Source organism: Faecalibacterium sp. Marseille-Q4896, assembly GCF_017377615.1.
Lineage (GTDB): Bacteria > Bacillota > Clostridia > Oscillospirales > Ruminococcaceae > Faecalibacterium > Faecalibacterium taiwanense.
On the sequence record NZ_JAFREG010000002.1, the window covers coordinates 284973 to 342643 of the forward strand.

The following is a 57671-nucleotide window of genomic DNA, read 5'->3' on the forward strand; positions in this document are numbered from 1 at the left end:
GGTGTAGAACATGCAGGTGCTCACAGTGCCGGGGGTGGGGTAAAAATCCTGCACCTGTTCCGGGCGCATGTGGTTTTTGTAAAGATATTCTGCCAGATAGACCGCATCCTTGAGGGTGCTGCCCGGGTGACTGGACATCAGATAGGGCACCAGATACTGCTTTTTGCCGGCCTTTTTGCTCAGCTCATAGAATTTATCCTTGAACTTGTTGAAGGTCTCGATGGGCGGCTTGCCCATGTAGGCCAGCGTGTTGGGAGCACAGTGCTCCGGAGCCACCTTCAGCTGGCCGGACACATGGTACTCTACCAGTTCCTTGAAGAAGGTGTCGTCCGGGTCGGCCATCAGGTAGTCGAACCGGATACCGCTGCGGATGAACACCTTTTTCACGCCCGGCAGCTCCCGCACCCGGCGCAGGATCTTCAGGTAGTCGCTGTGGTCCACGATCATGTGGGAGCAGGTGGTGGGGGCAAGACAGTGCTTGCCGCCGGTGCACATGCCCCGCAGCATCTGCTCCCGGCAGGAGGGAAAGCGGAAGTTTGCGGTGGGGCCGCCCACATCGTGGATGTAGCCCTTGAAATCCGGCTCGTGGGTCATGCGCTCGGCTTCTGCCACGATGCTGTCCGCGCTGCGGCTGGTGACACGCCGCCCCTGATGCAGCTGGATGGCGCAGAAGTTGCAGCCGCCAAAGCAGCCGCGGTTCTGGATGATGGAGAACTGCACCTCACGGATGGCGGGCACGCCGCCCATGCTCTCGTAGATGGGGTGGTAACGGCGGGTGTAGGGCAGGGCGTAGACCTTATCCAGCTCCCCGCGCACCAGCGGCTTTGCGGGGATGTTCTGCACCAGATACTTTTCGCTCTGCTTCTGCACGATGATCTGGCCGCTGACCACATCCTGATTGTCCATCTGGATGCGGCAGGCCTTGGCATACGCCGTCTTATCCGACGCCACCTTTTTAAAGCCTGCGCACTCCACGTAGCGCTCGGGCAGATGGTCGAAGTCGGTCATGTAACAGGTGCCGTCCACGTCCGTGATGCTCTCCACCGGCTCCCCGGCGGCAAGGCGGCGGGCGATCTCCACGGTCTGGTGCTCGCCCATGCCAAAGCTGATGATGTCCGCGCCGGAATCCTCGGCGATGCTGGGCAGAACGGTGTCCAGCCAGTAGTCATAGTGGGCAAAGCGGCGCAGGGACGCCTCCAGACCGCCCAGAATCACCGGAAGGTCGGGATAGGCCTGCTTGGCAAGGCGGGTGTACACGGTGGCGCTGCGGTCCGGGCGTGCGCCGCCCTTGCCGCCGGGGGAGTATTCGTCCTCGGCGCGGGGGATCTTTGCCACGGAATAGTGGCTAACCATGCTGTCCACGTTGCCGCCGCCGATGAAGAAGCCGTACTTCGGCTTGCCGAACCGCTTGAAGTCCTCGCAGTCGGTGTAGCGTGGCTGGGCCAGCACGCCGATCTTATAGCCCTCGGCTTCCAGCAGACGGCTGATGATGGCAGTGCCAAAGCTGGGGTGGTCCACATAGGCATCGCCGCCCACCACCACAAAGTCCAGCTGCTCCCACCCGCGGGCCTCCATATCGGCCCGGCTGATGGGAAGAAATTCGGTGTAGATCTTAGGGGAAGAGTTGTCCATTTGCTAATATCCTCATTCTTGGTTGAACACGGGCGAGTGCTCTTTTATTTTTATTCCTCCGGTTGGTTCATCTGCATTTCCAGCCACTGCTGGCGGCTGATAAGCACAGCGCGGGGCTTGGCACCCTCGTAGGGTCCGATGATGCCTTTTTGTTCCATCTCGTCCATGATACGGGCCGCGCGGGCGTAGCCCAGCTTACAGCGGCGCTGCAGCAGGCTGGTGGAGGCCTGACCGGCATCGATGACCACCTCCACGGCCTGCTTGAACATCGGGTCGGTATCGGGATCCTCGTCGGAGTCCGCGCCGCCGCTGCCCTTCTTGCCATCCTGAATGGCGTGCTTTTCCATGGCTTCGATCATGGCTTCGTCATACTGCACGGTGCCGCTCTGCTTGATGAAGTCCAGCACACGGCTGATCTCCTCATCCCGCACGAAAGTGCCCTGAATACGGGTAGGCTTGGGCGCACCCACGGGCATGAACAGCATATCACCCATGCCCAGCAGCTTTTCGGCACCGGAGCCGTCCAGAATCGTGCGGCTGTCCACCTGACTGGACACTGCAAATGCGATGCGGCTGGGGATGTTGGCCTTGATCAGGCCGGTGATCACGTCCACGCTGGGGCGCTGGGTGGCTACGATCAGGTGCATACCGGCGGCGCGGGCCTTCTGGGCGATGCGGCAGATGGAGTCCTCCACATCCTTGCCCACCACCATCATCAGATCGGCCAGCTCGTCGATGATAATGGCGATGTAGGGCATCTTTTCCAGATCAGGCCGTTCTGCGGCCAGCTTGTTGAAAGACTTGATGTCGCGCACATTGTTCTCTGCAAACAGATGATAGCGGCGCTCCATCTCCTGCACCGCACTGCCAAGGGCACCTGCGGCCTTTTTCGGCTCGGTGACCACCGGCATCAGCAGGTGAGGAATACCGTTGTACTCGGCCAGCTCCACCACCTTGGGGTCGATCAGCAGCAGCTTCACGTCCTCCGGGCTGGAGCGGAACAGCAGGCTCATGATGATGCTGTTCACACACACGGATTTACCGCTGCCGGTGCTGCCTGCAATGAGCAGATGGGGCATCTTGCACAGGTCTGCCACCTGTGCCACACCGGCAATGTCCTTACCAAGCGCAATGCCCAGAGGTGAGGTCATTCGCAAAAAGCTCTGACTCTCGAACACGCTGCGGATATACACCGGGGTCTTTTTGTGGTTGGGCACCTCAATGCCCACGGCAGGCTTGCCGGGGATGGGTGCCTCCATACGCACGTCCGCCACCGCAAGGTTCAGGGCGATATCGTCTGCCAGCGAGGTGATGCGGCTGATCTTGACACCCGCCATGGGCTGCACCTCGTACCGGGTAACGGAGGGGCCCCGGGAGATATCCAGCACACGGGTGCGCACGCCAAAGCTTTCCAGCGTATCCACCAGCTTCTGGGCGTTGGCTTTCAGCTCTTCCTGCGCGCCGGGGTCGGTCTCGTCCTGCGATTTTTCAAACAGCTCAATGGGCGGATACTGGTACTGATAAGTATCCACCGGTTCGGTCTCGTCCACAGGGGCCGCTGCCGCGGCCTGCTCAGAAGCGGCAGGCTTTTCCATTGCCGCTGCCACCAGCGTGCTGATATCCTTTTCCTCCACCGGTTCGCTGGTAATGCTGATCCAGCCGTCCTCGTCGGGTGTGCCGCGCATGGCAACGGCGTTTTCGGCGCTCACCCGGGCGGGTGCCGCCGGGACTGCGGGCTGGATGGGCACGGCGGGCATCTCCGGCGTGACTGCCGCTGCCGGGCTTTCCGGCTGGGCCGTCGGCATTGCCGGGGTCATGACCGGAGTATCAAAGCTTTCCGCTGCCGCAGGCTGCACCGGCTGTGCAGCCTTTGCAAAGAAATCGGATGCATCGGTCTCCACTGCGTCCTGTACGATGGGCTGCGGGGCAGGTCTGGGGGCCGGGCGCAGCGGGTTCTGCCCAAAGGTGCCGCCCGGGCCCACGATGAGCGGCTCGATGGGTTCGCTGCCGCCCTCCTTCACCTCAGTGTGGTCGGGGCCAAGGTCTACGTCAAAGGAAGCCCGGGGCCGGGATACCCGTACCTGCACCGGCGTGATGGCCGGGGCGGCAGGCTCCGGCTGGGCAAGCGGCTGGCCGGAAGTATCTGCGGACAGCTCCGGCTGCGGGGCGGCCTCCGGCTCCTCCGCCTCCATCTCTTCGGTCACCTTGTGGCCCCAGTGGCGGATGCCGTTCAGCCAGTCCGGCACACCGATGCGGAAAGCCGGAGTTTCCATCTCCTCTTCGGCATCTTCCTCATCCCGGTATTCATCTTCTGCTTCGTCGTAGTCTTCCTCGGCCTCGGCTTCTGCCGCGCGGGCAGCGGCACGTTCAGCGCGGCGGGCTGCGCTCTGCTGCGCCATAGCCGCACCCTTTGCGTGCACGCCGCCAAACGCAGCGCACAGCCATTGCCACACCTCTGCCGGGGTCAGATCAAAAATGTACAGGCTGACACACAGTGCCAGCACGATCATGATAAGGGTTGCCGCAGGCCGTCCGCACAGCAGCAGCAGGCTGCCGCCCAGCAGTGCACCCAGCGCACCGCCGCCGATCCATGCATTCACGCCGTTTGCGTAGCAGGCAGCTGTCATCTGGAATGCCGACATGCCCTGCGGCTGGATATCGGAAAAAACGATCACCGTGCCGCAGGCAAACACCAGCCCCAGAACCAGCTTGAAGATCTTGGGCAGAAGGTCTTCGCCCCGGGTATACTGCACAGCAAGGCAGCACACTGCCGCGCCCAGCACAAAGCTGCCGCAGCCAAAAAGTCCGAACAGCACATCGTGCAGGGCCTTCCATGCCGAATCTCCCTCCACAAAGGCCAGCACCACCAGCAAAAGGCCTGCAAACAGGGTGCCAAGCCCTGCCGGAAGCCGCTGTTCTGCGCGTTTTTTGCGCGATGCTGCGCGCCGTGTTGTCGTTTTACGTTTTTTTGTTGCCATGTTTCTTTGTTCCCCGCGTTTGTAGTAGACACACTATTTGATTTTATTATTGTACCACGCAGGGAAGAAAATGGCAAACCTATTGTTGTACAAAATCGGCCTTCATTTGCGTTCAATCTCTTTATACAGCCACGCCAGCGCATCCGAAAGCCCGCCCAGCTCATCAATGAGCTTTTCCTTCACGGCCCGGCGTCCATCCAGCACGGTGCCCATGTCCATCACCAGCTCGCCGGTGTGGAGCATCAGGTCGGTGTAGCGTTTTTCGGTCATGCCGCTGTGGGCCGCTACGAAGCCGGTGATGCGCTGCTGCATCTGCTCAAAGCTGCGCATGGTCTGCGGCACCCCCAGAATGACACCGGAATGCCGCACCGGGTGCACGGTCATGGTGGCTGTGGGCACGATGAAGCTGCGCCGGGCGCTCACCGCCAGCGGGATACCGATGGAGTGCCCGCCGCCCAGCACAAGCGTTGCACTGGGTTTGGACACGCTGGCGATCAGCTCCGCCAGCGCAAGGCCCGCTTCCACATCACCACCTACCGTGTTCAGCAACACCAGCAGACCTTCGATGCGAGGATCTTCCTGCGCAGCCACCAGCTGCGGGATGACATGCTCATACTTCGTGGTCTTCTGGCCCTGCGGCGCTTCCGAATGGCCTTCGATCTGGCCGATGACGGTCAGGCAGTGGATCACATGCTCCCCGCGGGCCAGCGTGACCGTGCCCAAATCCTCGATCTCTTCTTTTTCCAGCCGACGCGCGTCGGTCAGCTGCGTTTCATCGTTCATATGCTTTCCCCCTGCGTTTTCTGTCAGCATTCCCCAGCCTGTGCCGGGCTATGCAGACCCGCTGCAGCAAAAAAGCGGTAACATTTCATAAAAATTTTTTGAGAATGATTTGACATTCTCCATCGGTGCAGTATACTTTAAATAATTGACTGTAATATCTGCAATATGAACCCGTAAACGGATCGGGGTTTCTTTGTGCCGCATCTGTAAAGCAGGCAGCTGCGGCAAGTACTGCGATAGAGCGAAAGGAGAAAGTATTCTATGAACACTCCTGCAAGGGCTTCGCTTCCCGTTATCAAGCGTCTTCCCAAATATTACCGCTATCTGTGCTCTCTGCAGGCGGACGGCATCAACAGCATTTCTTCCCGCGAGCTGGCTGCTCAGATGGGCACCACCGCTTCGCAGGTACGGCAGGACTTCAACTGCATCGGCGATGTGAATGGCCGGCAGGGCATTGGCTACTCGGTGGAAAACCTGCTCTCCATTCTGGAAGGCCTGCTGTTCGGCAACGGCGACCGCCTGCCCACCATCCTGATCGGCTGCGGCCGTCTGGGCAAGGCAGTGAGCCGCTTTATCACCACCGACACCAACGGCTACCGCCTGATCGCCGCCTTTGATGTGGCACAGAGCGAGGTGGGCAAGGAGATCAGCGGCATCCAGATCCGCCATATCGACGAGCTGGAGTCTTTCTGTGCCGAGCATCACCCCAAGGTCGCAGTGCTCTGTGTGCCCCGCGACGGTGCGGAACAGGTCAGCGGCCGTCTGGTGGATCTGGGCATCGAGGGCTTCTGGAACTTCTCCCACTATGACCTCTCTGTGCCGTATCCCGATGTGGTGGTGGAGAACGTCCATCTGGGCGACAGCCTGATGAGCCTTGGCTACCGCCTGCGCAATCAGGACTGAATATACCTATCTATAGTAAATAAAAAGAAATAGAGACTGTTGCACAAGAGCAGCGGGCTCGCCCTCTCCGTCATTGCTAACGCAATGCCACCTCTCCCAGAGTGAGAGGCTTTGGCAGTATGGTCAAGTTTCCGGTTTTGCCAAGGGCTCTCCCTTTGGGAGAGCTGCTGAGCAACGCGAAGCTGAGAGGGCGAGGACGCTAAAAATAAAAATAAGTGCAGCAGTCTTTTCTTCTATAAGGAGAGTTTTTCAAATGGCAAAACTGTATTTCCGTTACGGCGCGATGAACAGCGGCAAGAGCACCGCCCTGATGCAGGTAGCCCACAACTACGAAGAACAGGGGATGCGGGTGCTGATCCTCAAGCCACAGGTGGACACCAAGGGCGGCGGTGAGCTGGTGAGCCGTCTGGGCGTGCGCCGCAAGGCTGATCTGCTGATCCCGCCGGAGACGGACGTGTTCGAGGCCGTGCGCACGGCCAACGCTGACGGTGCGCCGCTGGCCTGCGTGCTGTGCGACGAGAGCCAGTTTTTCACTGCGCAGCAGGCAGAACAGCTGTTCATGGTCACGGTGGATTTGAACATTCCGGTGATCTGCTACGGCCTGCGGGCAGATTTTTCGCTCAAGGGCTTTCCCGGCTCTACCCGCCTGCTGGAGCTGGCCCACACCATCGAGGAGATGAAGACTATCTGCACCTGCGGCCGCAAGGCCATCTGCAACTGCCGCAGGGTGAACGGCAGATTCGTCTTTGAGGGCGAGCAGGTGGCCATCGATTTGGAAAACGATGTGCAGTACGTGAGCATGTGCCCCCAGTGCTATTTCAAGGCAAAGCGCGCGTTCTACGCCGAAAAAGCTGCTTCGCGGGTCGAATAAGCTTGTATACAAGGCTGCTGTGTCCAACGACACGGCAGCCTTTCTTTTTTATTCCCGGCCCACAGGCGCAGTCCACGCAGCAGCGCAAAATATGTTGCTGTCGGTGCTTCTTCACCTCCCAAAAGGGCGAAAAAGCACCGATTTCCATGCCCGAAGACCGGTGCCGGATGCCCGCCGCAAACAATTGATATATCAGAGTGAACATTTTTTGCGCTATTGATATATCAGTTCAAAGACTCCCATCCGGGCTTTTTAAGCTGGTGTTCGTCCACAATGTATGCAACGCTTCCACGTTCTGAAACGGAATGTTTACAAAATTATTGCAAAATTCGACGTTCCCCCTATGATGCATCCCAGTTTTCTATGCAAAATGGCGAAGTATACATGTTGCACAGTTTTTCGAGCCAAGTTTATTCATTTCAGCAAAGGCGTCAATTCTCGCGCGAAAACAAGAGCAATATTTGTACGTTTTTTGTTTAGATATCTGCAATTTGCGTCTTTCTTTTTGGTTGTTGTTTTGTTATCATAATTGTATACAACGGGGTATGTGCAGAACCCCCGTGCGAGATGATGTTTTCTGTATTTAGGAGGAGAACGAAAATGAGCAAGGCAATTTCTCGTCGTGATTTCATGAAGGTCACCGGCGCTGTGGGCGCTGCCGGCCTTCTGGCTGCCTGCGGCGGCAACTCTGCCGCATCCAGCTCTGCTGCTTCCACCGCTTCTTCCGCTCCCGCTGCTTCTGCAGACGAGAGCCTGGCACTGTCTGACGGCCCTGTTTCCATGACCATCAGCTGGTGGGGCGGCGACAGCCGTCACGAGGCTTACCAGAACGCCATCAAGGAGTTCCAGGCTGAGCACACCAACATCACCATCGAACCCACCTTCGCCGCATGGTCCGGCTGGGAAGAGAAGATGGCAGCTGCCTTCATCGCTGGCAACGCACAGGATGTGTGCCAGGTGAACTGGAACTGGCTGTACAACTACTCTGCTGATGGCAGCAAGTTCGTGGACCTGAACACTGTTTCCAAGTTCCTGGATCTGACCCAGTGGGATGCCGCTGCCATGGACGCCTGCTACGTTGCAAACAGCCAGCAGTGCGTGCCCGTTTCCATGACCGGCCGTATCTTCTTCTGGAACATGACCACCTTCAACAAGGCTGGCATCACCGAAGTTCCCAAGTCTCTGGATGATCTGATGGCTGCCGGCAAGGCATTCAAGGAGAAGCTGGGCGACGATTACTACCCCATGCATCTGGGCGCATACGACCGTATGATCCTGATGGTCTTCTACCTCGAGTCCAAGTACGGCAAGGACTGGGCTGACCCCGTCACCTCTACCCTGAACTACACCGAGGACGAGATTGCTGAGGGCATCGACTTCATCAAGAGCCTGGTGGATGGCCACGTCATGATGAACCTGAAGACCTACTACTCCGCTAACTCCGATACCGCTACCCACCAGTCCAACGAGTGGATCACCGGTAAGATCGCAGGCATCTTCGAGTGGGATTCCGCTGCTTCCAAGTACTCCTCCGCTCTGGATGACGCCAACAAGGACGGCTTCACCGTTGGCGAAGAGATCAAGTTCGGCGACAACAACGGCGGCTTCTCCAAGGTCTCCATGGGTCTGGCCATCACCAAGACCAGCAAGTGCGTTGCCGAGGCTGCTACCCTGATCAACTTCCTGCTGAACGAGGAGAAGGGCGCTTCCATCATGGGTTCCGAGTGCGGCATCCCCGCTTCCAAGGCTGGTCTGGCTGCTGCTCAGGCTGCCGGCGCTGTCAAGGATCTGGTGGCTGAGGCAAATGCCAAGGTCATGGCTTTCACCACCAACAAGCTGGATCCTCTGTTCGAGAACAACGACCTGAAGGCTTCCGGCACCGGCATCTATCAGGAAGTGTTCGATACCGTTGACTACGACGGCGTTGCCGGCGCAGACGTTGTTGACACCCTGCTGGACGGCATGGAGTCTGTTGGCTACACCATCGGCTAAGTTTCATTTTTGAGTGCCGCCGTGTGCGGTCACGCACAGAAAAGGGCACCCTTTGACTGAACCTGAGGGGCACCTGCCGCCCGACCGGCAGATGCCCCTTTTTTGTCAGAGATATATTACAAAATCTTGACAAAGCTGTATCCAGTCTGTTACCCCTTCGTCCGTCTCATGCTCCGAAATTCCTTAAAAAGGAGGATTTCCCAGATGAAAGAAAGCAATGCTCCCGCCGTCGGGCGCACCCCGTTCCAGAAGTGGCTGGACAAATATCAGGGTCTGTTTTATCTGATTCCCTGGATCATCGGCTTCGTCGTCTTTAAGGCAGTTCCCTTCGGTCAGTCGCTGTACTACAGCTTCACCGATATGAACTTCTTCAAGAGCGGTACCCAGTTCGTTGGTCTGGCCAACTACATCACGGCCTTTACCACCACCAAGATCACCAAGGCGCTGATCATCACCTTCAAGTACGCTTTCATCACCGTGCCTCTGAAGCTGGTCTTTGCGCTGTTCATCGCATACATCCTGAACTTCAAGATCGCATGCGTCAACCTGTTCCGTACTGTGTACTACATTCCCTCCATTCTGGGCGGCTCTGTTGCGATCGCCGTTCTGTGGAAGGCTGTATTCAGTGTGGACGGCCTGCTCAACACCGTTCTGCGCGCTGTCACCTTTGGTCTGGTGCAGGGCCCCGAGTGGCTGTCTGACCCCAGCTACGCGCTGTGGATCATCTGCTTCCTGCGTATCTGGCAGTTCGGTTCTGCCATGGTGCTGTTCCTGGCCGCTCTGAAGGGCGTGCCTGCAGACCTGTACGAAGCCGCTACCATTGATGGTGCCGGCAAGTGGCGTCAGTTCTTCTCCATCACCGTTCCGATGATCACTCCCATCATCTTCTACAACCTGGTCACTCAGATCTGCCAGGCTTTCCAGGAGTTCAATGGCCCGTACATCATCACCAATGGCGGCCCCCGTGGTTCCACCACGCTGATTTCTCTGCTGGTCTACAACTACGCATTCAAGTCTTATGACATGGGTATGGCATCCGCTCTGGCATGGATCATGTTCATCATCGTCTGCATCCTGACGATCATTGCATTCACCAGCCAGAAGAAGTGGGTCTACTACTCTGACGAAAGGTAAGGTGACCAGTATGGGAATGAAAGCATCGAACAAAATCGCGACCTTCTTCAAGTATTTCGTCCTGATCCTGGTCGGCGTCATCATGATCTATCCCCTGCTGTGGATGATCAGCGCTACCTTTAAGGACAACAGCGAGATCTTTGCAGGCATCAGCCTGTGGATTAAGCACCCCACTCTGGATGGCTACCGCGGCGCACTGAACAACTTTGGCGGTTCCATCAACATCCTGCAGGCCATGCTGAACACCTACAGCTACGTCATCCCCAAGGTGATCTGCACGGTGGTCTCCGCCTGTGTGGCTGCCTACGGCTTTGGCCGCTTCGATTTCCCCGGCCGTAAGCTGATGTTCAACATCATGCTGGCCACCCTGTTCCTGCCGCAGGTCGTTCTGAATGTGCCGCAGTACCTGCTGTACAACAAGTTCGGCTGGCTGGACAGCCCCTTCTATCTGGCTATCTGGGTGCACTGCGCATTTGCGACCGAGACCTACTTCGTCTACCAGCTGGTGCAGTTCATGCGCAATGTCCCCCGTGATCTGGACGAAGCCGCTGCCATCGACGGCTGCTCCTCCTTCCAGACCCTGTACAAGGTCATCGTGCCCATGCTTGGCCCCGCTCTGGTGTCCTGCGCACTGTTCCAATTCATGTGGAGCTGCAACGACTTCATGGGTCCGCTGCTTTACGTCAGCACTCCCGGTAAGTACCCGATGTCCCTGTTCGTCAAGCTGTCCATGGACGGTGATACCGGTTTCGCATGGAACAAGATCCTTGCTCTGTCCCTCATCTCCATCCTGCCGCAGCTGATCGTTTTCTTCTGTGCACAGGACCAGTTCGTTGAAGGTATCTCTGCCGGTGCCGTCAAGGGCTAAGCCCTTTCCCCGCACAGCATAAGATCATCTGATACAAACAAACACCCCCTGTGCCGTTCCCGTAGATGGCGCAGGGGGTGTTTCTTATTTCTTATGTCCTTTGCGGTACTGCAGTGGGCCGGTACCCATCACCTCGCGGAACACCCGGCGGAAATGGGCGGCGCTGGCAAAGCCGGTCTGCTCGGCTACCGCACTGATGGAAAGCTCAGTCGTTTCCAGCAGCTTCTGGGCCGCTTCGATGCGGCGGTTGTTGATGTAATCCACGATGGACTGGCCCGTTACCCGCCGGAACAAACGGCTCAGGTAGTAGGGCGAAAGATAAAACTGCGCCGCCACCTCGGTGAGGGAAAACTTCTGCCGGTAATTGGCCGCAAGGTAGGCGCAGATCTGCTCCACCGTTTCGTTGTGGGGACGCGCCACAGCGCTACTCTCGGCAATGCACTCCTGCTCCACATAGTGCAGGATCAGCAGCAGGTACAGCGGGCCGGGGTAATCCTGCTCGGTGCTGGCGCTGGCCATCATTTCCAGCAGGGTACGGATGCGGCTCTGCCACTGCACCGGTGCATACAGCACTGTGCGCTCCCCGGGCGCAAACAGGCGGCCGAAATCCCGCCCGGCTGTGTTTTTCAAATCATGCAGCATCCCCAGCGGAAAGTGGCACCCCACGATCTGCGGTACGGCGCTGCCGGTCTGTGCAAAGCGGCAGCCGCCGGGGCCAAGCAGCACGGCGCTGCCGGGGTTTACCAGCACATTCCCGCCCTCGTATTCCAGCGTGACGCTGCCCTCCGACACCAGCAGCAGATAGCAGGTGTCCTCATCCGGCGGCAGCTCGTAGCGGTTCGCATTCAGCCGCAGGGTGGCAGCGGCCACCTTGCCGGTAATCTTTTCACGTTCTGATCTCATAATACACTTCTCATCATCTTCCGAGGGAAAACCCTCTCCGTCATCGCTGCGCGATGCCACCTCTCCCAAAGGGCGAGGTTTTATGCATTTGACCGTTCCGCTCCATAAAAGCTCCCCCTTCGGGGGAGCTGGCAAACCCAAAGGGTTTGACTGAGAGGGTTCTTTTTCATCATACCATGCCCAAGGCATTTGGGCAAGACAAAACCATCAGGAGGTTCTCTCATGAATCTGTCGCTTATCCGTTCCATGACGCGCAGCGCTGTTTTCGAGCTGGAAAACGGCCTGTGCTATCGTCCGGCCCACCCGTTCACCGTTACCCTGAACGGCAAGACCGTCTACGAAGCCTGCCAGACCAACGTGTTCTCCCTGTTCTCCCTGCTGCCCGGTACGGAGTACACGGTGGGTGTGCAGGCCGAGGGCGAAAGCCTGACCTGCACCTTTACCACCGAGGCCGAGACCTTCTTTGTGGATGCTTCCCGCTACGGTCTGGTGGCCGACGGCACCACGGACAACACCCTCAAGCTGCAGGCGGCTCTTTCCACCTGCCCCAAGGGCGGCACAGTGTACGTGCCCGCAGGCCGCTACCGCACCTGCAGCCTGTTCCTGAAAAGCAACACCACCCTCTATCTTGAAAAGGGCGCTGTGCTGCTGGGCGACAATGACCGCACCCACTACCCCATCCTGCCCGGCGTGATCCCCAGCGAGAACGAGGTGGATGAATACTACCTGACCGGCTGGGAGGGCAACCCGCTGGACAGCTTTGCGGGTCTGTTGAACATCACGCAGGTGCACGATGTCGTTGTGACCGGCGAGGGCACGCTGGACTGCGATGCCGAGAACGGCGACTGGTGGGTAACGCCCAAGATCAAGCGCATCGCATGGCGGCCCCGCGCTGTGGCTGCTGTGGACAGCGAGAACATCTGCCTGCACGGCATCACGGTGCAGAACAGCTATTCGTGGACGATCCACCCCATCTTTGTCAAGCACCTTGACCTGCTGAACTTCAACATCAACAACCCCTACAATGCCCCCAACACCGACGGCATCGACCCCGAAAGCTGCGAGTATATCCGCATCATCGGCGTGAACATCCATGTGGGCGACGACTGCATTGCCATGAAGGCCAGCAAGGTATTCCTTGGCATGAAGCTGAAAAAGAGCTGTGAGCACACCGTTATCCGCAACTGCCTGTTGGACAAAGGCCATGGCGGCATCGTCATTGGCAGCGAGATGAGCGGCGGTGTGAAGGATATGGTGGTCACCCAGTGCCTGATGGACCACACCGACCGCGGCCTGCGCGTCAAGACCCGCCGTGGCCGCGGCAACACCGCCGTCATCGACGGGCTGGTGTTCCGCAACGTGGAGATGCGCGGTGTCAAGGCACCCTTCGTCATCAACATGTTCTACTTCTGTGACCCGGACGGCCACGGCCCCTATGTGCAGTGCCGCGATGCCATGCCCGTGGACGAGTACACCCCGAAGCTGGGCAGCCTGACCATGGAGGACATCGTCGCCACCGACGCTCAGTTCGCGGGATGCTACTTCGACGGCCTGCCGGAGCAGCCCATTGAGCGCGTTTCCATGAAGAACGTCACGATCACCTTTGACCCCAATGCCGAGGCCGGTCAGGCCGCTATGGCAGATAACCGCCCTCTGGTGAAGAAGCTGGCCATCTACGCCGAGAACGTCAAGGAGATCGACCTGCACAACGTGAAGATCGAGGGCTACGAGGGCGAACGCCTGCACTTTGCAAATGTCGGCCATTTTGAGGAGGACTGATACCATGACCCATGAAGAAATTCTTGCCATGCTGGGCGATTACGTGGACTACCTGATCGCCAATTCCAGCGCCGAAGCACCCATGTGGAACATCGAGAAGGTGCGCAGCGGCAAGCCCAACAAGTGGAACTACATCGACGGCTGCATGATCACGGCCTGCCTAAGCCTGTACAAGACCACCGGCGACGAGAAGTATCTGAACTTCTCCAAGAGCTTCATTGATTACTTTGTTCAGGAGGATGGCTCCATCAAGACCTACGACCCCAAGGAGTACAATCTGGATAACGTGAATCAGGGCAAGAACCTGTTCACCCTGTACGATATCTTTGGGGATGAAAAGTACCGCAAGGCCATCGAGACCATCCGCAGCCAGCTGGCCACCCAGCCCCGCACCAAAGAGGGCAATTTCTGGCACAAGGACATCTACCCATGGCAGGTGTGGCTGGACGGCACCTACATGGCCCAGCCCTTCTACATGGAGTACGAGACCCGCTTTAACAAGATGCAGGGCTGCATCGACAGCTACAAACAGTTCATGAATATCAAAAAACACATGCGGGACGAAAAGACCGGCCTGTACTACCACGGCTACGATGAGAGCCGCCAGATGTACTGGGCCGACCCCGTCACCGGCTGCAGCCCCAACTTCTGGCTGCGTGCCATGGGCTGGTTCATGGTAGCTATGGTAGATGTGCTGGAGCGGATGGACGAGCAGCTATACAATGAGTACCGCGGCATCATGGCAATGCTCAAGCAGACCATTGAGGATGTGCACAAATTCCAGGACGAGGAGACCGGCATGTTCTGGCAGGTGATGGACCGCCCCGGTGTGGAGGGCAACTACCTCGAGACCAGCGGCACCGCTCTGTTTGCCTACGCGGTGCTCAAAGGCGTGCGTCTTGGCTACCTGCCCAAACGCATGGCCGCATGGGCCGAAAAGGCCTTCTACGGCACCTGCGACAAGTATCTCTCCAAGAACCCGGATGGCAGTCTGCAGCTGGACGGCATCTGCCTAGTGGCGGGTCTTGGCGGCAAGGATCACCGCGACGGCTCTCTGGCCTACTATTTCAGCGAGCCGGTGGTCTGCAACGATGCCAAGGGTGTCGGCCCGCTGGTGCTGGCTTACACCGAAATGATTGCACGCAAGTAAACTGCATATCGTGGGCGGGCAGCTTTCTTGCCGGACACGAGTCGGGCCATTCCATCGCCCGCAGGGCTGTTGCAAAACAGCGTCTCTTTAAAATGTTGAAAACAGCCGCATTCACCGTACAAAACGGGCAGAACGCTGAAAACTCAAAGGCAGATCTCAAAAAAAAATGAGATAGGCAGCCCCTTCCGGGGAAGCCTATCTCATTTTTTCGTTGGGGCTGTTTTGCAACAGCCCCTTCTCTATGGAAAGAGGTTCAACATGAATTCTCGAAGATGGCTTATCAGAACTTGAACAGGTTCACGATGCGCTGCCACAGGCGGGTAAAGATATTGCCTTCTTCCACCGTCTCAGTCTCGGCTGCAGTGGTGTCGGCAGCGGCCACGGTTTCAGCGGTCTTATAGACGAACTTGACGCTGCTCTCGGCATCGTCCGGTGCACCGGCAAAGCTGGTGTAGTCGTTCAGGCGGTCGGTCATCTCGTCCAGCACGGTCTTCAGGCCATGGAGCTGATCCTGATCCAGCGCGCCGGTCAGCTTGGAGATGCCTTCCTCGTTGAACTGGTTCAGACCGTCGTTCAGCTGGCCTGCGCCGTCATTCAACTGACCTGCACCGGTGTTCAGGGTGTTCACGCCGTCATACAGGGTCTTGGTGCCTGCAGCCAGCTGTGCGCTGCCATCCTTTGCGGAGTGGGCACCGTCCGCAGCGGTCTGCACGCCTGCGGTGTACTGGTTCACGCTGGAAACAAAGAACTGGATCTGAGAAAGGCTGGTTTTCAGGGCGCGGACATCGGCCATATCCTGACTGTTCTCCACCTGATACTTCAGCTCGGCCTTGGCGGTGTTCTTTGCATCGGCATTGGTCACCATCTCCAGAGCGCCGGTCAGCATGGAAGCGTCAAAGTTCTGCATCAGCTTGAGGGCTGCTTCCAGATCGTGGTTCGTCTTGGTCGCGGACAGATACAGGGCCAGATCCAGCTGGCTATCCTTGAAGCTGGGTTCCTGCTCCCAGATGGTGCGCACCATCTTTTTGCGGCCGGCAGCAAGGGTCTTATCGTTCATGGTGAGGATGTTGTCGATCACAGCCTCGTAGTTCGACCATGTCATGTCCTCGTCGATCAGGCCGCCTTCCTTCAGGGTCTTGTTGGCAGAAGCCAGCACACCGTCAGCCACCTGCTGCGCACCGGCGTTCAGTGCTGCATTGTTGGCGCTCAGGGTGTCCAGACCGTTGGTCAGCTGGCCAAGGCCGTCGTCCAGAGCGGCAGCGCCGTTGTTCAGGGTGTTGGCACCGTCCAGCAGGGCCAGAACACCGCCTGCCAGCTGAGAGGTGCCGTCCACCAGCTGGGAAGCGCCGTCCATGAGCTGGCTCATGGCATCGTTCAGCTGGTTGATGCCATCGGTCAGGTCGTTGATGCTGCTCAGGTCAAACACATTGTCCGTGCCAAGAGCAGCGGTGCTGGTAGCGCAGGCCACCATGACCTGCGGGCAGGTAAAGTCTTCCACATCGGCTTCCACAGTCACGGTGTCCTGCAGATAGTCTTCGATGCTGTCCACCTCATCGGGCAGCAGGCCGGACAGGGAATCCTTCACGCCCGGCAGGGTAACAAAGGCGGCAACGCTGCTTTTGGCGGCGCTTTCGATCATACCGTGTTCTGCGGTCACGTTGGCAGCATCCCCGCCCAGAATGACGCCCACAGCGGTGATCAGCGGAGTGACGATGGTGCGGTCCTTGCCGTTCACGTTCACGGTGCCGGTCTCGTTGTTCTTCAGGTTGACGGTCACAGTCAGGTGGCCGCTCTTGCCAATGATGTCCTCAAGGGCAGCTTCCTGACCGTCCAGAGCGTAGGTCACCTTCACATCGATGGGCAGGGCCTTGTCGGTATTGCCCTTGTAGTAAACATCGGTGTCGTTGGTGTTCCACACCAGCTCTTCCCCGTTCTGGGTGAACTCGGCATCGCTCTCAGTGTTCTGGATGTCGGTCAGGGTGGTCTTGTCGGTAACGTTTGCAAGGCCGGAGGCGCTGTACAGATGCTCGCTGACGGTGGTGCTCTTGATGGAGCCGTCGCCGTTCATCACAGCATAGACGGTCTCGGATTTGGAAAAGCTGCTCTTACCAGCTGCAAATGCGGGCATTGCACAGCCTGCGGCGAGGGTGAGAGCCAGCGCCGCACTGGCGAAACGAAGCGATTTTTTCATAATGTAATTACTCCTTTTCAGACTTCTTGGCGTTGGCGGATTCGGGTACCATCCACTTGAGGGTGGTGTGGCGGATGATCCAGTCGCACAGCATCAGGGCTGCGGGCAGCATCACCAGAATGACCACCATGCTGATCAGTGCGCCGCGGGAGATCAGCAGGCAGATGCTCTTCAGCAGCTCCATCTTACTGATGGCAGCCACACCGACGGTGGCGGCAAAGAAGGTCAGGCCGCTGGTCAGGATGGACTGGCTGCAGTGCTCCAGCGACTGCTGGGCGGCTTCCTTCGGTGTGCGGCCAAAGGCGCGCTCCTCGTGGTAACGGGTGGTCATCAGGATGGAGTAGTCCACGGTAGCACCCAGCTGGATGGTGCCAATGACGATGCTTGCAATGAAGGGCAGCTGCGTACCGGTGAAGTACGGGATGCCCATGTTGATGGCGATGGCGGCTTCAATGCTGGCCACCAGCAGCGCCGGGATGGAAATGCTCTTGAAGGAAACGGCGATGATGACCAGAACGGCCATGATGGACCAGACGTTGACGTTCTTGAAGTCCACATCTGCCACTTCGATCAGGTCTTTCGTCATGGCACCCTCGCCGGTGATGACGCCCTCGGGGTCAACGGTCTTGATGAGGGAAATCATCTCGTCCAGCTGGTTGTTGATGGCGTCCGTGCCAGTCTTATAAGAGCTGTTGGCAAGGATCAGCTTGTAGCCGCCGGACTGCAGGATCTCCATGATGCTGTCGGGAAGCAGCTCGGTCTGGAAGCCCGGGCCGGTGATGGAATCCAGACTTACCACCTGCGTAATGCCATCCACGTCCTTGAGTTCATCGCACAGGTCGCTCACCTCGGTGGCAGTCAGGTCGTCATGCACCAGAATGAAGTGGCTGGTGGTCATGCCGAAGTCCTCGCCCAGCTTGTTGGTGCCCACGATGCCGGTCAGGTCCTGCGGCAGGGAGTCGAACAGGGTGTAGTACACCTCGGTCTTGTTCTGCGCGATGGCAAAGGGGATGAGGATGAGGATAAAGATAACCACGATGGGCACCGAGTGGTTGGAAACAAAGTAGCTGAGCTTTTTCAGCTTGGGGATCACGGTGCGGTGCTTGTACTTTTCCACCCATTTATCAAAGGTAAGGATCAGGGAGGGCAGGATGACCACGGTGCAGATGACACCGAGGGCAACGCCCTTTGCCATGACAAGGCCGATATCGCGGCCCAGCGTCAGACGCATGGCACACAGTGCCAGGAAGCCTGCAATGGTGGTCAGGCTGGAAGCGGAGATGGAGGTCATGGTCTTGCAGATGGCGCTGGTCATGGCCTCCTCGTTGGAAGAGCGCAGCTCCTTCTCTTCCTGATAGCGGTGCAGCAGGAAGATGGAGAAGTCCATCGTGACACCCAGCTGCAGCACGGTGGCCAGCGCTTCGGTGATGTAGCTGATCTGGCCCAGAAAGATGTTGGTGCCGAAGTTGTACGCAATGGGGAACAAAAGACCCAGCATGAACAGCAGCGGGGTGATGGTGCTTTCCAGCGAAAGGAACAGCACCAGAAGGCTGGCACCCACGGCGATCAGGATGTACATGGGCATTTCCTGATTGACCAGTGCCTTGGTGTCCTGCAGGATAACGCTCATACCGCCGAAGAAGCAGTCCTTGCGCAGCAGCTTTTCGATCTGAGCGACGGCTTCCATGGTCTCGTCGCTGGCGCTGGGGGCGTCAAAGCGGACGATCAGCATGGTGGAATCGTTCTTGCCGAACATGAACTGCTGCACATCGGCGGGTAGCATCTCGGTGGGGATGCTGGGGTCGATCACATCGCTGAGCCAGAAGGTCTGGGTCACGCCGGGAACAGCCTCGATGTCCTTCTTCATGGCGATTAGTTCGTTTGTGGGTAAGCCTTCTACCGTGATCATACCGGTGGAGGCCAGATGGAAATCGTCCTCAAGGGCTACCTCGCCGATCATGGAGTCCAGATCCTGCGGCAGGTAGGTGAGGATGTCATAGTTGATGCGGGTAGCAATTGCGCCGATTGCGGAAGGGATCAACAGCAGGAATGCTACTGTCAGGATCAGCTTGCGCAGCCGCACAATGCCCTGTGCGATCTTTTTCATGAGAACCCTCCATAGAAAATGGTTAAAAATCTTAGTAAAATGACTGGTGGTCATTTCCAAGCAAACACTATTATAACCATGACAAACCGGGTGTCAAGTACAAAAATGACCAGAAGTCAGTTTTCTTATCAACTGCCTGAAATTGTATAGCTTTTTTGACTTGCACTATCGGGAAAGGACTGCTAAAATGATTGAGACAACACAAATGAGCGAATGAAACCGAGCGGAAAAGAGGAATCGTCAGGGAATATGGGTACCGTGGAGGGCAAAAAGCAGGAGAAGCGCCGGGCACTGCTGGAGGCAGCCTATGATCTGTTTCTGGAGCGAGGTGCCGCAAAAACCAGCGTAGAGGATATCACCAGCCGGGCCAAGGTGGCCAAGGGCACCTTTTATCTGTATTTTCAGGATAAAGGTGCGGTGATGCAGGCGCTGCTGGGCCGGGTGAGCTACCAGCTGCTGAGCAACGCGTGCGAAGCGGTGGAAAAGCAGACAGAGCTCGAAAACTTCCCGGACAAGATGGTGGCGGTGATCGACCACATCATCGAAGCACTACGGAAGGATACGCTGGTGCTCAAGTTTCTGGAGCACAACTTCATATGGCCGGGGCTGGACCAGATCGAAGCCAGCCGCGAAGCCGAGCCGCTGATGCGCAAGCTGCTGAATGTGGTGCTGACCAGCCCGGAAATGGCCGGCCGCACCGAGCGGGAGATCTACCAGCGCATCACGGCACTGGGCAGCATGTGCATGTCGGTGTGTTATTCCAGCGTGCTGGAGGGCAAGCCCGATGACATTGAGGCCATGAAGCCGGTGCTGTATGATATCGTCCGCAGGTCGCTGAAGGCGGAAAAATAAAAAATCACAGAAAAGTATTGCTTTTTTGCACAGGCTGTGGTAAACTATCTAAGTCGATATGACTTATGGACGGTTAGCTCAGCTGGTAGAGCATCTGCTTGACGTGCAGGAGGTCACAGGTTCGAGTCCTGTACCGTCCACCATACAGTTCGTACTCGAACCCGATTCTTTATGAAAAAGGGTTCGGGTACGTTTTTTGTTTATCGGAGGTTCTGCGGAGAGAGTACGCAGAGCAGTAAACGAGCAAAGGCAGAGTATCACCATGACGGTGGTATCCTGCCTTTTGCTTTGCATCCCCCTATACTGTGCGTTTCGGGTCAATCGCTGCGTATGTCCGTCCGTACGTACGCGGGAAAAAGGGAGAGTTCTGACATATAGCAGTGGTCTTTTGTCAAGCTGTATGGTATACTCAAACCAGTGAGCATGCTAAACGAATCGTAATGAAAGGGCGTGTTATAATGGGATATGGTTGGGCAACAGTTTTCACTTTGGCTGCATGGTTTGCAGGATTGGTTCTTGATGCAAATGTGACTTTTTTGGGTGACCTTGGGCTGAGAGCTGTGCTTCCCATTATCGTAATGGGGTGTTGCATTATGAAGCATACGAAAGATTGTAACTCAAAATAAGCAAAGACATATTAACCACACTATCATAGTAGAAAGAAGGAAAATTATGAACGCAACAGATGTTTTACATGATAATAAAGACAATATCTGCCTGACATCCTATTGTATGGATTGTATCCACCATGAGTATTTTCGCTATCAGGAAGATCATTTCACACATGAGCATTGTCAAATATGGGGAAAAGATGGATGCCATTCAATGTGCAACGATAAAGAAACTCAAACGGAATATAGATGGACGGATGAAAATCGGTGGGACTAAAATTTTCACCAGCAGGGTTTGGGGCAGGCACGTCCCAACAAGAAGCTGTCCCGGATGGGCAGAAAATTTCCAAGAATTGAAAATTTGTGGCCACGGGACGATTCTTACCCTATTGTCACCGTTGCAGCTGTAGTCATTTTGTGATACAATATTCCTGACAGGAGGTGTCCCGTATGATGCAGACATTCGTTCGCCCTTCCCGGGACCTGCGCAACCATTACGCCGAAATTTCGGAGATGCTCAAAGACCATGACCATGTGATCATCACGAATCATGGCCGTGGGGAATCAGTTCTCATCAACATTGAGGACTACGCCAAGTACGAGGAGTTCTTGCACCAGCGGTATGTTGCCGAGGCACTTGCCAAGGCAAAGCAGCAGGCGGCTGACCCCGACACGCAATGGGCAGACCACGAAAGCGTATGGGAGACGCTGGGCAAGCAGTATGACGTATAAAATCAAATATCTGCCCCTTGCTGTACAGGACCTGAACGATATCGCCCGATATCTGTCTGGCTTTTACCCTAAAACAGCTAGCCGCGTACTGAAAGAGCTGCGGGAGAAGATCACAAAATTGGGCGATACCCCGAAAATGTGCGAGATCTACCGCCTCGACCCTGCTTACCGTAGGATGGTCGTTGACCAGTATCTTGTATTTTACCGCGTCAACGATGAAATAAAGACTGTGGAGGTCCACCGTGTGCTGCGAGGTGCGTGGAATCTGCCGCAGTATCTGGAATAAATCCAGGTTCGCCTGCCCTTGGCAGTGCTCTGCCGCAAAAGTCCTCAGACGGTTGTCTGGGGCTTTTTTGTTGCGCCATCCACTAACCCACGTCAGAGCAGGACGAGAACCGCATCTGTTTTCCCCTCAAGGTTTTCCATTGCATTTCATAGAAAAGTGTGTTTCAATAAAAAGAGCCATACGGCGATCAGACGCAGTGAGAAGGTGGGTGCAGGATGTTCAAAATTGCGATCGTAGAGGATCAGGAAGAAACACGGGAAAGCCTGAACCGGTTCGTCCGGCAATATGCGCAGGAGCAGGGCCTGCAGGTGGAGATCAGTCTCATCACAGACGGTGCCGAGATCGCAGAGCACTATACGCCGGGATTCGACATCATTTTTATGGACGTGGAGATGCCACGGCTGGACGGCTTTGGAGCAGCCGAAGCTATCCGGGCCGTGGATGCGGATGTGGTGCTGGTCTTTGTGACCAACATGGCACAGTATGCCATCCGGGGCTACGAGGTGGATGCACTGGATTATGTGCTGAAGCCGGTGAACTATTATCAGTTCTGCACCAAGCTTTCCCGCGCCATCCAGCGGGTGCAGCGGCGCAGAGGCGGGCAGGTGGTGCTGCAGCTGGCGGGCGGCGGCATCCAGCTGCTGGACACCGCTGATATCTATTATCTGGAGACCCACAGCCGGATGCTGTACTACCACACCTCCAAAGGCGAGTTCGCGGCACGCGCCAGCCTGCAAAGTGCCGAAAAGCAGCTTGCCGAGTATCATTTTGTCCGCTGCAACCAATGCTATCTGGTCAATCTGGCCTACGTCAAGGGCATTGAAAACGACTTTGCCCTTGTGAAAAACGACCGGCTGGAGATCAGCCGACGGCAGCGTACGGCCTTTCTTACCGCAGTAGCGTCCTACATGGGAGGTGTGCTGTGACCACATCGCTGCTGAACAGCCTGCTCCGGGCGCTGCTGCGCTGGGGCGCGGCGCTGGTCTTTTGTCTGCCTTTGCGGCATCGCTCCCATTTCTGGGCGCGCGCCTGCGGGATGCTGTTCCCGCTGCTTTTGCTGGCGCAGCTGCTGGACCCTCTGGCACAGTCCACAACACTGTGGCAGCAGCAGCTCCTGCTGCTGGTGCTTTACATCTCCTTTTTTGCGCTGCTGGGCGGGATGATCTATCTGTGTACGGATATCAATAAAAAAGGTGCCCTGTACTGCGCAGTATGGAGCCTGCTCATCGCGCAGTGCGCCTACGAGAGCTGGTGCTTTCTGGAGCTGCAGTTTACCCGGTATGGACACCCGCTGAACATGGCTTCCCCTTGGGCGGTTCTGGTACAGCTGCTGTCCGGGGCGGTATTCTTTGCGGCGGTGTACATCCTGCTGGCACGGCAGCTTCCTTATAAAGGAGAATACAACATCGGGCCCCGGCAGCTGTTCAGCGCGTTCTTCATTGGCATCCTGTTCATGGTGCAGGCCGCCGTGCTGGACAATGCCCGCACCGAACATACTCCGCTGAGCCTTACCGTTACCATTCTGATCGGGCAGTTCTATTTTATCACCCTGCTGTATTTTCAGAGTGAGCTGTTCAAGAAGTCTGCCATGGAAAAAGAGATGAATGAACTGAACCTGCTGTACGAGCGTCAGCGTCAGCAGTATCAGGTGGCCCGGCAGAACGTGCAGATCATTAACAAGCGCTGCCATGAGCTGAAAGTGCAGATTGCCAATCTCCGCAAGCTGTCGCCCGAAGCGGTACCACAGGAGCGCATTGATGAGGCCGAGCGCGCGGCCCGCCTGTATGACGCGAACCGCAACACCGGCAATGAGGTGCTGGATGTGGTGCTGACCGAGAAGAGCCTGCTGTGCGAGTCCCGGGGCATCCAGCTGAATGCCGTGGCAAACGGCAGCTGTCTGGGCTTTTTTGAAGCGGGGGATCTGTACGCATTGTTTGCCAATGCGCTGGATCACGCCGTGGAAAGCGCCGTGCAGATCTCCCGGCCAGAGTGCAGGGTCATCGATCTGCTGGTCTGTGTGCGGCAGGGTTTTGTGGTGGTGAACATCATCAGCCCGCTGCGCCCGCCGGAACAGCAGGCAAGCCGCTCTGCACAATACGAGCTGAAGGTGATCCGGCGCATCGTGCAGAAGTACAAAGGCACTTTGACTCTGGAAGAGCAGGGCGAGTTTTTTGCGGAAAAGATCATCTTTCCGCTGCAAAAATAAGTTAAGAAAACGGCAGCCGCCGCAGAAGTTCCGGAAACGGAAGGACTGCGGCGGTTTTCTTTTTTCGACTTGTTGGATACATCTGCTTGTGAAAAACTTACAAATATATCAGTTTACATTTGGCAGTCCAAAACCGAATGCGCACGCAAAACGACCGATTTTCGCACGCATCTTGCGAAATACGGCCACTCTGATAAAATAATGACAAAGAGCAAAAAAACGAAAAAAATCACTGTACCACAGCAAAAACAGGAGGAATCGGATGCGTAGTATTGCAAAGCTCATGAAGGACTGGCAGTTTACCGGCCCGAACGGCGTTACCACCGCCGTAGAGCTGCCCCATACATGGAACGCCAGGGACGGTCAGGACGGCGGCAACGATTACTGGCGGGGCTGCTGCACCTACTGCACCCGCTTTGCAGCACCGGTGTACGACCCGGCACAGCAGCAGGTATGGCTGCAATTTGAGGGCGTCAACGCCAGCGCCGCCGTGCTGCTGAACGGTCAGCAGCTCTGCACCCATGACGGCGGCTACTCCACCTTCCGGGCAGAGGTCACGGAGCTGCTGCAGGCAGAGAACCAGCTCACGGTGCGGGTGGACAACAGCGTCAACGACCGCGTTTACCCCCAGAAAGCAGACTTCACCTTCTACGGCGGCATCTACCGGGATGTGAGCCTGCTGGTGGTGAACAAAAACCACATTGCGCTGGGACATTTTGGCGATACCGGCGTGAAGATCACCCCGGCCCTGCAGGAGAACAGCGCCGACATCCGGGTGGAAACGCTGGTGGAAGGCAGCGGCACCGTGACGGTGGAGCTGCTGGATGCTGAGGGCCGCACCGCTGCAAAGGGCGAAGGCGAAAATACTTTCCTCCATCTGGATGCTCCCCACCTGTGGAACGGCGTGAAGGACCCCTACCTGTACACCTGTGTGGTTCGTTTGCTGCAGGACGGCAAGCCGGTGGATGAAGTGACCACCAAGGTGGGCCTGCGCAGCTTCTCTGTAGACCCAAAGAAGGGCTTTTTCCTCAACGGCAGGCCCTATCCCCTTCACGGTGTGTCCCGCCATCAGGACCGCAAGGGTCTGGGCAACGCCATCACCCGGGAGATGCATGATGAGGACATGGCGCTGATCCGGGAGCTGGGTGCAAACACCGTCCGGCTGGCGCACTACCAGCACGACCAGTATTTCTACGACCTGTGCGACCAGTACGGCATGGTGGTCTGGGCAGAGATTCCCTACATTTCCGAGCATCTGCCCAATGGCCGGGAAAATACCATCAGCCAGATGAAGGAGCTCATCCACCAGAACTACAACCACCCCTCCATCGTCTGCTGGGGTGTGTCCAACGAGATCACTATTTCCACCAAGGACAAGGCGGATATGCTGGACAACCATCGGGTGCTCAACGAACTGTGCCACAAGATGGATTCCACCCGCCTGACCACGCTGGCCTGCTACGCCATGTGCGGCCCCTTCAACCCGGTGGCACACATCACCGATCTGGTCAGCTGGAACCTGTATCTGGGCTGGTATGTGCCGGGGCTGTTCCTGAATGACCTGTGGATAGACTTTTTCCATCTGGTATACCCCAACCGTCCGCTGGGCTTTTCCGAGTACGGTGCCGAGGGCATGCCCAACCTCCACAGTGCCCACCCCCGCCGGGGCGACCACACCGAGGAATATCAGGCCAAGTACCACGAGTATATGCTGAAGTGCTTTGATCGCCACCCGTGGCTGTGGGCGACCCATGTGTGGAACATGTTCGATTTTGCAGCCGATGCCCGGGATCAGGGCGGCGAGCCGGGCATGAACCACAAGGGTCTTGTCACCTTTGACCGAAAGACCAAAAAGGACAGCTTCTACCTCTATAAAGCATGGTGGAGTGAGGAAAACTTCGTCCACATCTGCTCCAAGCGGTTCACCGACCGCACCGAGAAGGAGATCGAGGTCAAGGTCTACTCCAACCAGAACTCCGTCGCCCTGTATGCGGACGGCAAAAAGCTGGCAGAGCAGACCGGCGAGCACATCTTCAGGTTCCGCGTGCCGCTGCATGGCAAGGTGGAGCTGAAGGCGGTTGCAGGCGACTGCATCGACACCGCATCCTTCCGCAGTGTGGCAGAGCCGAACCCCAGCTACAAGCTGGTGAAAACCAAGTCCAAGAGTGCGAACTGGGTATAAACAAGGACATTCCGCTGTCTGGCGGTTGTTATACATGAAAAGGAGGAGAACCAATGAATACCAAGAAACCCAAAGTACGTTTGTGGTCGGTACTCACTGCACTGACGGCGATCCTGACCATCGCCGCCATCGTGGGCAACATGATCGCAAATCAGTACGCCACCACCCTGAACGTTGCTCTGAATGCATCGACCTATAAGATCATCAAGGGCGACACTACGGAAGATACCGAATACTTCAAAGCGGGCTTTACTTCCGACGAAGAGCGCGAGGCTTACGAAGCAGAGCTGTGCGCCACCGTTGAGGCCGAGGGCGCTGCCCTGCTGAAGAATGACAACGCTGCCCTGCCGCTGGCAGGCAGCGCCAAGGTCAGCCTGTTCGGCCATGGCTCTGTGGACCTGATGTACGGCGGCACCGGCTCCGGTTCCGTGGATACCAGCAAGGCCCCCAACCTGAAGGAAGCACTGGAAGCTCAGGGCATTCAGGTCAACCAGACGCTGTGGGATCTGTACAAGTCCGACAGCATGATGACGAATTACAGCCGCGTTACCCCGGCTTCCATCTCGGATACGCTGGAAGCAAACACCCAGTACGCTGTCAATGAAGCTCCGTGGAGCGCACTGTCCAGCGCCGAGAGCAGCTTTGCCGAGTACGGCGATGCTGCCATCGTGGTGTTCTCCCGCTCCGGCGGTGAGGGTGCAGACCTGCCCAGCGGCACCAACGGCACCAACGACAGCTGGATCTCCGGTTCCGAGGGCAGCGGCAACTATCTGGAGCTGTCTGCTGAAGAGATCGAGCTGCTGAAGAACCTGAAGGCACTGAAGGACAACGGCACCTTCAAGTCCATCGTCGTCCTGATCAACAGCTCCAACGCACTGGAAATGGACTTCCTCAACCCTGCCATCTGCGGCGAGGACTACGGCATTGATGCCGCCATGTGGATCGGTGATGTGGGCCAGACCGGCATCAACGGTGTGGGCCAGCTGCTCGCCGGCACTGTGACCCCCTCCGGCTCTCTGGTGGACACCTACCTGTACGACAATCTGGCAAACCCCGCCATGTACAACTTCTACACCCAGGCTTACCCCAACGCAGCAGAGTACAATCTGCTGACCGAGGGTGCGGATGTGCAGGGCATGTACAGCGTCTATCAGGAAGGCATCTATCTGGGCTACCGCTACTTCGAGACCCGTTACGAGGATGTGGTCATGGGCACTGCCAAGGCAGGTGACTATGACTGGGCCACCACCGTTGCCTATCCCTTCGGCTACGGCGACAGCTACACCACCTTCGCTTACAGCAACTTCAATGTGACCGAGTCTGACGACGCCTTCACCGTCACCCTGAAGGTCACCAACACCGGCAAGACCTATTCCGGCAAGGAGACCGTGCAGGTCTACTTCCAGTCTCCCTACACCGACTACGACAAGGCAAACGGCATCGAGAAGGCCGCTGCAGAGCTGTGCGGCTTTGCCAAGACCGATGTGCTGGCTCCCGGCGCTTCCGAGGATGTGACCATCACCGTGAAGAAGAGCGAGCTGCGCACCTACGACGCAAACAACGCCAAGACCTACATTCTGGATGCCGGTGACTACTACTTCACCGCTGCTACCGATTCTCACAACGCCGTCAATAACATCCTTGCTGCCAAGGGCTACACCGTGGCCGGCACCAATGGCCGCATGACCGAGGACGGCGATACTTCTCTGGTCTGGAAGTGGACCAACGAGGCACTGGATGCCACCACCTATGCAGCCAGCGCCAACGGCACTGCCATCACCAACCTGTTCGATGAGTCCGACCCCAACAAGAGCAGCGATGCTCCCGGCAGCGTGACCTGGATGAGCCGCTCCGACTGGACCGGCACGGTTCCCACCCAGCCTGCAGCCCTGACCGCCAACGAAACGCTGGCTGCAGATCTGGCCTTTACCCAGTACGACGGCACCGAGGCCGACAGCGTCGAGATGCCCACTCTGGGTGCCAAGAACGGCCTGACCCTCGCTTCCATGATCGGCAAGGACTTCGACGATCCCCAATGGGAGACCCTGCTGGATCAGCTGACCTTCGATGAGATGGTCAACACCATCACTCTGGGCTTCCACAACACTGCAGCGGCTGCCTCCATCGGCAAGACCGCTACCAAGGACGAGAACGGCCCGCAGGGCCTGACCGCTGCCCTGACCGGCGGTGCATCCGCCATGTGCTACACCTCCGAGGATGTCATGGCTGCCACCTTCAATGTGGACCTGATCAACGAAGTGGGCAAGTGCATCGGTGAGGACTGCCTTGCCATGGGTTACTCCGGTCTGTACGGCCCCGGCATCAACATGCACCGTACCGCCTACTCCGGCCGTAACTTCGAGTACTACGCCGAGGATCCCTTTGTGGCCGGCACCATCTGCGCTGCCGAGGTGCAGGGCATCCAGTCCAAGGGCGTGTATGTCTACCTGAAGCACGTTGCCCTGAACGACTCCGAGACCAGCCGCCGTGGTGTCAACACCTGGCTGAACGAGCAGACCGCCCGCGAGATCTATCTGGAAGTGGCCGATAAGGCCATCACGGATGGCGGCGCATGGTGCGTGATGACCGGCTTCAACCGCTGGGGCGCAACCTGGTGCGGTGCCAACTCCAACCTGCTGAACGGCTTCCTGCGTGAGGAGCTGGGCATGCGCGGCATGTGCATCACCGACTTCTCCGGCTCCAGCCAGTACATGGATCTGGTGGACGGCCTGATCGCCGGTTCCGACATCTGGGACAGCCCGATGCCCAAGATCCACACCACCAAGGCTGCTAACTACGAGAACGATGCCTACATCGTGACCCAGATGCGCAATGCAATGCATCACATCCTGTACACCGTGGTCAACTCCAACGCCATGAACGGCTGGTCTGCAAGCGATACGCTCAAGACCGTGCTGCCCTGGTGGCAGACTGCGATCTATGCACTGATCGCCGTGCTGGCTGTGCTGACCGTGCTGTGCGCATGGCAGCTGAGCAAGGCCCTCAAGCGCAAGAAGGAGCTGGCAGACACCGCTCCTGCTGTTGACCAGAAGTAATTCCGGTCTGCACGATCCCTGACCCAATGTTACGGCAGCCTGCCCCGAAGGCGGGGCGGGCTGCCGCTTTTTATCAAAGACAAAAGGAGAGACCGCAATGGGCGAACAAAAAACAACGGCGTCGAGTGTGAACCGCGCCAAAACCTACCAGCTGGTGCTGTTTCCGCTGAACAACGGCGCGACCAACGTGTACTATGTGCTGGTGCTTTCCTACATCGCGACCTTCGGCAGCAAGGTGCTGGCCCTGAGCATGCTGTTTGCTTCGGTGATGGTCACCGGCATGCGCCTGTTCGATGCCGTCACCGACCCCATCATTGGTGCCCTCATGGACCGCACCAACGGCAGGTTCGGCAAGTTCCGGCCCTTCATGGTCATCGGCAACCTCATCATGGCAGCAAGCATTCTGGTGCTGTACTGCCTCACCCCGCTCATCCCCGCCAGTGCCATGGGGCTGCGCTACGCTGCGTTCGTTGCCCTGTATGCCGTGTGGGTCATCGGCTACACCTTCCAGACCAGCTGCACCCGCTCCGGCCAGACCGTGCTGACCAATGACCCCAAGCAGCGCCCCCTGTTTACCATCTTCAACACGGTGGGCAGCCTGCTGGGCATGGGTGCCATGCAGTTCTTTGCCCCCATCCTTGCCAAGAACTATGAGGGCGGCTACGCTTCCGCCGGGTTCTTCCGCACGCTGGCTCCGGTGGGCATCGTCATCTCCATCCTGCTCACCCTGCTGGCTGTCATCGGCATCTGGGAGAAGGATCAGCCCAAGTACTTTGGCATCGGCGGCGAAAAGACCGAGAAGATCAAAGTGAGCGAGTACATCCAGATCATCAAGAACAACGATCCCATGCAGCGGCTGATGGTGGCCGGTGCGGGCTGCAAGCTGGCGCTTTCCATCGCCACCAACACCACCGTGCTGTGCATGCTGTACGGCTGCATGATGGGCAACTACGACGGCCTGTACCTGCCCATGATGGTGCTGGGCTATGTGTTCAGCGTGCCCTTCTTCCTGCTCACCGTCCGCACCAGCCAGAAGGAGGGCCAGAAGGCCAGCCTGATGAAGTACGTCAGCGTGGCGCTGGTGTGCTATGTGGGCGTGCTGGTGCTGCTGCTGCTCTGGGGCCGCGGCGATGCCTTCACCCTGTCCATTCTGGGCGAGAACGGCCTTTCCATCAACCTGTACACCATCCTGTTCATCGTTTTCTTCGGCATCGGCTACGGTGCCTACTACGCCACCGCCGATATGCCCATCCCCATGGTGGCCGACTGCTCCGACTACGAGACCTACCGCAGCGGCAAGTATATCCCCGGCATCATGGGCACCCTGTTCAGTCTGGTGGACAAGCTGGTGTCCAGCCTGTCCGCTACCGTTGTGGGCATCGCGGTCAGCTTTGTGGGCCTGCAGAGCCTGCCCACCCAGTATGACCCCTACACCCCGGGCATGAACTGGGTGGTCATCGTGCTGTTCTGCATCATCCCCATGGTGGCATGGGCGGCTACCCTCATCGCCATGAAGGGCTACACCCTGACCGGTGCCAAGATGAAGGAGATCCAGGCGGTCAACGCCTGCCGCCGCGATGCAGTGGCCAAGGGCATGAAGCTGGAAGAGGCCATGGACAAGTGGCAGACCATGGAGCAGCTGCCGGCGGAATACCGGAGCTGAGACGCTGTATGGAACTGAATACCGATCTCACCGGCAAGGTGGCTGTCGTCACCGGCGCAAGCGGCACGCTGCTGCCCACGCAGGGGGTCTGGCGTTCGAGTTCCTAATTCTCCACCACAAAAAATCCTCAGACATTCGTCTGGGGATTTTTTGTTTGGTGGTGGTACAGGACTCGAACAATTTCTCCCCGGATACAGGCAAAAAACGAACAAAGGCAGGGTACCACCATGAGGGTGGTATCCTGCCTTTTGAATCTTTGTGTGGAAAACCTGCTTACAGCAGCGGGATGCCTGCCTTGGCGCAGGCTTCGCGGGTGGCTGCGTCCCAGACGCTGGCCTGCACTTCGCCAATGTGGGCGCTGCCCAGCAGCAGCATGCACAGGCGGCTCTGGCCGATGCCGCCGCCGATGGAGTAAGGCAGCTCACCGTTCAGTACGGCCTTGTGGAAGGGCAGGGCGCGGCGGTCGTCGCAGCCAGCCATGGTCAGCTGCTTGTCCATGCTTTCAGGGCTGACGCGGATGCCCATGCTGCTCAGCTCATAGCTGCACTGCAGCGGGTCGTTCCAGAACAGCAGATCGCCGTTCAGATCCCAGTCGTCATAGTCGGGGGCACGGCCGTCATGGGGCTTACCGCTCTTCAGCGGAGCGCCGATCTTCATCAGGAAGGTGGTGCCGTGCTCCTTCACAAAGGCGTTCTCACGCTCCTTCGGGGTCAGGTCCGGGTACTGGTCCTCCAGCTCCTGCGTGGTGATGAAGGTGACGTTGGGGCTGTGCAGCGGCAGCTCCTGCAGCTGGGGGAACATGGCGTGCAGGTTCATCTCGGTGGCGCAGACAGCGGACACGATGGAGCGCACCACACTCTTGAGGTAAGCCTCGTTGCGGTCTTCCAGACGGATCACCTTTTCCCAGTCCCACTGGTCCACATAGATGGAGTGCAGGTTATCCAGATCTTCGTCGCGGCGGATCGCGTTCATATCGCAGTACAGGCCCTTGCCCACACGGAAATCGTAGTCCTTCAGGGCCTTGCGCTTCCACTTTGCCAGTGACTGCACCACCTGTGCCTCAATGCCGCTTTCCTTGATATCAAAGGTGACCTTGCGCTCGACACCGTTCAGGTCGTCGTTCAGACCGGTGGATGCTTCCAGAAACAGCGGAGCAGACACGCGGTACAGGTTCAGTGTGGCGCACAGGGTGTCGGCAAACAGACGCTTGACCGTACCAATGGCGCGCTGCGTGTCGTACAGGTTCAGCGCAGGCGTATAGTTTGCCGGGATGATGGTTTTGCTCATAACAAAAAACCCCTCTTCTGTTGGATTCTGGCCCTGATTTCCCAGTACAGGGCACGGCTTTTAAACCGGAAAATACTGGTTTCATTATGGCATATTTTTTTAAGAAAGTAAAGTGAGAAGGCAAAAAAAGAGACCGCCGGTAGGGCAGTCCCGTTTCCGCAGTGAGAAGGGCGGCTTTGCATCAGCCGAAAAGCCCCTTCAGCAGGATCAGTAGCACTTTTACAAAATCGCCGGTGCCCAGCAGCTTGTACAGAGAGATCAGAGTAGATAACATGAATGTTTTGCTCCTTTTTTTGCAATTTCGGGCCAAAATGCCCGGCATGCATGGAACACGGCTGGGCAGAACAGCGGATTGCAGGAAAAAATTGGGAGAAAGCAAAACGGCACCCGTGCCGCTGCAAAAGCAGTACGGGTGCCGGAAGATCAATTGGTTTTCAACAGCTTCAGCGCTTTACGTTGAAAGCTGCCATGCCGGGGTAAACGGCGCTGCCGCCCAGCTGCTCCTCAATGCGCAGCAGCTGGTTGTACTTTGCAACACGCTCGGTACGGCTGGGAGCACCGGTCTTGATCTGGCAGGTGTTCAGCGCCACGGCCAGATCGGCAATGGTGGTGTCCTCGGTCTCGCCGGAGCGGTGAGAGCTGATGGCGGTGTAACCGGCCTTGTGAGCCATCTTGATGGCTTCCAGCGTCTCGGAAACAGAACCGATCTGGTTCAGTTTGATCAGGATTGCGTTGCCTGCACCCAGCCCGATGCCCTTGGCCAGACGCTCGGTGTTGGTCACAAAGAGGTCGTCGCCCACCAGCTGGACCTTGCCGCCCAACTCGCGGGTCATCTCCTGCCAGCCTTCCCAGTCCTCTTCATCCAGGCCGTCCTCGATGGAGATGATGGGGTACTTTTCCACCAGACTCTTCCAGTGTGCGATCAGCTCGCTGGAGGTGAACTCGGTGCCGGCCTTGGGCAGCTTGTAGAAGCCCTTGCCCTTGGGGCTCTTCCACTCGGAGGACGCGGCATCCATAGCCAGCATGAAGTCCTTGCCGGGCACGTAACCGGCCTTTTCGATGGCGGCCAGAATGGTCTCAATGGTCTCCTCGTCGCTGGACAGGTTGGGGGCAAAGCCGCCCTCATCGCCCACAGAGGTAGCCAGACCCTTGGCCTTCAGGATGGAAGCCAGAGCGTGGAAGACCTCCGCGCACCAGCGCAAAGCTTCCTTGAAGGAGGGCGCACCCACCGGCATGATCATGAACTCCTGCGTATCCACCGTGTTGGTGGCGTGTGCGCCGCCGTTCAGAATGTTCATCATGGGCACGGGCAGGCGGTTGCCGTTCACACCGCCCAGAAAGCGGTACAGCGGCATATCCAGAGAAGCAGCGGCTGCACGGCAGGCGGCAATGGACACGGCCAGAATGGCGTTTGCGCCCAGATTGGATTTATCTTTGGTGCCGTCGGCCTTGATCATGGCAGCGTCGATGGCGTAGATGTCGGAGGCATCCATGCCCACAACAGCATCAGCAATGACGGTGTTGATGTTCTCAACAGCCTTGGTCACGCCCTTGCCCAGATAGCGGCCCTTGTCGCCGTCCCGCAGCTCCAGAGCTTCAAACTCACCAGTGGATGCGCCGGAAGGTGCGCAGCCGCGTGCCACAGTGCCGTCGGCCAGCGTGATCTCCGCTTCCACGGTGGGGTTGCCGCGGGAGTCCAGGATCTCGCGGCCTACAACAGATTCAATTTCCAGATAGTTCATCTCGAAAACCTCCTGAATATCATTTCCTTCCCTGTGCTGCCCGGGGCGGGCAGACGGGTGACGGCCAATTATGATAGTTGTGTCTAACTAACCAATAGTATCCTACCACGCTTTCCGGCCCGGTGCAAGAGCCGATGCGCATGTTTGTGGATGTAAACTTTTTAAGGGGCAAAAAACGGCAGCTGATGGGGCAGAACATTCCGGCAAAGCAGGAAACAGCTGGTCTTTACAGTCTGCCCACTGGCAGCAGCGGGGATGCATCATGCTTATCATATTAATTTCATATGGCAGATATACTAAAATTTTTCTTTACTTTTTGTCAGGACGACTCTATACTGTTTTTGGTTCTAATATGTTTCTTTATGGTAGATAGAGGAGGATTTTCTATATGAATAAGGATCTGACGGTCGGCAAGCCGTCACAGGTTTTGTGGCAGTTCTGCCTGCCCATGTTCGGCAGCATCATCTTCCAGCAGCTGTACAACATTGCCGACAGCCTTGTTGCAGGCAAGTTCATCGGCGAGAATGCACTGGCTGCTGTGGGCAACAGCTACGAGATCACCCTGATCTTCATTGCATTTGCCTTTGGCTGCAACATTGGCTGCTCGGTCATCGTGTCCCGCTACTTTGGCGCAAAGGACTACGATGAGATGAAGACTTCGGTCTACACTTCCCTGATCGGCTCTGCCGTGCTGTGCGCCGTGCTGATGCTGATCGGCCTTGTGGGCTGCCACAGCCTGCTGGAGCTCATCAACACCCCGGAGGAGATCCTTGCGGATTCTTCGCTGTATCTGGATATCTACGTGCTGGGCCTGCCCTTCATGTTCTTCTACAACATCGCCACCGGCATCTTCTCCGCTCTGGGCGACAGCAAAACGCCCTTCTATTTTCTGGCAGTCTCGTCCCTGTCCAACATCGGCGTGGACATCCTGTTCGTGGCCGGTCTCAAGATGGGCGTAGCCGGTGTGGCATGGGCCACCTTCCTGTGCCAGGGCGTGAGCTGCGTGCTGGCCATGGTGGTGGTGTTCCGCCGCATCGGTGCCTTCAAATCCAAGAACAAGGTCGTGCTGTTCTCCTGGAACATGCTGGGCAAGGTGGCCGTAGTAGCCATTCCCAGCATCCTGCAGCAGAGCTTCGTCTCTGTGGGCAACATCATCCTGCAGAGCGTCATCAACACCTTTGGTGCCAGCGTCATTGCAGGCTACTCTGCAGCCGTCAAGCTGAACAACATGGTCATCACTTCCTTTACCACGCTGGGCAACGGCATCTCCAACTACACCTCCCAGAACATGGGCGCGGGCAAGATGGACCGTGTGCACAAGGGCTTTGGCGCAGGCCGCAATCTGGTGTGGATCATCTGCGTGCCCATCGTGCTCCTGTACTTCTTCTTCGGCCGCTTCCTACTGCTGCTGTTCATGAATGACCCGCAGGGTCCGGCCATCGACACCGGTATGCTGTTCCTGCGCATCCTGTCTCCCTTCTATTTTGTGGTGTCGCTCAAGCTGGTCACTGACGGCATCCTGCGCGGCTGCGGCATGATGGTGCGCTTTATGATTGCCACCTTCTCCGACCTGATCCTGCGCGTGGGCATCGCCATTGTGCTGAGCAACACTGCTCTGGGCAGCACGGGCATCTGGATGGCATGGCCCGTGGGCTGGTGCATCGGCACCGGCCTGTCGCTGGTGTTCTACTTCGCCGCCATCCGCAAGGTCCTTGCAGAGTCTCCGGCCAAAGCGGAAGCAGAGGGCGAAGCTGCCGAGGCACGTGCAGAGGCCGAGTTCGCCGCAGATGCCGAAATGGAGACCCTGTAACCCTTTTGCAACTTGTGAATTGTGTTCATCTGACACACAAACAAAATGAAGCAGTTGAAATAGTGCACAAAACAGGCCCATTGCTTTTGGCTATTTTGGCGACAAAGTCCACAAAATGCCCCTGAAAGTATGGACGGTTTGTGAATTGCGGATTTTGGCTCACAGGTCTATAATATTGATAACGAAGCAAGGTCGCTTTGAGGGAAAGAGGGCCTTGCTTCCGTTTTTATACTGAAGCACGAATGCTCCTAAGGAGGATATTCACTATGAAAAAGATGATTTCTCGTCGTAATTTCCTGGCCGCTGCAGGTGTTGTTGCTGCAGCCGGCGTTCTGACTGCATGCGGCGGTTCTTCCAACAGCACTGCTGCTTCCGCCTCTACCGCAGCTTCTGGTGCCGCTGCTTCCGGCGACACCATCAAGGTGGGCGTTCTTGGACCTCTGACCGGTGATGTTTCCGTTTACGGTCAGGCCGTTGTCAACGGCGCTACCCTGTACCTGAAGCAGGTCAACGAAAAGGGCGGCATCAACGGCAAGCAGCTGGAGATCATCGCCATGGATGAGCAGGGCGATGCAACTCAGGCTGTTACCTGCTTCACCAAGATGTGCGATCAGGGCATCACCGCTCTGGTGGGCGATGTTACCACCACCCCGACTCTGGCAATTGCTGCCGAGAGCGCAGACTACAACATGCCCATGGTCACCGCTTCCGCTACCGCTGAGGCTGTCACCTACGATGCCGAGACCGACACCGTGAACGAGAATGTGTTCCGCGCAACCTTCACCGACCCGTTCCAGGGCATCAAGATGGCTGACTACGCTTACCAGCGGTTGGGCTACACCAAGGCAGCCGTCATCTTCCAGAAGGGCGCTGACTACAACGAGGGTCTGGCAGAGAACTTCGTCAACGAGTTCGAGAGCCTGGGCGGCACCATCGTCGATCAGGAGACCTACTCTGAGGGCGATGTGGACTACAAGACCCAGCTGACCACCATTCTGGGCAAGGCTCCCGAAGTGGTGTTCTGCCCCAACTACTATCAGGAAGTCGGTCAGATCCTGGCTCAGGCTGAGAGCATCGGTCTGGCAGTTCCCTTCCTGGGCGGCGACGGCTGGGATGGTCTGGAAGGCTACGCAACTGCCGACCAGCTGAAGGATGCCTACTTCTGCGCAAACTACGCAAAGGGCTCCAACCCTGACTTTGAGGATGCCTACAAGGCTGAGTACGGTGAGGAGTACCCCAACGGCTTCGCTCCTCTGGGCTACGATGCTGCCATGACCGTCGTCTATGGCATTCAGGCTGCTGAGGATGCCGGTCTGGCCGCCGGTGATGACGACTATAAGCAGGCCGTCATCGATGCTATCGCAGGCGGCACCATCGATGGCATCACCGGCACCTTCACCTTCGATGAGCACCACAACCCCGTCAAGCAGACCGCTATCCTGTGCTTCGACGGTGCAACCCCCGTTCTGAAGGAAATGTTCTGATCTGCTTTGATCCTGCGCACCGGTGTGCGGCATAAAGGCAGCACTCAGAAATAAAAGACCCATTGCGGAGACCGCCGGAACAGGTTTTGCTCGGCCGTCTCCGCTTTTTTGGTAAAAAAGTGCATTCCCCAAAAGGCGTGCAAACGCCGCAAAGAAAGGAAGTATCAGTCCATGACAGTGTTTTTTAGCCAGCTGATCAACGGCTTGTCCCTTGGCAGCATCTATGCACTGATCGCACTGGGTTACAGCATGGTGTACGGCATCATCCTGCTGCTGAACTTTGCCCATGGCGATGTCATTATGGTTGGTGCGTACATGTCCTGGTTCGTGATGAATCAGCTGGGCCTTGGCCCGGTCACTGCTGTGTGCGCCACCATCATCACCTGCACGCTGCTGGGCGTTGTGATCGAGAAGATCGCCTACACCCCGCTGCGCAACGCACCCCGTATCTCCCTGCTGATCACAGCAATCGGCGTGTCCTTCTTCCTAGAGTACACTGCAGAGCTGATCCTTGGTTCCGGTGCAAAGGTCATTCCGGCCTACTACACCAACCAGACCTTCCGCATCGGCTCTGTGCCGCTGGGCCTCACCTCTGTCATCACCCTGCTGGTCACGGTGCTGTCCATGCTGGCGCTCACCTTCCTTGTGCAGAAGACCAAGCTCGGCAAGGCCATGCGTGCCGTGTCTGAGGATATGGACGCTGCCCGTCTGATGGGCATTAACGTCAACAGCACCATTTCCTTTACCTTTGCGGTGGGTTCCGCTCTGGCCGGTATCGGCTCGGTGCTGTACTGCTGCAGCTACCCGCAGGCGACCCCCACCATGGGCTCCATGCTGGGCCTGAAGGCCTTCGTTGCAGCCGTTCTGGGCGGCATCGGCTCCATTCCCGGTGCCATGATCGGCGGCATCGCCATCGGCCTGTGCGAGTGCTTTGTTTCCGCCATCGGCCTTTCCGCATGGAAGGATGCCGTCACGTTTGCGATCCTGATCATCGTGCTGCTGGTCAAGCCCACCGGCTTCCTTGGCCGCAAGGTTCAGGAAAAGGTGTAAGGAGGGCATGAAGATGAATACCAAACGCAAAACGCTCAAAATGCCCGTGCGCTACCTGATGAACGCCGTGCTGGTGGCTCTGCTGTTCGTGGGCCTGTCCTTCCTCACCCAGAACGTGCTGTCCACCTACCAGAACAAGGTGCTTCTCACCGTGGGCATCAACATCATTCTGGCTGTCTCGCTGAACGTTGCCACCGGTTATCTGGGCCAGCTGCCGCTGGGCCACGCCGGTTTCATGGCCGTGGGTGCTTACACCTGCGCCCTGTTCACGAAATACAGCAATCTGCCCTCCGGTGTCGCTTTTGTCGTGGGTCTGGTGCTGGCCTGCATCGTGGCGGGCCTGTTCGGCGTGCTGATCGGCATTCCTGCTCTGCGCCTGACCGGTGATTATCTGGCCATCCTGACGCTGGGCTTTGGCGAGATCATCCGCATCACCCTGAACAACATCGATGATGTGCTGGGCTTCAAGCTGTTCTACGGTGCCAAGGGCCTGAAGAACATCCCCAAGTATTCCAACTTCGCCAATGTGTTCATCTGCGTGGTCATTACCTGCTTTGCCATCCACGCCATGATGAAGAGCCGCCACGGCCGTGCCGTGCTGGCCATCCGCGATAACGAGATCGCTGCCGAGAGCTGCGGCATCCAGACTACTTATTATAAGGTCATGGCCTTTGCATTCTCTGCCGCCTTTGCCGGTCTGGCCGGCGGCCTGTACGCCTGCTATCTGGGCGTTCTGGACCCCTCCACCTTCGGCTTCATGAAGTCCATCGAAATTCTGGTCATGGTGGTTCTGGGCGGCATGGGCTCCATGCTGGGCTCCATCCTGTCCGCGACCGTGCTTACCATCCTGCCCGAGGCGACCCGCAGCTTTGACAGCTACCGCATGGTAGTCTACTCGCTGGTGCTGGTCCTCATGATGATCTTCCGTCCGGGCGGCCTGCTTGGCAGCTACGACTTCTCCATGAGCCGCATTGTGGAAAAGATCATGAACGGCGAACTGTTCCAGAAGAAAGCAAAGGAGGGCAAGGACCATGAGTGAATACCAGACTAAGCTGCACAGTGTGCCCTCCGGCGGCTTTTTGACCGACCGCGACAAGGACAAAAAGCCCATTCTGGACGTGCGTGAGCTGGGCATCGACTTCGGCGGTCTGACCGCCGTGGATGGCTTTAACCTGATGATCGGCCGCAACGAGATCACCGGTCTGATCGGCCCCAACGGTGCCGGTAAGACCACCGTGTTCAACCTGCTGACCAACGTCTACCAGCCCACCCGCGGCTCCATCCTGATCGATGGTATGCCCACCGCCGGCAAAAAGACCTATCAGGTCAACCGCATGGGCGTGGCCCGTACCTTCCAGAACATCCGCCTGTTTAAGGAACTGAGCGTGATCGATAACATCAAGGTGGGCCTGCACGAGTCCATGAAGTACAATCTGGCATCTTCGCTGATCCGCCTGCCCAACTACTGGAAGGAAGAAAAGAAGTGCACCGAGCGTGCTCTGGAGCTGCTGGATATCTTCCACATGGCAGACCTCGCCAATGTGCAGGCAGGCAGCCTGCCCTACGGCGCACAGCGCCGTCTGGAGATCATGCGTGCACTGGCCACCAGCCCGAAGCTGCTGCTGCTGGACGAGCCTGCTGCCGGCATGAATCCCTCCGAGACTGCAGAGCTGACCGAGACCATCCGCCGCATCCGCGACGAGTTCAACATCGCCGTGCTGCTGATCGAGCATGATATGAGCCTGGTCATGGGCATCTGCGAGGGCATTGCCGTGCTGAACTTCGGCCGCATCATCGCCAAGGGCACGCCGGATGAGATCCGCAACAACCCGCAGGTCATCGAAGCCTATCTGGGCAAGAAGGAGGGCTAAGCCATGGCTGATACGTTACTGAAAGTTGATAACATCAACGTCTATTACGGCAACATCCACGCCGTCAAGGACATCTCCTTCGAGGTGGATCAGGGCGAGATCGTCACCCTGATCGGTGCCAACGGTGCTGGCAAATCCACCACCCTGAAGACCATTTCCGGCCTGCTGAAGCCCAAGACCGGCGACATCCTGTACAAGGGCAGCAGCATCAAGGGCATGCGCGCCCACAAGATCGTGGAAGCGGGCCTTGCCCATGTGCCGGAAGGCCGCCATGTGTTCCTGCACATGACCGTGGAAGAAAATCTGGACATGGGTGCATACACCCAGCCTGCTTCCACCATTGCACCCAACAAGGAAAAGGTGTTTGAGCTGTTCCCCCGCCTGAAGGAGCGCCGCAAGCAGCTGGCCGGTACCATGTCCGGCGGCGAGCAGCAGATGCTGGCTATGGGCCGTGCACTGATGAGCAACGCTTCCATGCTGATGCTGGACGAGCCTTCCATGGGCCTTTCGCCGCTGCTGGTGCAGGAGATCTTCGACATCATCCAGAACGTGCACAAGGAAGGCATGACCATCCTGCTGGTGGAGCAGAACGCACAGATGGCTCTTTCTGTGGCAGACCGTGCCTACGTCCTTGAGACGGGCCGTGTAGTCATGGAGGGCACTGGTGCCGAACTGCTGACCAACGAGCGCGTGCGCAGCGCATATCTGGGCGGCTAAGCAAAAAATCGTATCAAAAAAGGGGCTGTTGCACATGCAACAGCCCCTTTTTTGCAGTATTTGTTATGCCAGCAGAGACATGATATTTGCGGTGATCAGGCCGCCTGCCGTGCCAATGACGTAGCCCATCAGAGCCATCAGAACACCAACGGGCACCAGAGCGCCGCTGTAGGCACCAGCCAGAATGGGAGCGGATGCGGAACCGCCGATGTTTGCCAGAGATGCAACACCGCAGGTGAACATATCCAGATGGAAGATCTTTGCCAGCAGCACCAGAATGATGCCGTGGATGGCCAGGATCATAAAGCCTGCCAGGATCCATGCGGGTGCATCGGTCAGCTCCAGGAAGCTTGCGCGGGAGGCAAGCAATGCCACCACGGAGTACAGCAGCAGGTTGGACAGCTCGGTGCTGCCTGCCATGCGGCCCACGGGGGTGACAGCGCCGATCAGGCCGGACAACGTGATGAGCAGGACGGTCCAGGTGGCCTTGTCCAGGAAGGGCATTGCGCTGTTCAGGGCTGCGCCGATATCCTGACCGAAGGCGGAGATCACCAGAGCCAGACCCAGCAGGAAGATCAGGTTGACAAAGCTGGCCTTATCCTCGTTGCCCTTTGCGTCCTCTTCCAGGCGGCGGGACACTTCATCCAGCGTGGTGGTGTCGGCCTTGACCCACTTGTTGAACTTGGGAGCAAGGTTGATGGCCCACAGCAGGAACATGACCCAGATGGAGTAGTCGATGGAGTCCACCACCAGTGCGTAGGCCATGTCAGCTTCGCCGATGTCCAGCGCAGCCTGCACGGCGATCATGTTGCCGGAGCCGCCCATCCAGCTGCCGCACAGAGCGCCCAGTGCCTTCCATGCTTCGGAGCCAAGGGGCCCCTTCATGATGGCGAAGGTGGCAATGAAGGCCACCGAGATGGAGACGGAAGCGGCAAAGAAGCCGCCCAGCATCTTGGGACCCAGCTTGATGATCTTGCGGATGTCGCAGCGCAGCAGCATCAGGAAGATCATTGCATACAGCAGGTTGTTTTTCAGCACGGAGTAGGCAGGCTTGGTGGCCTCCATGTCCCATGCACCCAGCGTGCAGAGAATCATGGTAATGAGGTACAGCAGAACGATAGGTGGTGCATAGTCGAAGAATTTCGACTTCGTGTAGCGTTGCAGCCACACCAGCAGTGCGGCAATGAACACCAGCACGGCGATGTAGGTGAAACCGTTTGTGATCATGAACCCAATCCCCTTTCTTTTTGTGCAATTTTTGCGGACAATTGTCTTTACAATATCGACAATTTCGTATACAATACTACCATAGATTTCATAATCTGGCAATATTTTTTTATCGAAAGGGGTAGGTTTTTGCATGAAAATCACGGAAGTACGTCTCGGTCTGATCTCCGTGCCGCTGCGCGTGCCTTTTAAGACGGCTCTGCGCTCGGTCAGCAGCGTGGAGGATGTGATCGTAGAGATCCACACCGACACCGGCGCTGTGGGTTATGGTGAGGCACCTCCCACCGGTGTGATCACCGGCGACACCACCGGTGCCATCATCGGTGCCATCCGCGACCATATCGCAAAGACCATCATCGGCCGCGATGTGGACGACTTTGAAGACCTGATGATCGCACTGAATGCCTGCATCCAGAAGAACACCAGCGCCAAGGCTGCTGTGGATATGGCCCTGTGGGATCTGTACGGCCAGCTGTACAAAATCCCTGTGTACAAGCTGATGGGCGGCGCAAAGAAGTCCATCGTCACCGACATCACCATCAGCGTCAACGACCCCGAAGAGATGGTGCGCGATGCCCTGAACGCCATCGACCGCGGCTACGACTGCCTGAAGGTCAAGGTGGGCAAGGAGCCGGAAAAGGATATTGCACGCCTGAGCGCCATCCGCGGTGCTGTGCCCAAGGAGACCTGCATCCGCATCGACGCAAATCAGGGCTGGACCCCCAAGGAAGCCGTGCGCATCCTGAACGGAATGCAGGAGAAGGGCCTTGATCTTGAATTCGTGGAGCAGCCGGTCAAGGCCCACGATTTTGAAGGCCTGAAGTATGTTACCGAGCGCTCCTATGTGCCGGTGCTGGCCGACGAGAGCGTGTTCTCCCCGCAGGACGCACTGACCATCATGCAGATGGGAGCCGCAGACCTCGTGAACATCAAGCTGATGAAGTGCGGCGGCCTGTACAACGCCCTCAAGATCGCATCCGCTGCCGAGGTGTACGGCGTGGAGTGCATGATCGGCTGTATGCTGGAAGCCAAGATCAGCGTGAATGCCGCCGTGCATCTGGCCTGCGCAAAGCAGATCATCACCCGCGTGGATCTGGACGGCCCCGTGCTGTGCAGTGAGGACCCCATCCTCGGCGGTGCAGTGTTCAACGAAAAAGACATCACTGTTTCCAACGAGCCGGGCCTTGGCATCAAGGGCATTGAGCCGGGCAAGATCAAGTATTTGGACTGACCCTCTCAGCTTCACTTCGTTCAGCAGCTCCCCCGAAAGGGGGAGCTTTTTGAATCTTTACAGTCAGCACAAAGAAAGCTCCCCCTTTCGGGGGAGCTGGCACAGCGCAAGCTGTGACTGAGAGGGTTTTACTCTTTGTAAGCCAGAATAGCCTTCAGGTATTCCCACACACGGGCCACCGATGCAATGTCGGCGCGCTCGTTGGGGGTGTGGACGTGCAGCAGGTTCGGGCCGAAGGAGATGCAGTCCAGCCCTTCGATCTTGCCCGAGAGGATACCGCATTCCAGGCCCGCATGAATGGCAACGATCTGGGGCTTTGCACCGTACTGCGCCTCGTACACAGCTACGCAGCGGTCGCGCAGGGCGCTTTCGCGGGCGTAGGTCCAAGCAGGGTAGTCGCCATGGAACCGCACGCTGCCGCCCAGCAGCTCGGTCAGGGTCTGCAGTTTGCAGCTCAGCAGCTCCTTCGCCGAGGGCACCGAGCTGCGCAGGGAGAAGCGCAGGATGGCTTTGCTGTCGTCCAGCTCGGCAACGCCGAGGTTCAGCGAGGTCTCCACAAGGCCCGGCACATCCATGCTCATGCTCTGCACACCCCAGGGCATCAGCAGCAGGGCTTTGCGCAGACGCTCGGCGGAGTTCGCATCCAGTGCATCGTATTCGCCGCAGCCCTCCTCGGTGAGCTGCAGGCGGATGCCCGGGTCAGCAGTGCCGAATTCTGCTTTCATCTGCGCGGTAAAGTCTGCCCCGGCAGCGCGCACGGCTTCGGTGATACCGGCGGGCAGCACCAGCGTAACGCTGCTTTCTTTCGGGATGACGTTTTCCTTTGCACCGCCGGAGAGGGTGAGCACAGCGTACTCTGCACCGTGGTCAGACAGCAGGGTCAGCCAGCGGCCCAGCAAAGCAATGGCGTTGGCACGGCCCTTGTGGATCTCGGTGCCGGAGTGTCCGCCCACAAGGCCGATCACATCCGCCTTTACGGCGGTGCCGGTCACAGCCGCACGGGTGATGGGCAGATGGCATTCAACGCGGCGTCCGCCTGCACAGCCTGCGGTCAGCACCCCTTCTTCCTCGGAGTCGATGTTCACCAGAATCCGGCCCTCAAGGTCGGAAAAATCCATGGCAGATGCACCCAGCAGGCCCACCTCCTCGCAGACGGTCAGCACGACCTCCAGCGCAGGGTGGGGAATGTCCTTTGCGTCCAGAACAGCCAGCGCATAGGCCACGGCAATGCCGTCGTCGCCGCCAAGGGTCGTGCCCTCGGCGCACACATAGCCGCCGTCTACGACCGGGTGAATGGCATCCTTCTCAAGATCCAGCGGGCAGTCGGCGGTCTTGTCGCCCACCATGTCCAGATGGCCCTGCAGGATCAGGCCCGGCTCCTTCTCGTATCCGGGTGTGGCCGGTGCCTTGATGAGCACATTGCCCATCTCGTCCTGACGGCAGGAAAGGCCGTGGGCCTTGGCGAACTGCACGCAGTAGTCGCTCAGTGCCTTTTCGTGGTGGGAGGTGTGCGGAATGCCGCAGATCTCCTCAAAGTAATAAAAAACCGAAGCTGGTTCCAGATTGGATAATACGCCCATAATGTTCCCTCTCCTTGTGCTGTATTTTAAGAAAGAAAACCGGCAGAGCTGTGAGCCATGCCGGTCTTTCGGGTCTTTACTCTGCCTGACTCAGGCAGTCGTCCATGGCGGTGAACACAGCGTCGCTGGTCATGGTAGCACCGGCAACAGCGTCCACACCGCTGGTGGAACCGGCCTTGGTCAGCTGGTCTGCCAGAGTTTCAGCAGCGGTGCCGCCCAGTTCGGGAGTCTCGCCGGAAGCATCGATCTCCACACCGGTCACCCGGCCGCCGGTGACGGTGACGGTGACGGTCACATCACTCAGGCAGCCCTGAGCGCTGGACGTATAGATGCCATCCGTCAGGCTGGCGGCGTTGTCGGCAGCGGGCACAGTGCCGGTGTACTTGATGTACAGGCCGAGCACAACTGCCATAATGACAGTGACAACAGCCATGATGATAACATTCCGGGTGAGTTTCTTCATAAAAGATCAAATGCTCCCTTTTGACGTGATATATTTTTTACTTTGCGGGTTTGAAACTGTCGCGCAGGGTGACGACGCGGTTGTAAACGCCGGGGTTCTTGGAGTCCGGGGTAAAGAAGCCGGTGCGCACGAACTGGAACTTCTCACCGGGCTTTGCGTCCTTCAGGCTTTCTTCCAGCTTGCAACCCTTGCACACAACAACGCTTTCCGGGTTCAGGTAGTCCTTGTAATCGCTGCCCTCGGGGATGGCGTTCATGTTGGCCTCGGTGAACAGCTTGTCGTACAGGCGCACCTCGGCATCCACGGCATGGGCGGCACTCACCCAATGGATGGTGCCCTTGACCTTGCGGCCGTCGGTGGGATTGCCGTTGCCGGTCTCGAGGTCGGCGGTGCAGTGGATGGCGGCAATGCTGCCGTCGGCATTCTTCTCCACGCCGGTGCACTTGACGATGTAAGCGCCCATCAGACGCACCTCGCCGCCAATGGTCAGGCGCTTGAACTTGGGAGGCGGCACCTCGGCAAAGTCCTCATTCTCGATCCACAGCTCGCGGGTGAAGGCCACCTTGCGGGTGGTGGTGTCGTTGGCCTCGCGGTTGGGGTTGTTGGCCACATCAAAGTACTCGGTCTTGTCCTCCGGGTAGTTGTCCACGATCAGCTTTACGGGGTCCAGCACGGCAATGCGGCGCTGAGCGGTCAGGTCCAGCTCGCTGCGGATGCAGGCTTCCAGCTGGCGCATGTCGATCAGGTTGTCGGATTTAGAAATGCCAGCCTCCCGCACGAAGGTGAAGATGGAGGTGGGGGTGTAGCCACGGCGGCGCAGGCCGCACAGGGTGGGCATACGGGGGTCGTCCCAGCCGTCCACAATGCCCATTTCCACCAGCTCACGCAGGTAGCGCTTGCTCATGACGGTGTTGGTCATGTTCAGGCGTGCAAACTCACGCTGCTTGGGGAAGGCAGTGCCGAAGATGTTCTCGATGACCCAGTTGTACAGCGGACGGTGGTTCTCGAACTCCAGACTGCACATGCTGTGGGTGATGCCCTCAATGGCATCCTGAATGGGGTGTGCGAAGTCGTACATCGGGTAGATGCACCACTTGCTGCCCTGACGGTGATGCTCGGCGTACTTGATGCGGTAGATAGCCGGGTCACGCATGTTCATGTTGGGGCTGGCCAGATCGATCTTGGCACGCAGGGTCTTTTCGCCCTCCTGGAACTCACCGGCACGCATCCGGCGGAACAGGTCAAGATTCTCTTCCGGGGTGCGGTCGCGCCACGGAGAGGGACGGGAAGGCTTGCCGGCATCGGCACCGCGGTACTCGCGCATTTCGTCGCGGGTCAGGTCGTCCACGTAGGCCTTGCCCTCCATGATGAGCTTTTCGGCATACTCGTAGCACTTGTCAAAGTAGTCGCTGCCGTAGAAGATGCCGCCGTTGGGGTCGGCACCCAGCCAGTGCAGATCCTCGATGATGCTGTTCACGTACTCCTCACCCTCGCGGGCAGGGTTGGTGTCGTCCAGACGCAGGTTGAACTTACCGCCGTACTGGTTTGCAATGGACCAGTTGATGTAGATGGCCTTGGCACTGCCGATGTGCAGGTAGCCGTTGGGCTCGGGCGGGAAGCGGGTATGGATCTCGCTGATCTTGCCCTCGGCCAGATCAGCGTCGATGATGTCGGTCAGAAAGTTTTTATCTGCCATGTGTTTTCCCCCTGTCAAAGGCACAAAGTGCCTATATATTCCATAATACTATATAATACACTATTCTGCCGATTTCTTCAAGAGAAAACCCTCTCAGTCTCGCATACGCTCGCCAGCTCCCCCGAGAGGGGGAGCTTAACTCCTCCAGTCACCTTCGGTGCCAGCCCCCTCAGAGATGGGGCCCTTGGCAGTACGGTAAAGCTTTTCCTCTTTGCCAAAGGCTCCCTCCCCGAGGGAGCTGGCAAAGCCGTCAGGCTTTGACTGAAGGAGTTCTCCCATCCGAAAAATCCCCAATTCATGTTGTTTTCCACAACTTTTTCCCTATCCCTTGACACCGCCGTGCAAGGAGAGTATATTTTTGCATGGCATACAGCGCATTTTGCCGTGTTTAAAATAGGAGGAACCCCATGAACAGTTTAAAAGAAGCGTTCAGCAGGAAAAATATGCTGAAGAATTTAAATTTCTTCGGTGAGCTGAACCTTGGCCTGATCCTGACTGCGGTCGGCATCGTATACTTTAAAAATCCCAATCATTTTGCATTTGGCGGCACCTCGGGCTTGTCCATTCTGCTGGCAGACCTGTTCCCCCGGATCAACGTGGGCGGCTTTATGTGGATCATCAACCTGATTCTGGTGGTGCTGGGCTTCGTCTTTCTGGGCATCAAGACCATGGGCTGGACGATCTATTCTTCCTTTGCGCTGTCCTTTTTTGTGTCGGTGTGCGAGTGGCTCTATCCCGTCAACGTTTCCATGAGCGGTGATGCCATGCTGGATCTGGTGTTCGCCGTGTTCCTGCCGGCTCTGGGTGCGGCGATCGTGTTCGACATCGGTGCATCCACCGGCGGTACGGATATTGTGGCCCTGATTCTGGCAAAATATACCTCTATGGAGATCGGCAAAGCCCTGATGGTCAGCGATATCCTCATTGTGCTGGCGGCGGCATGGCGGTTCGGCATGGGCACCGGCCTTTACTGCATCCTTGGCCTGATCGGCAAGAGCTTTGTGGTGGACGGTGCCATCGAGAACATCCGCCTGCGCAAGGTGTGCACCATCGTGACGTCCAACCCGCAGCCCATTCTGGACTTCATCATCAAGGAAATGAACCGTTCCGCTACCGTGGAAAAGGCTTACGGCGCTTACACCCACCACGAGCTGAGCGTGCTGGTGACGGTGCTGACCCGCCGTCAGGCCCTGCAGCTGCGCAACTTCCTGCGGGAGAACGACCCCCGGAGCTTTATCACCATCGTCAACTCCAGCGAGATCATCGGCAAGGGCTTCCGCTCCTTTAATTAAAGGCACGGCAGGGCCACGCCGCTATTGACGAACCGCTCCAAAAACGATATACTATATTCCGGCGGTGCAGCAGTGCCGCCGGATGCCGGGGTGTTGCGCAGTTGGTAGCGCGCCTGCTTTGGGAGCAGGAGGCCGCGAGTTCGAGTCTCGCCACTCCGATATGACAAAAAACCACGATGAACCGTTTACAAATGCGGTTTCGTCGTGGCTTTATTTGTTGCCAGTCCCCTGAGATTCGGCTGGAAGATGCCTTATTTGTGCGTTACCGTCTCAAAAACTGCCCCTGCGCTAAAGGGCAAATGCGCACCCGGCAGCTTTCCGATTTTGTTCTTTTTTTATTTACAAACAGTACCTTGACACCGAAATATCCTTTTTGTAATCTTAAAGAGTATTTTGAATGTAAGTGAATGCCGTCCCGAATCAATACGGTTTTTTCGGGCAGGACGGCAGGAAGTTTCTCCAGCGAATGTCCTGGGGGTGGTACCCTGCTGCCACAGGCAGTAGGGCGGGACCGAAGTTCCGGGCTGTTCGCAGAGAAAACTTCCTGATGGCCTGCCAAGTGAGCGCAAGCTGACGGCAATGGGAAAGGAGCAACTACCAATGGATCATCTGCAGAACGTAATGGGATACTTCGACCAGCAGCAGCCGCTGTGCGCCGAACACGACCGCATCAGCAAGGACCTGTACAAGGAGTTTGGCGTTAAAGCGGGCCTGCGCGACGAAAACGGCAAGGGCGTGCTGGCAGGCCTGACCAATATCTCCGATATCCGCGCCTTCCAGTATGTGGACGGAGTGAAAAAGCCTGCCGACGGTCAGCTGCTCTACCGCGGCTACGACGTGAAAGACCTGATCCGCGGGTCGTCCGGCAGCCGCTTTGCCTTTGAGGAAGCGGGCTATCTGCTGCTGTTTGGTGAGCTGCCCACGCAGGAAAAGCTGGAAGAGTTCTGCCGCGTGCTGGGCGAGTGCCGCACCATGCCCACCAACTTTACCCGTGATGTGATCATGAAGGCCCCCAGCCACGATATCATGAACTCCATGGCCCGCAGCGTGCTCACACTGGCATCCTACGACCCCAAGGCCGGTGATCTGGAAATTTCCAATGTGCTGCGCCAGAGCATCCAGCTGGCCGGCATCTTCCCCATGCTGGCCGTGTACAGCTACCATGCCTATAACCACTACGAAAAAGACGGCAGCATGTACATCCACCGGCCGGACCCGGAGCTTTCCACCGCAGAGAACTTTTTGCGGATGCTGCGCCCGGATATGAAGTACACCGAGCTGGAAGCCCGCGTGCTGGATGTGGCATTGCTGCTGCACGCCGAGCACGGCGGCGGCAACAACTCCACCTTTACCACCCGCGTGGTCACTTCGTCTGGCACTGATACCTACTCGGCCATGGCGGCTGCCCTGTGCTCCCTCAAAGGCCCGCGCCACGGCGGTGCCAACCTGATGGTGATGCAGATGATGCAGAACATCCGCGAAAACCTGCACGACACCGAGGACGATGAAGAGCTGGAAGCCTACCTGAAAAAGCTGCTGCACGGCGAAGCATTTGACCGCAAAGGCCTGATCTACGGCATGGGCCACGCGGTGTACTCCCTCAGTGACCCCCGTGAGGTGGTATTCAAGGGCTATGTGGAACAGCTGGCCCACGAGAAGGGCCGCGACAAGGACCTTGCCCTTTACAACAAGATCGAGCACATGGCCCCGCAGCTGATCGCGGAGGAGCGCAAAATTTTTAAGGGTGTCAGCCCCAATGTGGACTTCTACAGCGGCTTTGTGTACGATATGCTGGGCATCCCCATGGAGCTGTACACGCCGCTGTTCGCCGTGGCCCGCGTGATGGGCTGGAGCGCCCACCGCATTGAAGAGCTGCTCAGCGCAAACAAGATCATCCGCCCGGCCTACAAGAGCCTTGGCGGCACCCACGAATATATCCGCCGCAATGAGCGGGAATAACAGGGAGGATGCATGATGAGCGTGGAACTGAAACATCACCCGGAAGAATGGTTCTTCCTGCACAATTTTGATATCGACAAGGTGTTCAGCACCATCCAGCGGGCGGATTACCTGATCTTATATTACATCAAGATGCAGGCCGAACAGCACCCGGACAGTAAGGTTTATCTGGCTGACCTTGCTGCCGTGATGGGCCTGAAGGTGACAGAGCTTTCCAAGGCCGTTGAAAAGCTGCAGGACAAGGGCTTTGTGGCATGGAAGACCGACCGTGAAGCGGGCCGCACCTATGTGGAGCTTTCCAGTAAGGCTGTGGAGCTGATGGCGGAGGAGAGCGCGTTCATGCAGCGCTGTTACGCCCGCCTGCGTGCAGAGCTTGGCGACGAAGAACTGCATCGTGCAGTAAGCACCATGCAGAGCGTGACGGCCATCCTGAAGGATGAACGGGAACACAGCGGCGTATAAAAACAGCCTCAACAAAAAAATGAGATAGACTTCCCCGAAAGGGGTTGCCTATCTCATTTTTGTTGTAAACTGAGGTTCCCGGATCAATAAATAAATTCTACTGAAAAAAGCCAGAGCGGCTATTTTAAATCCTTTACCGGATCAGGTTCACAAACACCGGGCAGAGCACTGCGGTCAGCACACCGGCCACCGCAATGGAAAGGCCGCTCATGGCACCTTCCACCTCGCCCATCTGCAGGGCTTTGCTGGTGCCCACGGCATGGGCCGAAGTTCCGATACCCACGCCCTTGGCGATGGGGTCGGTGATGTGGAACATCTTGCACACCGTCTCAGCCAGCAGCGCTCCCACGATGCCGGTAACAATGACGATCGCACCGGTCAGGGCAGCAATGCCGCCCAGCTCAGCGGCCACATCCATGCTGATGGCGGTGGTCACGGATTTGGGCAGCAGGGTGGCATACTGCTCACGGGTCAGGTCCAGCGCCAGTGCAAGCGCCAGTGCGCTGCCAAGGCTCACCAGCGTGCCCACCGAGATACCCGCAATGATGGCGGCGGCGTTCTCTTTCAGCAGGTCGATCTTTTCATACAGCGGAATGGCCAGTGCCACGGTGGCGGGCAGCAGCAGATAGTTCACCGGTGCCGCGCTGGCCTTGTAGTCTGCATACGGGATGCTGCACACCGACAGAAAAATGATCACAAAGATACTGCCCAGCAGCAGCGGGTTAAAAATGGCTTTGCCTGTCACCTTATTGATAAGGGTGCCCAGTGCAAACGCGGCCAGCGTAAGCAGAACGCCCCATGCTGCGGAGCCGGACAAAAAATCATTCAGCAGCTGCGTCATTGTCAGCCTCCTTTTTCTTGCGGCCGGTCAGGGCCTGCGTGGTCTTGCCTGCACTCACCATCACCAGCACAGTGACCGGGATAATGGCAACGAGGATGGGCAGCAGCATCTCGCCCATCTCTGCCCACAGTTCCATCACACCAGCGGCAGCGGGCACGAACAGCAGCGGAAAGATGCCTGTGAGATAGGTTCCAACCTCTTTCACATCGTCCAGCTTTACCAGCTTGAAGTTCAGCGCTGCCAGCAGCAGCACCAGACCGTAGACGCTGGCCGGGACCGGCAGCGGCAGCACTACATGAAGGATCTCGCCCAAAAAACAAAACGCAAGAATGCGCGCAAACTGAAAAATATATTTCGTAGTAAAGTTCCCCTTTCCTCGATCAAAAGCGTAAATGGACACATCAAGGGTAAAGTATACCGCAGGAGCCCCAATCCATCAACCGTGATTCTGGATAAGAAAAATTGCACATTTCGCCGAGAACTGTGCAAAAAAAGGCGCACCGGTCAAGCCGGTGCGCCTTTTTGCATGTTATCAGAAATACCGTCAGATCACATAATCATTCCCAGCCTGATCAGGCCGGGCGAGATCGGCCAGTGTGATATTGCCGAAATAATTGGAGATCAGATCGTCCAGCCCCTTCCACATCTCGTAGGTGCGGCAGTTTGCCATGCGGGAGCAGGGGGTCGCATTGGGGGTCAGGCAGCTCACCGGCGCAAGGCTGCCCTCGGTCAGCATCAGGATCTCGCCCACGGTGTACTGATCCGGGCTGCGGGTGAGCCGGTAGCCGCCGCCCTTGCCGCGCAAGCCCTCCAGAAAGCCGTTCTGCACCAGCACCTTAAGGATGTTTTCCAGATATTTTTCCGAGATCTCCTGCCGGGCAGCGATCTCCTTGAGAGGGACATATTTTTCAGACTGATGCTCGGAAAGGTCGATCATCACGCGCAGTGCATAGCGCCCTTTGGTGGACACGATCATAATAGTGTACTTCCTTTGTTGGTTATAGATTGAGTTTTTAACCTATTATACAACAGGGTAAATAATATTTCAATCCCACTTTTTTCAAAAAATCCATTGACAACCGCACAGAACGGGTCTATAATACCATCAAACCCACAAACAATGTTGGTATAAAGGTTTTGGAACCAGGTCGTCCGGCAGGGCACATGTGCCCATAACTGTATCAGGGAGGAAACTACAATGAGCAAGATTTATACTGCCGCAGATCAGCTGATCGGTCATACTCCGTTGCTGGAGCTGACCCACATTGAAAAGGAGCAGGAGCTGCCTGCCCACATCATTGCCAAGCTGGAATACTTCAATCCGGCCGGTTCTGTCAAGGATCGCATCGCCAAAAAGATGATCGATGATGCCGAGGAAAAGGGCCTGCTGAAGGAAGGTTCCGTGATCATTGAGCCTACCTCCGGCAATACTGGCATCGGTCTGGCCGCTGTGGCAGCCGCCAAGGGTTACCGCATCATCATCGTGATGCCCGAGACCATGAGCGTGGAGCGCCGCCAGCTGATGAAGGCTTACGGTGCAGAGCTGGTGCTGAGCGAGGGTGCCAAGGGCATGAAGGGTGCCATTGCCAAGGCCGATGAGCTGGCAAAGGAGATCCCGAATTCCTTCATCCCCGGCCAGTTCGTGAACCCGGCCAACCCTCAGGCCCACATCGAGACCACCGGCCCCGAGATCTGGGAGGACACCGACGGCAAGGTGGATATCTTTGTGGCAGGCGTGGGCACCGGCGGCACCGTGACCGGCGTTGGCCAGTACCTGAAGAGTAAGAACCCGAACGTCAAGGTGGTGGCTGTAGAGCCTGCTTCCTCTCCTGTGCTGAGCAAGGGCACCGCAGGCGCACACAAGATCCAGGGCATCGGCGCGGGCTTTGTGCCGGACGTACTGGACACCAAGGTGTATGACGAAATCATCGCCGTGGAGAACGACGATGCCTTTGCCACCGGCCGTCTGATCGGCCACAAGGAAGGCGTGCTGGTGGGTATCTCCTCCGGTGCTGCTGTTTATGCTGCCCTGCAGCTGGCAAAGCGCCCGGAGAATGCCGGTAAGAACATCGTGGTCCTGCTGCCCGATACCGGCGACCGCTACCTGTCCACCCCGCTGTTTGCAGACTGATCTTTCAAAAAGCTCGCTTCTCCCGTTCTGTGACTTCACAGGGCGGGAGTTTTTTGTTACAATATCCCTATCAAACACTTTGGAGATTTGCCCATGAATTACTATGCTGCCCCCATGGAGGGCCTGACCGACCGGGTGTGGCGGCAGGCACACCAGAAATGGTTCGGCCCTGCTGGCAATGCCGACCGCTACTATGCCCCTTTCATCTCCCCGCCGGAGAACCGGGTGCTCATTAAAAAGAAGATGGCCGAGCTTGCCCCTGCGGCAAACCCCGGCGCACCGGTGATCCCGCAGCTGCTGGCAAAGGACGGCGAACTTGCCGCATGGATGATCGGCGAGCTGCGCGGCCTTGGCTACACCGAGGTGAACCTGAACCTCGGCTGTCCTTCCGGCACCGTCACCGCCAAAGGCAAGGGTTCCGGGATGCTGCGCGACCCCGTCAAGCTGGACGCTTTTCTTGCCGCCGTATTTGCCAATGCGGAAGGGCCTATCTCGGTCAAGACCCGGCTGGGCGTGGAAAAGCCGGAAGAATTTGCTGCCATTCTGGACATCTATAACCGGTATCCCATCTGTGAGCTGACCATCCACCCGCGTGTGATGCGCCAGCTCTACCGCGGGCAGGCCGACCGTGCCGCTTTTGCCGCCGCCCTGCCCGGGTGCCGAATGCCCGTGTGCTACAACGGCGATGTGACCACCGCTGCGGACCTGCACACGTTGGAAGCGCAGTATCCGCAGCTGTCCGGCATCATGGTGGGTCGCGGCATCATTGCGGACCCGGCGCTCTTCCGTGAAGCACGCGGCGGCGCACCGGCCGCACGGGAAGAGCTACGCGGATACCTTGACGACCTCTACCACGGATACTCCGAACTGTTCGGCAGCGCCGGGTGCGCGGTGAGCCGCATGAAGGGACACTGGTTCTACCTCATTCACAAGTTTGAAGGGGCCGAAAAGCTGGAAAAGCAGCTGCGCAAGGTGCGGGAACCGTGGGAATATGAGGTCGTCGTAAACCAGATCTTTACGCTGCCGTTCCGGCCGTAACGGTTGGAATGGCCTCCGTTTCGCTCTGGCCATCATCAGCGAAAATTTTATTTTATATAGTTGCAATTCAGAAAGATCTGCGGATTTTTCTGAATTGCGTTTTCACCGGAGGGGCTGTAACGGTAAACGGCATCTGCATTCTATTATGAAAAAGCCCCGCCATCATAGCGACGGCGGGGCATAAGCAGACAAGCGATATCAGACGTTCAGATAACTGCGCAGCATGGCCTGCAGCAGATCGTCACGATCCACCTTGCGGATCATGGAACGGGCATTCTTATAGGTCGTGATGTAGGTGGGGTCTTCGGACAGGATATAGCCCACCAGCTGATTGACCGGATTATAGCCTTTTTCCTTTAAAGCATCGTACACCTGCTGCACGATCTCATGGATCTCATAGTCCTTTTTGTCGTGGATCGAAAAAATAGCGGTCTCGCCACTCACGGAATACACCCCCTTAGGAAGAACTACATTCATTGTACACGAATTGCGAGGAAACTTCAAGCTAAACAGACCGGATTTGCACAGTTTGCATAAAATTTCCGGTCCTGATTTTGCAGGCTGACGGCCTGCACCGCCGCAAATGCGGCAGAAGGAGGGCCTTTATGCTGTATGGCATCGGCTGCGACCTGTGCGAGATCGCGCATCTGGAAAAAAGCCTTACCGGCGCACACGCTGCAGCCTTTATCCGCCGGGTGTACGGCGAGGCCGAACGCGCTGCGCTGAGCCTTGACGAACCACTGCCCGCCGGGCGCAGCGCCGCCCACCGGCTTGCCAGCGCCGCAGCCAACTTTGCCGCCAAGGAAGCCTTTTTAAAGGCGGCAGGCACCGGCCTGCGGGAGCCGTTCTCTCTGTGTGAGATCGAGGCTGTCCGGCTGGAAAGCGGTGCACCTGCCTATCATTTTTCCGGCCAGACGGCGGAATGGATGCAGGCCCATGGCCTTGCCGCCCGGCTTTCTCTGAGCCACGAGGGCGGCATGGCGCTGGCCTTCTGCACACTGGAAACTCTGTAAGCCTTTGTGCATACAATGGAATATCCCCTGCGCTGCATAACCGGCGCGCAGCCGGCTCATACTGAGATCAGACGAAGATGCGCCGGACGCATCACATAAGCGGGGCGCATCCTCCAAATGCAGGGAGGGAGATTCCATGGAGGTACACAGAGGAGAAGTTTTTTACGCAGATCTTTCGCCGGTGGTGGGGTCGGAGCAGGGCGGCGTGCGCCCGGTACTGATCGTGCAGAACGAGATCGGCAACCGGCACAGCCCTACCGTGATCGCTGCGGCCATTACATCCCGGCTGGACAAAGCCCGCCTGCCCACCCACATCAATATCCGGGCAGCGGATACCGGCCTTGCCAAGGACAGCGTGGTGCTGCTGGAGCAGATCCGCACGCTGGATAAGCACCGCCTGCGGGAGCGGGCCGGGCAGATCACGCCGGAAGATCAGAAACGTGTGGATCAGGCTTTGGATGTAAGCCTGGGGCTTACTTCATATTAAGGGGCTGTTGCAAAACAGCTCTCTGAAAAGATCATGCACAAAACCCGGAACCTATTTTCGGCCAAAACGGCTCAAAAAGGCTCCGGGTTTCTGATTTTACGCTGTTTCTTTGTGCAAGCTGCGATCGTTTTTTCATTTTCCAGCTTAATTTTTTTGAAAAGGCGCGCGAAGGCTGGTTATTCCCGCCAGAAAATGCTATACTTTTCTGCAGAATGGTTGTGCTGTCGTGTGCAGCATATACAGGTTTTATGATGATATCGGAGGGCTGATTATATGATCATCCAGAGCAAAAAAGTATGGATCGCCGACCAGTTCATTTCTGCTGCAGTCGAGCTGGAGCAGGGCAAGATCACCGGCATCTTCCCCTATGGTGAAAAGCAGGCCGATGTGGACTATGGCTCCAAGCGCATCGTGCCCGGTTTTATGGATATCCACTGCCATGGTGCCTACGAGTTCGACACCAACGACGCAAAGCCGGAGGGTCTGCGCTACTGGGCAAAGCATATCGTCTCTGAGGGTGTGACCAGCTTTCTGGCCACTACCGTCACCCAGAGCGTGGAGGTGCTGACCAACGCCGTGGCCAATGTGGCCGACGTGATGGAGGGCAGCTACGAAGGTGCCGAGATCCTTGGCATCCACTTTGAAGGCCCTTACCTCGATATGAAGTACAAGGGCGCACAACCTCCGGAGTACATCGCAAAGCCCAGCGTGGAGCAGTTCAAACACTACCAGCAGGCAGCACGCGGCCACATCCGCTATGTGACCCTTGCACCGGAACACGACGAAGGGTTTGCACTGACCCATTACCTGACCGAGCACGGCGTGGTGGTCAGCATCGGCCATAGTGCCGCCACCTATGAGCAGGCCGTGATGGCCTATGCCAACGGTGCCCGCTCCATGACCCACGTGTACAACGGCATGTCCCCCTTCGCCCACCGCGCCAACGGTCTGGTGGGCGCAGCCTACCGCATCCGCACCATGTACGGCGAGATCATCTGCGACGGCTGCCACTCCACCCCTGCTGCCCTGAACAACTACTTCATGAGCAAAGGCCCGGATTACGCCATCATGATCTCGGATGCACTGATGGCCAAGGGCACCCCCATTGGCAGCGAGTACATCTTTGGCGGCAACCATATCACCATCTACCCGGACGGCAGTGCCCATCTGGACAACGGCACGCTGGCCGGTTCCACTTTGAACATCAACAAGGGCCTGCGCATTCTGGTGGAGGAGGCCATGGTGCCCTTCAACTATGCACTGAACGCCTGCACCATCAACCCGGCACGCTGCCTGCATCTGGATGACCGCAAGGGTTCCATCCAGATTGGCAAGGATGCCGACCTTGTGGTGCTGGACGACAACTACGATGTGCTGCAGACCTACTGCATGGGCAAGGCCCAGCTGTAAT

The 57671-nt window shown here is 57.6% G+C and carries 46 protein-coding genes and 2 tRNA genes (1 of these 48 only partly in view); 32 read left to right on the plus strand and 16 right to left on the minus strand.

The genetic code is table 11. The features are described from left to right. The 3 genes from J3348_RS05265 to J3348_RS05275 all read right to left on the minus strand — a co-directional run. Positions 1–1632, minus strand: the 5' portion of a protein-coding gene (locus J3348_RS05265) for a YgiQ family radical SAM protein (protein ID WP_207698504.1). Its footprint begins 435 nt before the window's first position; the window shows 1632 of its 2067 coding nt (coding positions 1–1632); the start codon lies at positions 1630–1632; the stop codon falls past the left edge of the window. A gap of 50 nt (positions 1633–1682) precedes the next feature. Then, a complete protein-coding gene (locus J3348_RS05270) occupies positions 1683–4610 on the minus strand; it encodes a DNA translocase FtsK (protein ID WP_207698505.1) in 2928 nt (975 codons plus the stop codon). Positions 4611–4712: 102 nt separating this feature from the next. After that, on the minus strand, positions 4713–5393 hold the full coding sequence (locus J3348_RS05275; RefSeq protein ID WP_097780808.1) for an ATP-dependent Clp protease proteolytic subunit: 681 nt from the start codon (positions 5391–5393) through the stop codon (positions 4713–4715). Positions 5394–5654: 261 nt separating this feature from the next. Here J3348_RS05275 and J3348_RS05280 point away from each other — a divergent pair, with 261 nt between their 5' ends. The 5 genes from J3348_RS05280 to J3348_RS05300 all read left to right on the plus strand — a co-directional run bounded on the left by J3348_RS05280 (position 5655) and on the right by J3348_RS05300 (position 11161). Next, the gene (locus J3348_RS05280; protein ID WP_005942917.1) at positions 5655–6296 is read left to right on the plus strand and encodes a redox-sensing transcriptional repressor Rex; all 642 of its coding nucleotides are present in this window, start codon (positions 5655–5657) and stop codon (positions 6294–6296) included. 253 nt (positions 6297–6549) lie between these two features. Beyond that, complete coding sequence (locus J3348_RS05285; RefSeq protein ID WP_005942920.1) at positions 6550–7167, plus strand: thymidine kinase; 618 nt, start codon at positions 6550–6552, stop codon at positions 7165–7167. Between the two features lie 600 nt (positions 7168–7767). Then, positions 7768–9159, plus strand: coding sequence for an ABC transporter substrate-binding protein (locus tag J3348_RS05290; RefSeq protein WP_207698506.1), 1392 nt, complete (start codon positions 7768–7770; stop codon positions 9157–9159). A 204-nt stretch (positions 9160–9363) separates the two neighbouring features. Beyond that, positions 9364–10293: a sugar ABC transporter permease gene (locus J3348_RS05295; protein ID WP_097773808.1), complete on the plus strand. Its 930-nt coding sequence runs from the start codon at positions 9364–9366 to the stop codon at positions 10291–10293. 10 nt (positions 10294–10303) lie between these two features. Beyond that, entirely contained in the window at positions 10304–11161 is an 858-nt protein-coding gene (locus J3348_RS05300) for a carbohydrate ABC transporter permease (protein ID WP_005942942.1), read from the plus strand. 84 nt (positions 11162–11245) lie between these two features. On the opposite strand, the gene J3348_RS05305 is transcribed toward J3348_RS05300, so the two are convergent. Further along, positions 11246–12064 carry an AraC family transcriptional regulator gene (locus J3348_RS05305; protein ID WP_154256274.1) on the minus strand — a complete coding sequence of 273 codons (819 nt, stop codon included), beginning with the start codon at positions 12062–12064 and terminating at the stop codon, positions 11246–11248. Positions 12065–12286: 222 nt separating this feature from the next. Between J3348_RS05305 and J3348_RS05310 the strand changes: the two genes are divergently transcribed. Then, entirely contained in the window at positions 12287–13843 is a 1557-nt protein-coding gene (locus J3348_RS05310; protein ID WP_044953799.1) for a glycoside hydrolase family 28 protein, read from the plus strand. A 4-nt stretch (positions 13844–13847) separates the two neighbouring features. Beyond that, positions 13848–14993 carry a glycoside hydrolase family 88 protein gene (locus tag J3348_RS05315; protein WP_207698507.1) on the plus strand — a complete coding sequence of 382 codons (1146 nt, stop codon included), beginning with the start codon at positions 13848–13850 and terminating at the stop codon, positions 14991–14993. Between the two features lie 280 nt (positions 14994–15273). Here the strand turns inward: J3348_RS05315 and J3348_RS05320 are convergent, their stop codons facing one another. Together J3348_RS05320 and J3348_RS05325 are read right to left on the minus strand one after the other, a co-directional pair. Then, positions 15274–17184, minus strand: coding sequence for a hypothetical protein (locus J3348_RS05320; protein WP_207698508.1), 1911 nt, complete (start codon positions 17182–17184; stop codon positions 15274–15276). Positions 17185–17191: 7 nt separating this feature from the next. Beyond that, positions 17192–19291 carry an MMPL family transporter gene (locus J3348_RS05325; protein WP_044953801.1) on the minus strand — a complete coding sequence of 700 codons (2100 nt, stop codon included), beginning with the start codon at positions 19289–19291 and terminating at the stop codon, positions 17192–17194. A 249-nt stretch (positions 19292–19540) separates the two neighbouring features. Between J3348_RS05325 and J3348_RS05330 the strand changes: the two genes are divergently transcribed. The 9 genes from J3348_RS05330 (at position 19541) to J3348_RS05370 (ending at position 30879) form a co-directional block, all read left to right on the plus strand. After that, a complete protein-coding gene (locus J3348_RS05330; protein WP_154259434.1) occupies positions 19541–20143 on the plus strand; it encodes a TetR/AcrR family transcriptional regulator in 603 nt (200 codons plus the stop codon). 67 nt (positions 20144–20210) lie between these two features. After that, positions 20211–20286: transfer RNA gene (locus tag J3348_RS05335), tRNA-Val, on the plus strand. A gap of 918 nt (positions 20287–21204) precedes the next feature. Beyond that, the gene (locus tag J3348_RS05340) at positions 21205–21486 is read left to right on the plus strand and encodes a type II toxin-antitoxin system prevent-host-death family antitoxin (RefSeq protein WP_005935267.1); all 282 of its coding nucleotides are present in this window, start codon (positions 21205–21207) and stop codon (positions 21484–21486) included. Beyond that, positions 21476–21772, plus strand: coding sequence for a type II toxin-antitoxin system RelE/ParE family toxin (locus tag J3348_RS05345; protein ID WP_005942795.1), 297 nt, complete (start codon positions 21476–21478; stop codon positions 21770–21772). The genes J3348_RS05340 and J3348_RS05345 overlap by 11 nt, the downstream gene beginning before the upstream one ends. Before the next feature lie 215 nt (positions 21773–21987). Next, positions 21988–22698, plus strand: a complete 711-nt coding sequence (locus J3348_RS05350; protein WP_005942793.1) for a LytTR family DNA-binding domain-containing protein — start codon at positions 21988–21990, stop codon at positions 22696–22698. After that, complete coding sequence (locus tag J3348_RS14455; RefSeq protein ID WP_207698509.1) at positions 22695–23978, plus strand: GHKL domain-containing protein; 1284 nt, start codon at positions 22695–22697, stop codon at positions 23976–23978. Before J3348_RS05350 ends, J3348_RS14455 begins: the two co-directional genes overlap by 4 nt. 262 nt (positions 23979–24240) lie before the next feature. Continuing rightward, positions 24241–26160: a glycoside hydrolase family 2 TIM barrel-domain containing protein gene (locus tag J3348_RS05360; RefSeq protein WP_005942787.1), complete on the plus strand. Its 1920-nt coding sequence runs from the start codon at positions 24241–24243 to the stop codon at positions 26158–26160. Between the two features lie 53 nt (positions 26161–26213). Then, positions 26214–29216 carry a glycoside hydrolase family 3 protein gene (locus J3348_RS05365; RefSeq protein ID WP_005942785.1) on the plus strand — a complete coding sequence of 1001 codons (3003 nt, stop codon included), beginning with the start codon at positions 26214–26216 and terminating at the stop codon, positions 29214–29216. A 97-nt stretch (positions 29217–29313) separates the two neighbouring features. Continuing rightward, positions 29314–30879 (plus strand): MFS transporter, encoded by a 1566-nt coding sequence (locus J3348_RS05370; RefSeq protein WP_207698510.1) that lies wholly within the window; start codon positions 29314–29316, stop codon positions 30877–30879. A gap of 273 nt (positions 30880–31152) precedes the next feature. On the opposite strand, the gene asnA is transcribed toward J3348_RS05370, so the two are convergent. Next, complete coding sequence (gene asnA / locus J3348_RS05375) at positions 31153–32166, minus strand: aspartate--ammonia ligase (RefSeq protein ID WP_005942692.1); 1014 nt, start codon at positions 32164–32166, stop codon at positions 31153–31155. A 443-nt stretch (positions 32167–32609) separates the two neighbouring features. Further along, a complete protein-coding gene (eno, locus tag J3348_RS05380) occupies positions 32610–33908 on the minus strand; it encodes a phosphopyruvate hydratase (RefSeq protein WP_005942684.1) in 1299 nt (432 codons plus the stop codon). Between the two features lie 388 nt (positions 33909–34296). On the opposite strand from eno, the gene J3348_RS05385 reads away from it, so the two are divergent. The 6 genes from J3348_RS05385 to J3348_RS05410 all read left to right on the plus strand — a co-directional run bounded on the left by J3348_RS05385 (position 34297) and on the right by J3348_RS05410 (position 40840). After that, the gene (locus tag J3348_RS05385; protein WP_207698511.1) at positions 34297–35718 is read left to right on the plus strand and encodes an MATE family efflux transporter; all 1422 of its coding nucleotides are present in this window, start codon (positions 34297–34299) and stop codon (positions 35716–35718) included. 266 nt (positions 35719–35984) lie between these two features. Continuing rightward, the gene (locus tag J3348_RS05390; protein ID WP_207698512.1) at positions 35985–37202 is read left to right on the plus strand and encodes an ABC transporter substrate-binding protein; all 1218 of its coding nucleotides are present in this window, start codon (positions 35985–35987) and stop codon (positions 37200–37202) included. A 171-nt stretch (positions 37203–37373) separates the two neighbouring features. Continuing rightward, positions 37374–38252: a branched-chain amino acid ABC transporter permease gene (locus J3348_RS05395; RefSeq protein WP_097774468.1), complete on the plus strand. Its 879-nt coding sequence runs from the start codon at positions 37374–37376 to the stop codon at positions 38250–38252. 13 nt (positions 38253–38265) lie between these two features. Next, a complete protein-coding gene (locus J3348_RS05400) occupies positions 38266–39291 on the plus strand; it encodes a branched-chain amino acid ABC transporter permease (RefSeq protein WP_097774467.1) in 1026 nt (341 codons plus the stop codon). Next, the gene (locus J3348_RS05405; protein WP_005942660.1) at positions 39284–40123 is read left to right on the plus strand and encodes an ABC transporter ATP-binding protein; all 840 of its coding nucleotides are present in this window, start codon (positions 39284–39286) and stop codon (positions 40121–40123) included. The genes J3348_RS05400 and J3348_RS05405 overlap by 8 nt, the downstream gene beginning before the upstream one ends. 3 nt (positions 40124–40126) lie before the next feature. After that, on the plus strand, positions 40127–40840 hold the full coding sequence (locus tag J3348_RS05410; protein WP_005942657.1) for an ABC transporter ATP-binding protein: 714 nt from the start codon (positions 40127–40129) through the stop codon (positions 40838–40840). A gap of 63 nt (positions 40841–40903) precedes the next feature. Here J3348_RS05410 and J3348_RS05415 read toward each other — a convergent pair whose 3' ends face one another. Beyond that, positions 40904–42067, minus strand: a complete 1164-nt coding sequence (locus tag J3348_RS05415; protein WP_207698513.1) for a DUF819 family protein — start codon at positions 42065–42067, stop codon at positions 40904–40906. Positions 42068–42200: 133 nt separating this feature from the next. Between J3348_RS05415 and J3348_RS05420 the strand changes: the two genes are divergently transcribed. Next, positions 42201–43298, plus strand: a complete 1098-nt coding sequence (locus tag J3348_RS05420; protein ID WP_097774465.1) for a dipeptide epimerase — start codon at positions 42201–42203, stop codon at positions 43296–43298. 128 nt (positions 43299–43426) lie between these two features. On the opposite strand, the gene J3348_RS05425 is transcribed toward J3348_RS05420, so the two are convergent. From J3348_RS05425 to J3348_RS05435, 3 genes are all read right to left on the minus strand, one after another. Further along, complete coding sequence (locus tag J3348_RS05425) at positions 43427–44878, minus strand: aminoacyl-histidine dipeptidase (protein WP_207698514.1); 1452 nt, start codon at positions 44876–44878, stop codon at positions 43427–43429. A 76-nt stretch (positions 44879–44954) separates the two neighbouring features. Continuing rightward, on the minus strand, positions 44955–45341 hold the full coding sequence (locus J3348_RS05430; RefSeq protein WP_097774463.1) for an FMN-binding protein: 387 nt from the start codon (positions 45339–45341) through the stop codon (positions 44955–44957). 37 nt (positions 45342–45378) lie between these two features. After that, positions 45379–47037 carry a glutamine--tRNA ligase/YqeY domain fusion protein gene (locus J3348_RS05435; protein WP_207698515.1) on the minus strand — a complete coding sequence of 553 codons (1659 nt, stop codon included), beginning with the start codon at positions 47035–47037 and terminating at the stop codon, positions 45379–45381. A 407-nt stretch (positions 47038–47444) separates the two neighbouring features. Between J3348_RS05435 and J3348_RS05440 the strand changes: the two genes are divergently transcribed. The 4 genes from J3348_RS05440 to J3348_RS05455 all read left to right on the plus strand — a co-directional run bounded on the left by J3348_RS05440 (position 47445) and on the right by J3348_RS05455 (position 50750). Further along, the gene (locus tag J3348_RS05440) at positions 47445–48329 is read left to right on the plus strand and encodes a YitT family protein (protein ID WP_207698516.1); all 885 of its coding nucleotides are present in this window, start codon (positions 47445–47447) and stop codon (positions 48327–48329) included. 86 nt (positions 48330–48415) lie between these two features. Beyond that, positions 48416–48488, plus strand: a tRNA-Pro gene (locus tag J3348_RS05445). 441 nt (positions 48489–48929) lie between these two features. Further along, complete coding sequence (locus J3348_RS05450) at positions 48930–50288, plus strand: citrate/2-methylcitrate synthase (RefSeq protein WP_082210853.1); 1359 nt, start codon at positions 48930–48932, stop codon at positions 50286–50288. A 12-nt stretch (positions 50289–50300) separates the two neighbouring features. Further along, positions 50301–50750, plus strand: a complete 450-nt coding sequence (locus tag J3348_RS05455; RefSeq protein ID WP_207698517.1) for a winged helix DNA-binding protein — start codon at positions 50301–50303, stop codon at positions 50748–50750. Positions 50751–50883: 133 nt separating this feature from the next. Here J3348_RS05455 and J3348_RS05460 read toward each other — a convergent pair whose 3' ends face one another. The 3 genes from J3348_RS05460 to J3348_RS05470 all read right to left on the minus strand — a co-directional run bounded on the left by J3348_RS05460 (position 50884) and on the right by J3348_RS05470 (position 52567). Then, positions 50884–51591, minus strand: a complete 708-nt coding sequence (locus J3348_RS05460) for an LrgB family protein (RefSeq protein ID WP_097774460.1) — start codon at positions 51589–51591, stop codon at positions 50884–50886. Continuing rightward, the gene (locus tag J3348_RS05465; protein ID WP_242702883.1) at positions 51572–51904 is read right to left on the minus strand and encodes a CidA/LrgA family protein; all 333 of its coding nucleotides are present in this window, start codon (positions 51902–51904) and stop codon (positions 51572–51574) included. Before J3348_RS05465 ends, J3348_RS05460 begins: the two co-directional genes overlap by 20 nt. A 231-nt stretch (positions 51905–52135) precedes the next feature. Next, positions 52136–52567, minus strand: coding sequence for an RrF2 family transcriptional regulator (locus J3348_RS05470; RefSeq protein ID WP_005942625.1), 432 nt, complete (start codon positions 52565–52567; stop codon positions 52136–52138). Positions 52568–52789: 222 nt separating this feature from the next. Between J3348_RS05470 and cysK the strand changes: the two genes are divergently transcribed. After that, on the plus strand, positions 52790–53722 hold the full coding sequence (cysK, locus tag J3348_RS05475; protein WP_005942619.1) for a cysteine synthase A: 933 nt from the start codon (positions 52790–52792) through the stop codon (positions 53720–53722). A 93-nt stretch (positions 53723–53815) separates the two neighbouring features. Continuing rightward, a complete protein-coding gene (locus J3348_RS05480; protein ID WP_120020418.1) occupies positions 53816–54760 on the plus strand; it encodes a tRNA-dihydrouridine synthase family protein in 945 nt (314 codons plus the stop codon). A 198-nt stretch (positions 54761–54958) separates the two neighbouring features. Here J3348_RS05480 and J3348_RS05485 read toward each other — a convergent pair whose 3' ends face one another. After that, positions 54959–55204, minus strand: coding sequence for an IreB family regulatory phosphoprotein (locus J3348_RS05485; protein ID WP_097774456.1), 246 nt, complete (start codon positions 55202–55204; stop codon positions 54959–54961). A 161-nt stretch (positions 55205–55365) separates the two neighbouring features. On the opposite strand from J3348_RS05485, the gene J3348_RS05490 reads away from it, so the two are divergent. The 3 genes from J3348_RS05490 to nagA all read left to right on the plus strand — a co-directional run bounded on the left by J3348_RS05490 (position 55366) and on the right by nagA (position 57670). Beyond that, positions 55366–55773 (plus strand): 4'-phosphopantetheinyl transferase superfamily protein, encoded by a 408-nt coding sequence (locus J3348_RS05490; protein WP_005942611.1) that lies wholly within the window; start codon positions 55366–55368, stop codon positions 55771–55773. A 136-nt stretch (positions 55774–55909) separates the two neighbouring features. Continuing rightward, a complete protein-coding gene (locus J3348_RS05495) occupies positions 55910–56260 on the plus strand; it encodes a type II toxin-antitoxin system PemK/MazF family toxin (protein ID WP_005942608.1) in 351 nt (116 codons plus the stop codon). 273 nt (positions 56261–56533) lie between these two features. Continuing rightward, positions 56534–57670: an N-acetylglucosamine-6-phosphate deacetylase gene (gene nagA / locus J3348_RS05500; protein WP_097777211.1), complete on the plus strand. Its 1137-nt coding sequence runs from the start codon at positions 56534–56536 to the stop codon at positions 57668–57670. Position 57671 lies beyond the last annotated feature (1 nt).

Excerpts from the sequence above, each read along its gene's own strand:
- J3348_RS05360 (WP_005942787.1), top strand. The coding sequence starts at position 24,241 with ATGCGTAGTATTGCAAAGCTCATGAAGGACTGGCAGTTTACCGGCCCG.
- J3348_RS05300 (WP_005942942.1), top strand. The coding sequence starts at position 10,304 with ATGGGAATGAAAGCATCGAACAAAATCGCGACCTTCTTCAAGTATTTC.
- J3348_RS05330 (WP_154259434.1), top strand. The coding sequence starts at position 19,541 with ATGGGTACCGTGGAGGGCAAAAAGCAGGAGAAGCGCCGGGCACTGCTG.
- J3348_RS05455 (WP_207698517.1), top strand. The coding sequence starts at position 50,301 with ATGATGAGCGTGGAACTGAAACATCACCCGGAAGAATGGTTCTTCCTG.
- cysK (WP_005942619.1), top strand. The coding sequence starts at position 52,790 with ATGAGCAAGATTTATACTGCCGCAGATCAGCTGATCGGTCATACTCCG.
- J3348_RS05390 (WP_207698512.1), top strand. The coding sequence starts at position 35,985 with ATGAAAAAGATGATTTCTCGTCGTAATTTCCTGGCCGCTGCAGGTGTT.
- J3348_RS05405 (WP_005942660.1), top strand. The coding sequence starts at position 39,284 with ATGAGTGAATACCAGACTAAGCTGCACAGTGTGCCCTCCGGCGGCTTT.
- J3348_RS05370 (WP_207698510.1), top strand. The coding sequence starts at position 29,314 with ATGGGCGAACAAAAAACAACGGCGTCGAGTGTGAACCGCGCCAAAACC.
- J3348_RS05460 (WP_097774460.1), bottom strand. The coding sequence starts at position 51,591 with ATGACGCAGCTGCTGAATGATTTTTTGTCCGGCTCCGCAGCATGGGGC.
- J3348_RS05480 (WP_120020418.1), top strand. The coding sequence starts at position 53,816 with ATGAATTACTATGCTGCCCCCATGGAGGGCCTGACCGACCGGGTGTGG.
- J3348_RS05410 (WP_005942657.1), top strand. The coding sequence starts at position 40,127 with ATGGCTGATACGTTACTGAAAGTTGATAACATCAACGTCTATTACGGC.
- J3348_RS05285 (WP_005942920.1), top strand. The coding sequence starts at position 6,550 with ATGGCAAAACTGTATTTCCGTTACGGCGCGATGAACAGCGGCAAGAGC.
- J3348_RS05280 (WP_005942917.1), top strand. The coding sequence starts at position 5,655 with ATGAACACTCCTGCAAGGGCTTCGCTTCCCGTTATCAAGCGTCTTCCC.
- J3348_RS05450 (WP_082210853.1), top strand. The coding sequence starts at position 48,930 with ATGGATCATCTGCAGAACGTAATGGGATACTTCGACCAGCAGCAGCCG.
- J3348_RS05400 (WP_097774467.1), top strand. The coding sequence starts at position 38,266 with ATGAATACCAAACGCAAAACGCTCAAAATGCCCGTGCGCTACCTGATG.
- J3348_RS05435 (WP_207698515.1), bottom strand. The coding sequence starts at position 47,037 with ATGGCAGATAAAAACTTTCTGACCGACATCATCGACGCTGATCTGGCC.
- nagA (WP_097777211.1), top strand. The coding sequence starts at position 56,534 with ATGATCATCCAGAGCAAAAAAGTATGGATCGCCGACCAGTTCATTTCT.
- J3348_RS05365 (WP_005942785.1), top strand. The coding sequence starts at position 26,214 with ATGAATACCAAGAAACCCAAAGTACGTTTGTGGTCGGTACTCACTGCA.
- J3348_RS05385 (WP_207698511.1), top strand. The coding sequence starts at position 34,297 with ATGAATAAGGATCTGACGGTCGGCAAGCCGTCACAGGTTTTGTGGCAG.
- J3348_RS05315 (WP_207698507.1), top strand. The coding sequence starts at position 13,848 with ATGACCCATGAAGAAATTCTTGCCATGCTGGGCGATTACGTGGACTAC.
- J3348_RS05490 (WP_005942611.1), top strand. The coding sequence starts at position 55,366 with ATGCTGTATGGCATCGGCTGCGACCTGTGCGAGATCGCGCATCTGGAA.
- eno (WP_005942684.1), bottom strand. The coding sequence starts at position 33,908 with ATGAACTATCTGGAAATTGAATCTGTTGTAGGCCGCGAGATCCTGGAC.
- asnA (WP_005942692.1), bottom strand. The coding sequence starts at position 32,166 with ATGAGCAAAACCATCATCCCGGCAAACTATACGCCTGCGCTGAACCTG.
- J3348_RS05345 (WP_005942795.1), top strand. The coding sequence starts at position 21,476 with ATGACGTATAAAATCAAATATCTGCCCCTTGCTGTACAGGACCTGAAC.
- J3348_RS05305 (WP_154256274.1), bottom strand. The coding sequence starts at position 12,064 with ATGAGATCAGAACGTGAAAAGATTACCGGCAAGGTGGCCGCTGCCACC.
- J3348_RS05275 (WP_097780808.1), bottom strand. The coding sequence starts at position 5,393 with ATGAACGATGAAACGCAGCTGACCGACGCGCGTCGGCTGGAAAAAGAA.
- J3348_RS05395 (WP_097774468.1), top strand. The coding sequence starts at position 37,374 with ATGACAGTGTTTTTTAGCCAGCTGATCAACGGCTTGTCCCTTGGCAGC.
- J3348_RS05430 (WP_097774463.1), bottom strand. The coding sequence starts at position 45,341 with ATGAAGAAACTCACCCGGAATGTTATCATCATGGCTGTTGTCACTGTC.
- J3348_RS05325 (WP_044953801.1), bottom strand. The coding sequence starts at position 19,291 with ATGAAAAAGATCGCACAGGGCATTGTGCGGCTGCGCAAGCTGATCCTG.
- J3348_RS05420 (WP_097774465.1), top strand. The coding sequence starts at position 42,201 with ATGAAAATCACGGAAGTACGTCTCGGTCTGATCTCCGTGCCGCTGCGC.
- J3348_RS05310 (WP_044953799.1), top strand. The coding sequence starts at position 12,287 with ATGAATCTGTCGCTTATCCGTTCCATGACGCGCAGCGCTGTTTTCGAG.
- J3348_RS05270 (WP_207698505.1), bottom strand. The coding sequence starts at position 4,610 with ATGGCAACAAAAAAACGTAAAACGACAACACGGCGCGCAGCATCGCGC.
- J3348_RS05290 (WP_207698506.1), top strand. The coding sequence starts at position 7,768 with ATGAGCAAGGCAATTTCTCGTCGTGATTTCATGAAGGTCACCGGCGCT.
- J3348_RS05320 (WP_207698508.1), bottom strand. The coding sequence starts at position 17,184 with ATGAAAAAATCGCTTCGTTTCGCCAGTGCGGCGCTGGCTCTCACCCTC.
- J3348_RS05295 (WP_097773808.1), top strand. The coding sequence starts at position 9,364 with ATGAAAGAAAGCAATGCTCCCGCCGTCGGGCGCACCCCGTTCCAGAAG.
- J3348_RS05495 (WP_005942608.1), top strand. The coding sequence starts at position 55,910 with ATGGAGGTACACAGAGGAGAAGTTTTTTACGCAGATCTTTCGCCGGTG.
- J3348_RS05340 (WP_005935267.1), top strand. The coding sequence starts at position 21,205 with ATGATGCAGACATTCGTTCGCCCTTCCCGGGACCTGCGCAACCATTAC.
- J3348_RS05470 (WP_005942625.1), bottom strand. The coding sequence starts at position 52,567 with ATGATCGTGTCCACCAAAGGGCGCTATGCACTGCGCGTGATGATCGAC.
- J3348_RS05350 (WP_005942793.1), top strand. The coding sequence starts at position 21,988 with ATGTTCAAAATTGCGATCGTAGAGGATCAGGAAGAAACACGGGAAAGC.
- J3348_RS05425 (WP_207698514.1), bottom strand. The coding sequence starts at position 44,878 with ATGGGCGTATTATCCAATCTGGAACCAGCTTCGGTTTTTTATTACTTT.
- J3348_RS05415 (WP_207698513.1), bottom strand. The coding sequence starts at position 42,067 with ATGATCACAAACGGTTTCACCTACATCGCCGTGCTGGTGTTCATTGCC.
- J3348_RS05440 (WP_207698516.1), top strand. The coding sequence starts at position 47,445 with ATGAACAGTTTAAAAGAAGCGTTCAGCAGGAAAAATATGCTGAAGAAT.